The sequence below is a fragment of the Paraburkholderia sp. SUR17 genome, assembly GCF_029536165.1.
Taxonomy (GTDB): domain Bacteria; phylum Pseudomonadota; class Gammaproteobacteria; order Burkholderiales; family Burkholderiaceae; genus Paraburkholderia; species Paraburkholderia kururiensis.
Genome location: NZ_CP120508.1, coordinates 1,316,897 through 1,374,567, shown reverse-complemented (window position 1 = coordinate 1,374,567; position 57,671 = coordinate 1,316,897). Strand labels below are relative to the sequence as shown.

At 65.6% G+C, this 57,671-nt stretch carries 51 protein-coding genes and 1 riboswitch (1 of these 52 cut by a window edge); of the genes, 22 read left to right on the top strand and 29 right to left on the bottom strand.

Annotated features, from left to right (window positions below):
• The first annotated feature begins 340 nt into the window (after window positions 1-340).
• The 7 genes from P2869_RS06125 to P2869_RS06095 all read left to right on the top strand — a co-directional run bounded on the left by P2869_RS06125 (window position 341) and on the right by P2869_RS06095 (window position 8,412).
• Window positions 341-1,399, top strand: coding sequence for a LacI family DNA-binding transcriptional regulator (locus tag P2869_RS06125; protein WP_277597758.1), 1,059 nt, complete (start codon window positions 341-343; stop codon window positions 1,397-1,399).
• A gap of 307 nt (window positions 1,400-1,706) precedes the next feature.
• Complete coding sequence (locus tag P2869_RS06120; RefSeq protein WP_277598063.1) at window positions 1,707-2,714, top strand: ABC transporter substrate-binding protein; 1,008 nt, start codon at window positions 1,707-1,709, stop codon at window positions 2,712-2,714.
• A 193-nt stretch (window positions 2,715-2,907) separates the two neighbouring features.
• Window positions 2,908-3,732 carry an ABC transporter permease gene (locus tag P2869_RS06115; RefSeq protein WP_017777900.1) on the top strand — a complete coding sequence of 275 codons (825 nt, stop codon included), beginning with the start codon at window positions 2,908-2,910 and terminating at the stop codon, window positions 3,730-3,732.
• Window positions 3,672-4,820: an ABC transporter permease gene (locus P2869_RS06110; RefSeq protein ID WP_277597757.1), complete on the top strand. Its 1,149-nt coding sequence runs from the start codon at window positions 3,672-3,674 to the stop codon at window positions 4,818-4,820. The genes P2869_RS06115 and P2869_RS06110 overlap by 61 nt, the downstream gene beginning before the upstream one ends.
• The gene (locus P2869_RS06105) at window positions 4,817-5,887 is read left to right on the top strand and encodes an ABC transporter ATP-binding protein (protein WP_277597756.1); all 1,071 of its coding nucleotides are present in this window, start codon (window positions 4,817-4,819) and stop codon (window positions 5,885-5,887) included. Before P2869_RS06110 ends, P2869_RS06105 begins: the two co-directional genes overlap by 4 nt.
• 90 nt (window positions 5,888-5,977) lie before the next feature.
• Window positions 5,978-6,805: a phosphodiesterase gene (locus P2869_RS06100; protein ID WP_277597755.1), complete on the top strand. Its 828-nt coding sequence runs from the start codon at window positions 5,978-5,980 to the stop codon at window positions 6,803-6,805.
• Window positions 6,806-7,209: 404 nt separating this feature from the next.
• On the top strand, window positions 7,210-8,412 hold the full coding sequence (locus P2869_RS06095) for an MFS transporter (protein WP_277597754.1): 1,203 nt from the start codon (window positions 7,210-7,212) through the stop codon (window positions 8,410-8,412).
• Window positions 8,413-8,572: 160 nt separating this feature from the next.
• Here the strand turns inward: P2869_RS06095 and P2869_RS06090 are convergent, their stop codons facing one another.
• Window positions 8,573-9,115 (bottom strand): ferritin-like domain-containing protein, encoded by a 543-nt coding sequence (locus P2869_RS06090; protein ID WP_017777895.1) that lies wholly within the window; start codon window positions 9,113-9,115, stop codon window positions 8,573-8,575.
• Between the two features lie 46 nt (window positions 9,116-9,161).
• Window positions 9,162-9,323: a DUF1328 family protein gene (locus tag P2869_RS06085; RefSeq protein WP_017777894.1), complete on the bottom strand. Its 162-nt coding sequence runs from the start codon at window positions 9,321-9,323 to the stop codon at window positions 9,162-9,164.
• 348 nt (window positions 9,324-9,671) lie between these two features.
• Between P2869_RS06085 and P2869_RS06080 the strand changes: the two genes are divergently transcribed.
• Both P2869_RS06080 and P2869_RS06075 read left to right on the top strand, forming a co-directional pair.
• Entirely contained in the window at window positions 9,672-9,809 is a 138-nt protein-coding gene (locus tag P2869_RS06080) for an entericidin A/B family lipoprotein (protein ID WP_017777893.1), read from the top strand.
• Window positions 9,810-10,268: 459 nt separating this feature from the next.
• Window positions 10,269-12,305, top strand: coding sequence for an NADPH-dependent 2,4-dienoyl-CoA reductase (locus P2869_RS06075; protein ID WP_277597753.1), 2,037 nt, complete (start codon window positions 10,269-10,271; stop codon window positions 12,303-12,305).
• A 46-nt stretch (window positions 12,306-12,351) separates the two neighbouring features.
• Here the strand turns inward: P2869_RS06075 and P2869_RS06070 are convergent, their stop codons facing one another.
• The 21 genes from P2869_RS06070 to P2869_RS05970 form a co-directional block, all read right to left on the bottom strand.
• Window positions 12,352-13,290, bottom strand: coding sequence for an EamA family transporter (locus P2869_RS06070; RefSeq protein WP_277597752.1), 939 nt, complete (start codon window positions 13,288-13,290; stop codon window positions 12,352-12,354).
• A gap of 416 nt (window positions 13,291-13,706) precedes the next feature.
• Complete coding sequence (locus P2869_RS06065; protein WP_277597751.1) at window positions 13,707-17,036, bottom strand: multidrug efflux RND transporter permease subunit; 3,330 nt, start codon at window positions 17,034-17,036, stop codon at window positions 13,707-13,709.
• A gap of 27 nt (window positions 17,037-17,063) precedes the next feature.
• Window positions 17,064-17,636, bottom strand: coding sequence for a GNAT family N-acetyltransferase (locus tag P2869_RS06060; protein ID WP_346833744.1), 573 nt, complete (start codon window positions 17,634-17,636; stop codon window positions 17,064-17,066).
• Window positions 17,637-17,677: 41 nt separating this feature from the next.
• Window positions 17,678-18,241, bottom strand: a complete 564-nt coding sequence (locus tag P2869_RS06055; protein ID WP_277597749.1) for a GNAT family N-acetyltransferase — start codon at window positions 18,239-18,241, stop codon at window positions 17,678-17,680.
• A 97-nt stretch (window positions 18,242-18,338) separates the two neighbouring features.
• Complete coding sequence (locus P2869_RS06050) at window positions 18,339-19,700, bottom strand: metallopeptidase TldD-related protein (RefSeq protein ID WP_277597748.1); 1,362 nt, start codon at window positions 19,698-19,700, stop codon at window positions 18,339-18,341.
• Complete coding sequence (locus P2869_RS06045; RefSeq protein ID WP_277597747.1) at window positions 19,700-21,136, bottom strand: TldD/PmbA family protein; 1,437 nt, start codon at window positions 21,134-21,136, stop codon at window positions 19,700-19,702. The genes P2869_RS06050 and P2869_RS06045 overlap by 1 nt, the downstream gene beginning before the upstream one ends.
• Window positions 21,133-22,773 (bottom strand): dipeptide ABC transporter ATP-binding protein, encoded by a 1,641-nt coding sequence (locus tag P2869_RS06040; protein ID WP_277597746.1) that lies wholly within the window; start codon window positions 22,771-22,773, stop codon window positions 21,133-21,135. The genes P2869_RS06045 and P2869_RS06040 overlap by 4 nt, the downstream gene beginning before the upstream one ends.
• Before the next feature lie 5 nt (window positions 22,774-22,778).
• Window positions 22,779-23,921: an ABC transporter permease gene (locus P2869_RS06035; protein ID WP_277597745.1), complete on the bottom strand. Its 1,143-nt coding sequence runs from the start codon at window positions 23,919-23,921 to the stop codon at window positions 22,779-22,781.
• On the bottom strand, window positions 23,875-24,924 hold the full coding sequence (locus P2869_RS06030) for an ABC transporter permease subunit (protein WP_277597744.1): 1,050 nt from the start codon (window positions 24,922-24,924) through the stop codon (window positions 23,875-23,877). Before P2869_RS06030 ends, P2869_RS06035 begins: the two co-directional genes overlap by 47 nt.
• Before the next feature lie 8 nt (window positions 24,925-24,932).
• Window positions 24,933-26,783, bottom strand: a complete 1,851-nt coding sequence (locus P2869_RS06025; RefSeq protein WP_277598062.1) for an extracellular solute-binding protein — start codon at window positions 26,781-26,783, stop codon at window positions 24,933-24,935.
• 128 nt (window positions 26,784-26,911) lie between these two features.
• Complete coding sequence (locus P2869_RS06020; protein ID WP_277597743.1) at window positions 26,912-29,662, bottom strand: TonB-dependent receptor; 2,751 nt, start codon at window positions 29,660-29,662, stop codon at window positions 26,912-26,914.
• Window positions 29,663-30,005: 343 nt separating this feature from the next.
• Window positions 30,006-30,590, bottom strand: a complete 585-nt coding sequence (locus P2869_RS06015) for a cupin domain-containing protein (RefSeq protein WP_033351945.1) — start codon at window positions 30,588-30,590, stop codon at window positions 30,006-30,008.
• Window positions 30,591-30,889: 299 nt separating this feature from the next.
• Window positions 30,890-32,101 carry a tetratricopeptide repeat protein gene (locus tag P2869_RS06010; RefSeq protein ID WP_277597742.1) on the bottom strand — a complete coding sequence of 404 codons (1,212 nt, stop codon included), beginning with the start codon at window positions 32,099-32,101 and terminating at the stop codon, window positions 30,890-30,892.
• A gap of 66 nt (window positions 32,102-32,167) precedes the next feature.
• Window positions 32,168-32,596 carry a biopolymer transporter ExbD gene (locus P2869_RS06005; protein ID WP_026122061.1) on the bottom strand — a complete coding sequence of 143 codons (429 nt, stop codon included), beginning with the start codon at window positions 32,594-32,596 and terminating at the stop codon, window positions 32,168-32,170.
• Between the two features lie 9 nt (window positions 32,597-32,605).
• Window positions 32,606-33,028 carry a biopolymer transporter ExbD gene (locus P2869_RS06000; protein WP_277597741.1) on the bottom strand — a complete coding sequence of 141 codons (423 nt, stop codon included), beginning with the start codon at window positions 33,026-33,028 and terminating at the stop codon, window positions 32,606-32,608.
• A 6-nt stretch (window positions 33,029-33,034) separates the two neighbouring features.
• Complete coding sequence (locus P2869_RS05995; protein WP_277597740.1) at window positions 33,035-33,949, bottom strand: MotA/TolQ/ExbB proton channel family protein; 915 nt, start codon at window positions 33,947-33,949, stop codon at window positions 33,035-33,037.
• 79 nt (window positions 33,950-34,028) lie between these two features.
• Window positions 34,029-34,736 (bottom strand): energy transducer TonB, encoded by a 708-nt coding sequence (locus tag P2869_RS05990; protein ID WP_026122060.1) that lies wholly within the window; start codon window positions 34,734-34,736, stop codon window positions 34,029-34,031.
• 576 nt (window positions 34,737-35,312) lie between these two features.
• Window positions 35,313-35,543 (bottom strand): pentapeptide MXKDX repeat protein, encoded by a 231-nt coding sequence (locus tag P2869_RS05985; protein ID WP_026122059.1) that lies wholly within the window; start codon window positions 35,541-35,543, stop codon window positions 35,313-35,315.
• 135 nt (window positions 35,544-35,678) lie between these two features.
• Complete coding sequence (locus P2869_RS05980) at window positions 35,679-36,458, bottom strand: molybdopterin-dependent oxidoreductase (RefSeq protein ID WP_277597739.1); 780 nt, start codon at window positions 36,456-36,458, stop codon at window positions 35,679-35,681.
• A gap of 11 nt (window positions 36,459-36,469) precedes the next feature.
• On the bottom strand, window positions 36,470-37,129 hold the full coding sequence (locus P2869_RS05975) for a cytochrome b/b6 domain-containing protein (protein ID WP_017777869.1): 660 nt from the start codon (window positions 37,127-37,129) through the stop codon (window positions 36,470-36,472).
• A 23-nt stretch (window positions 37,130-37,152) separates the two neighbouring features.
• Entirely contained in the window at window positions 37,153-38,031 is an 879-nt protein-coding gene (locus tag P2869_RS05970) for a DUF1223 domain-containing protein (protein ID WP_277597738.1), read from the bottom strand.
• A gap of 448 nt (window positions 38,032-38,479) precedes the next feature.
• On the opposite strand from P2869_RS05970, the gene P2869_RS05965 reads away from it, so the two are divergent.
• The 6 genes from P2869_RS05965 (at window position 38,480) to P2869_RS05940 (ending at window position 45,591) form a co-directional block, all read left to right on the top strand.
• Window positions 38,480-38,890 (top strand): GreA/GreB family elongation factor, encoded by a 411-nt coding sequence (locus tag P2869_RS05965; protein ID WP_126875818.1) that lies wholly within the window; start codon window positions 38,480-38,482, stop codon window positions 38,888-38,890.
• A gap of 134 nt (window positions 38,891-39,024) precedes the next feature.
• Window positions 39,025-39,141, top strand: a riboswitch (TPP riboswitch).
• 92 nt (window positions 39,142-39,233) lie between these two features.
• Window positions 39,234-41,165, top strand: coding sequence for a phosphomethylpyrimidine synthase ThiC (thiC, locus tag P2869_RS05960; RefSeq protein WP_277597737.1), 1,932 nt, complete (start codon window positions 39,234-39,236; stop codon window positions 41,163-41,165).
• A 311-nt stretch (window positions 41,166-41,476) separates the two neighbouring features.
• Window positions 41,477-41,701, top strand: coding sequence for a glycine zipper 2TM domain-containing protein (locus P2869_RS05955; protein ID WP_017777865.1), 225 nt, complete (start codon window positions 41,477-41,479; stop codon window positions 41,699-41,701).
• A gap of 336 nt (window positions 41,702-42,037) precedes the next feature.
• Window positions 42,038-42,478: a hypothetical protein gene (locus tag P2869_RS05950; protein ID WP_017777863.1), complete on the top strand. Its 441-nt coding sequence runs from the start codon at window positions 42,038-42,040 to the stop codon at window positions 42,476-42,478.
• A 224-nt stretch (window positions 42,479-42,702) separates the two neighbouring features.
• A complete protein-coding gene (locus P2869_RS05945; protein WP_017777862.1) occupies window positions 42,703-44,301 on the top strand; it encodes an L-lactate permease in 1,599 nt (532 codons plus the stop codon).
• A 327-nt stretch (window positions 44,302-44,628) separates the two neighbouring features.
• On the top strand, window positions 44,629-45,591 hold the full coding sequence (locus P2869_RS05940; protein ID WP_277597736.1) for a DMT family transporter: 963 nt from the start codon (window positions 44,629-44,631) through the stop codon (window positions 45,589-45,591).
• A 634-nt stretch (window positions 45,592-46,225) separates the two neighbouring features.
• Here the strand turns inward: P2869_RS05940 and bamC are convergent.
• From bamC to P2869_RS05920, 4 genes are all read right to left on the bottom strand, one after another.
• Window positions 46,226-47,452 (bottom strand): outer membrane protein assembly factor BamC, encoded by a 1,227-nt coding sequence (gene bamC, locus P2869_RS05935; RefSeq protein WP_017777857.1) that lies wholly within the window; start codon window positions 47,450-47,452, stop codon window positions 46,226-46,228.
• A gap of 214 nt (window positions 47,453-47,666) precedes the next feature.
• Window positions 47,667-47,894: a hypothetical protein gene (locus P2869_RS05930; RefSeq protein ID WP_199541386.1), complete on the bottom strand. Its 228-nt coding sequence runs from the start codon at window positions 47,892-47,894 to the stop codon at window positions 47,667-47,669.
• 174 nt (window positions 47,895-48,068) lie between these two features.
• Entirely contained in the window at window positions 48,069-48,650 is a 582-nt protein-coding gene (locus tag P2869_RS05925; RefSeq protein WP_277597735.1) for a hypothetical protein, read from the bottom strand.
• A 177-nt stretch (window positions 48,651-48,827) separates the two neighbouring features.
• A complete protein-coding gene (locus P2869_RS05920) occupies window positions 48,828-49,166 on the bottom strand; it encodes a nucleotide pyrophosphohydrolase (RefSeq protein ID WP_277597734.1) in 339 nt (112 codons plus the stop codon).
• An 83-nt stretch (window positions 49,167-49,249) separates the two neighbouring features.
• On the opposite strand from P2869_RS05920, the gene P2869_RS05915 reads away from it, so the two are divergent.
• The 7 genes from P2869_RS05915 (at window position 49,250) to P2869_RS05885 (ending at window position 56,501) form a co-directional block, all read left to right on the top strand.
• On the top strand, window positions 49,250-51,088 hold the full coding sequence (locus P2869_RS05915) for a VRR-NUC domain-containing protein (protein ID WP_277597733.1): 1,839 nt from the start codon (window positions 49,250-49,252) through the stop codon (window positions 51,086-51,088).
• Between the two features lie 5 nt (window positions 51,089-51,093).
• Window positions 51,094-53,445, top strand: a complete 2,352-nt coding sequence (locus P2869_RS05910; protein ID WP_277597732.1) for an ATP-dependent DNA helicase — start codon at window positions 51,094-51,096, stop codon at window positions 53,443-53,445.
• Between the two features lie 531 nt (window positions 53,446-53,976).
• Window positions 53,977-54,174 (top strand): hypothetical protein, encoded by a 198-nt coding sequence (locus tag P2869_RS05905; protein ID WP_026122052.1) that lies wholly within the window; start codon window positions 53,977-53,979, stop codon window positions 54,172-54,174.
• Between the two features lie 198 nt (window positions 54,175-54,372).
• Complete coding sequence (gene phaP, locus P2869_RS05900; RefSeq protein ID WP_017777849.1) at window positions 54,373-54,945, top strand: TIGR01841 family phasin; 573 nt, start codon at window positions 54,373-54,375, stop codon at window positions 54,943-54,945.
• Between the two features lie 182 nt (window positions 54,946-55,127).
• On the top strand, window positions 55,128-55,871 hold the full coding sequence (gene phbB / locus P2869_RS05895; RefSeq protein WP_126875826.1) for an acetoacetyl-CoA reductase: 744 nt from the start codon (window positions 55,128-55,130) through the stop codon (window positions 55,869-55,871).
• A gap of 35 nt (window positions 55,872-55,906) precedes the next feature.
• The gene (locus P2869_RS05890) at window positions 55,907-56,062 is read left to right on the top strand and encodes a hypothetical protein (protein ID WP_017777846.1); all 156 of its coding nucleotides are present in this window, start codon (window positions 55,907-55,909) and stop codon (window positions 56,060-56,062) included.
• A gap of 169 nt (window positions 56,063-56,231) precedes the next feature.
• On the top strand, window positions 56,232-56,501 hold the full coding sequence (locus P2869_RS05885; RefSeq protein WP_017777845.1) for a hypothetical protein: 270 nt from the start codon (window positions 56,232-56,234) through the stop codon (window positions 56,499-56,501).
• Here P2869_RS05885 and P2869_RS05880 read toward each other — a convergent pair.
• Both P2869_RS05880 and P2869_RS05875 read right to left on the bottom strand, forming a co-directional pair.
• Window positions 56,498-57,415, bottom strand: a complete 918-nt coding sequence (locus P2869_RS05880; protein WP_277597731.1) for a sterol desaturase family protein — start codon at window positions 57,413-57,415, stop codon at window positions 56,498-56,500. The genes P2869_RS05885 and P2869_RS05880 overlap by 4 nt on opposite strands.
• 224 nt (window positions 57,416-57,639) lie before the next feature.
• Window positions 57,640-57,671: the 3' portion of a Uma2 family endonuclease gene (locus tag P2869_RS05875; RefSeq protein ID WP_277597730.1), read on the bottom strand. Its footprint extends 553 nt past the window's final position; the window shows 32 of its 585 coding nt (coding positions 554-585); the start codon falls outside the window, past its right edge; the stop codon is at window positions 57,640-57,642.

Here is a 57,671-nt window from a genome sequence, read left to right as displayed (position 1 = left end):
TAGGCGCCCCCCGTCTAGTCTCTACACCTTCCACGCCTCGCGTTGTTGCTACGCGGGCGGGCTTGGCTCGGCGTTGCCTCGGCGGCGCACACGCGATGTTGCATGCGATGTGCGTACGTTCGCGCCAGGGGGTTCGCCGAATTTGAGGGGTTCTACACCGGCCGTTTCCGGCCGGGCACTCAATTTTTTAAGTCCGCTATGTTTACCAATTTCATCACCCCGGCAGGGCGGACGCGATTCTACCATTGGCTCGAACCACGGCCCCAAACCGTCATCGCTCCGTCACACACGCTGCCGATAATGCGCTCGTCGAAAACGTTTACATCCATCGGCGAACAGCATGAACCCCACCATCAAGGACGTCGCCGCGCACGCGGGCTTTTCCATCGCGACCGTCTCGCGCGCCATCAACGCGCCGCACACGGTGAACCCCGTCACGCTCGAAAAGGTGCGCGAGGCGATTGCGGCGCTCAACTTCCGGCCCAGCCCGCTCGGGCGCCAGTTGCGCGGCGAGCGCACGCGGCTCGTGGGCGTCGTGCTGCCCACGCTCGCGAACCCGGTATTCGCCGAATGCCTGCAAGGCATCGACGAACTGGCCTCTGCACAAGGCTACCGGCTCATGCTCATGACCACGCAATACGACGCGGACCGCGAGCGTCACGCCATCGAGACCCTGCGCGCGCAGCGCGTAGACGGCCTCATCCTCACAGTAGCCGACGCGGACACGCACCCGCTGCTCGACGAACTCGACCGCAACGGTCCGCGCTACGTGCTCATGCATAACGACACGGTGCGCCGGCCCTCGGTCTCGGTCGACAACCGTCTCGCCGCGTATGACGGCGTGCGCATGCTGATCGCGCACGGGCACCGCCGCATCCTGATGTTGGCCGGCACGCTCGCGGCTTCGGACCGCGCACGGCTGCGCTACACGGGCTACGCGCAAGCCATGGAGCAAGCGGGACTCACGCCGATGCCCGCGCTAGAAATCGATTTCAACGCCGATGAACTCGCGCCCTCGGTGCTCGCGCATCTGACGAGCCCGGCCAACGGCGCGGCGCGCCCCACTGCCCTCTTCTGCAGCAACGACCTGCTCGCGATGGTGGTGATGCGCGGCCTGCGCAGCGCGCGTTTCGAGGTGCCGGACGATATGTCGATTCTGGGCTTCGACGGCCTCGCAATGGGCGAACTGCTCTCGCCGCCGCTCGCGAGCATCTGCACGCCGAACCGCGAGATTGGCTGCGCCGCATGGCAGCGCCTGATTGCGCGCCTCGACGACACCTATACCGACGCGTCGCACACGCTGACGCTGCCGCACACCTTGCGCGAAGGCGCGACGATCGCGGCCATTGCAAGCAGCGACGCCGAACCGCGCAAACGGCCTGCGCAAGCGCTGAACTGACGGCATTCGGCGCGGCGCGCACGACGCTGCATGCGCCGCCGACGATGGCGCTGCCCACGCGACAGAGCGCACCGCGAAACATCACGCAATGCACCGCGCGACACGTCGCCGAACCGGCGCGCCGCTCACGGAGCATGCGTACTGCGAAGCCCGCGAGCAAGCGCGCAACAACTTCGACGTATCCCTAAACAATCGATTAATCGCTTCACCCTCGTCCTCTCGCACCACGTTTCGAAGGAGACCCGCAGTGACCCGTCGTTTCGCTTCCGCTCATCCGCTTGGCCGCGCCGCCCGAAAAGGCGCGGCCCTGCTCTTCGCCGCCGCGGCCACGTTCGCCTCGGCTTTCGCGCTTGTCGCTCCGCAAGCGGCGCATGCCGAAGAAACCGCGATCTGCTACAACTGCCCGCCCGAATGGGCCGACTGGGCCAGCCAGATCAAGGCCATTCAGGAAAAGACCGGCATTCGCGTGCCGTTCGACAACAAGAACTCCGGCCAGGCCATCGCGCAATTGATGGCCGAGCAGAAGAGCGCTGTCGCGGACGTGGTCTATCTCGGCGTCTCCTCGGCTTTCCAGGCGAAGGACAAGGGCGTGATCCAGCCGTACCGTCCCGCGCACTGGGACGACATTCCGGCGGGCCTCAAAGACCCGCAGGGCTACTGGTTCGCCATCCACTCAGGCACGCTCGGCTTCTTCGTCAACAAGGACGCACTGGAAGGCAAGCCCGTGCCGCGCTCGTGGGCCGACCTGCTCAAGCCTGAATACAAAGGCATGATCGGCTACCTCGATCCGTCGAGCGCGTTCGTGGGCTACGCAGGCGCGGTGGCCGTGAATCAGGCGCTGGGCGGCACGCTCGACAACTTCGAGCCCGGCCTCGACTGGTTCCGCAAGCTCAAGGCCAATGCGCCCATCGTGCCGAAGCAGACCGCTTACGCGCGCGTGCTCTCGGGCGAGATTCCGATTCTGCTCGACTACGACTTCGACGCGTATCGCGCGAAATACAAGGACCACGCCAACGTGGAGTTCGTGATTCCGCGTGAAGGCACGATCGCCGTGCCCTATGTGATGAGTCTCGTGAAGGGTGCGCCGCATGAGGCGAACGGCAAGAAGGTGCTGGATTTCGTGCTCTCCGACGAAGGCCAGAAGCTCTGGGCCAACGCGTATCTGCGTCCTGTGCGCGCGAGCGCAATGTCGGCGGAAACGGCCGCGAAGTTCTTGCCCGCAAGCGACTATGCCCGCGCGAAGCCCGTCGACTTCGCGAAGATGGCCGAGAAACAGCAGAGCTTCGGCGAACGCTATCTGCAGATCATGCATTGATCGCCGCCTGGTCGTGATCCGGTCTCGACCCGGTCTCGCCCCGGTCTCGACCGGCCTCACAACGGCACGCGCATCACGCGATACGCGAGACGCTGCGGGGCCGGTCGCTACCCGAAGCCGCCGAAGCCGCCGAAGTCACCCCAAGTCACACCACGTCACATCAAGTTCAACACACGCATTCAACGGCAACCGCATGCACGACATTACGTTCCCGCTACGCTGGCGCATCGCGCTCATTGCCCCCGCGCTCGCGGTGTTCATCGCGTTCTGGCTGCTGCCGATGGTGGCGCTCGTGCAGGTCAGCGCGGACCATCATTTCTTTTCGACCTACGCAGCGCTGCTCACGAACGCGCGCTACATGAAGAGCCTCGCAGCGACGATCGTGCTCTCGGCCGCGGTAACAGCAGCGACGCTCGTACTCTCCGTCATTGCCGGGCTGCTGCTCGCGCGGCGTGAATTCGCAGGCAAGCGCACCCTCGTCGCGCTGCTCACATTTCCGCTCGCGTTTCCCGGCGTCGTGGTGGGCTTCATGGTGATCATGCTGGCGGGCCGTCAGGGGCTGATCGGCGCGCTCGCGCTCAAGCTCACGGGCGAGCGCTGGGTGTTCGCCTATTCGATGGCCGGGCTCTTCGTCGGCTACCTGTATTTCTCGATTCCGCGCGTGATCGTGACCGTGATGGCCTCGGCGACCAAGCTCGACGCTTCGCTCGAAGAAGCCGCGCGGTCGCTCGGCGCCTCGCCGTGGCAGATCATGCGTGACGTCGTGCTGCCCGCGCTTTCGCCCGGTTTGATCGCAGCAGGCGCTGTGTGCTTCGCGACCGCGATGGGCGCATTCGGCACGGCGTTCACGCTCGCCACCGACATCGACGTACTGCCCATGACTATCTATACCGAGTTCACGCTCAACGCGAACATGGTGACGGCTGCGGGGCTTTCCATCGTGCTCGGCCTCGTCACGTGGGCGGTGCTGGCCTGCGCGCGAAGCGCGACGGGCTCCGCCGTGGCGGCCACCGCATGAGCGCCTCAGAGTTGCCCCAAGGCCTCGCCGCCATACCGACGAACCCGCTCGCTTCCGCCATGTCCTCCATGCCTTCTTCTCTTTCGACGGCTTCGGCGCATTCGCCCGCCAGACCGACCTCGCCAGCCACGCCGCCCGCGCCCACGACGCCGCCTTCCACGCGCCGCCGCGCCGCACGCCTGCCGTCGTCGCGCGCGTGGCTCGTCTGCGGACAGTGGGCCGTCACGCTGCTGCTCTGCGCCTTCCTGATCGTGCCCATCGTGATGTCCGTTCTTGCGGGCCTCACCGTGAACTACTTTCAGGGCGTGGCGAGCGGTCTCACGCTGCGCTGGCTCGTCGAGGTGTGGACGCAATATCACGCGTCCGTGTTTCTCTCGCTCGAAGTGGCCGCGGCCACGCTCGCCGTCACGCTCGTCACGGGCGTGCCCGCCGGCTACGCGCTCGCGCGCAGCCGCACGCGCTTCTCGCGCGTGGTGGAGGAACTGCTCGTGCTGCCCATTGCGCTGCCGGGGCTCGCCTCTGCGCTCGCGCTGCTCGTCGTGTACGGCGGCTTCACGATGTTTCGCATGAGCGTGGCCTTCATCGTGGTGGGTCACGTGGTGTTCACGCTGCCCTTCATGGTGCGCGCCGTGGCCGCCGTGTGCGCGGCGTCGGACCTGCACACGCTCGAAGAAGGTGCGGCGAGTCTTGGCGCCACCTTCTTCCAGCGCTTCTTCACGATCGTGCTGCCCAACGCGCGGCCCGGCATCGTAGCGGGCGCGCTTGCGGTGCTCACGCTTTCCATCGGCGAATTCAACCTCACCTGGATGCTGCACACGCCGGACACGAAAACGCTGCCCGTGGGCCTCGCGGACACCTACGCGTCGCTGCGCATCGAAGTGGGCAGCGCCTACACGATTCTCTTTTTCATCATGACCATGCCGCTGCTCGTCGCGATGCAGTGGCTCGGTGTGGACGCAACCGGCATGCGGCAGGTGCGCAACGTTCGGACCCGCAAGCGCAACGCAGCCGCCGACGAGAGCGCACCACCCGCCGAACCTGCACAAGCCACGCAAGCCGCGCCGATTGCACAAGGAAACCCGCAATGAAACTGGACTCCATTCCGATCACCCTCACGCGCTGCGCGAAGACCTTTCGCGGCACGCGCGTGCTCGAACCGCTCGACCTCGCCATCGGCGCGGGTGAAACGCTCGTACTGCTCGGCCCGTCGGGCTGCGGCAAGACCACGACACTGCGCATGATCGCGGGCCTCGAAACGCCGGACGCGGGCGGCATCGTCGCATTCGGCGATGAGGACGTCACCGCGCTGCCCATCGAAAAGCGCAAGGTGGGCATGGTGTTTCAGAGCTACGCGCTGTTTCCGAACCTCACCGTGCGCGGCAACGTCGGCTACGGGCTGCGCATTCAGCGCGTGCCCGCCGCAGCGGCGCGCGAACGCGTGGACGAACTGCTCGCGATGATGCGGCTCGAAGCCCATGCGGACAAACCCATCAGCCAGCTTTCGGGCGGCCAGCGTCAGCGCGTGGCGCTGGCGCGCGCGCTCGCCATGCAGCCGCGCGTGCTGCTGCTCGACGAACCGCTCACCGCGCTCGACGCCCGCCTGCGCGACGCCTTGCGCAGCGAGATGAACGCGCTGCTGCGCCGCCTCGGCATCACGACCGTCTACGTGACGCACGACCAGGCCGAAGCAATGGAACTGGGCGACCGCATCGTCGTGATGAGCGCGGGGCGCATCGAGCAGATCGGCACGCCGCGCGACATCTACTATCGGCCCGCGAACCGCACGGTCGCGCAGTTCGTCGGCACGCTCAACCGCCTTGCCGGCGTATGGCGCGACGGCCAGTTCGCGACGAGCGGCGGCGCCGTGCCGGTGCCCGGCGCACTCGCGGCGCATGTTGCAGGCAGCGGTGCGCCGTCGGCCCAGTCAGGCGAGCTGTTCTTCCGGCCCGAAGACGCGTACCTCGCCGACCCGGCGCACGCGCATCTGCGCGGCACCATCGAGCATGCCGCGTTTCTGGGCGAGCGCACGCGCCTCACGGTAGCGGGCGCCGCGCCCGACGCGCTCGTGGTGGACGTGGCCGGCCGCATCGAACTCGCGCGCGGCACGCCGGTCGGTCTTTCGCTGGCGGACCATGCGCTGATCGCGCTCGCCTGAGAACGGCCACCTGGGCGGTCACCTCAAAGCGCCCGCTCGAAGGCTCCAATACCACCCGATCAACCGCTGCACTCACCGGAAGAAACCATCATGCTGCTCGCCCAGATCAGCGACCTGCACATCAAGCGGCCCGGCGCGCTCGCGTATCGCCGCGTGGATACCGCCGCGAGCCTCGCGCGCTGCATCGCCCGCCTCAATGCGCTCGTGCCGCGGCCCGACGCGGTGCTCGTGACCGGCGACCTCGTCGATCTCGGCACGGCCGAGGAATACCGGCATCTGCGCTCGCTGCTCGATACGCTCGAACTGCCGTGGTATCTGCTTGTCGGCAACCACGACGACCGCGCGGCGCTGCGCGAGGTGTTCGCGGATCGGCCCGAACTCGCAACAGGCGGCGAATTCGTGCAGTACACCGTGGACGTCGGCCCGCTGCGCGTGATCGCGCTCGATTCGATGCTGCCCGGCCAGAGTCCCGGCACGCTCTGCGACGCGCGGCTCGCCTGGCTGGAACGCGAACTCGACGCGGCCGCGGCAAAGCCCGTGGTGGTTGCGCTCCATCACCCGCCGTTCGCCTGCGGCGTGAGCCACATGGACCGCCTGCGCCTCGCGCCCGATGCGTCGGCGCGGCTCGCCGCCCTGCTCGCCCGCTATCCGAACGTGGAGCGCGTGCTGTGCGGCCACGTGCATCGGCCCATGTTCGTGCGCTTCGGCGGCACGATCGCGTGCGCCGTGCCGTCGCCCGCACATCAGGTTGCGCTCGATCTGCGCGACGACGCGCCCTCGGCCTTCGTGCTCGAACCGCCCGCCTACGCGCTGCACCGCTACGACGCGGCGGCGGGCCTCGTCACGCATCACGCCTACGTGGACGAAGCCGAAGGGCCGTATCCGTTCTTCGAGCCGTCGGGGAAGTTGATCGACTGAGGGGTTCGGCCGCCAGGCGACAAGCCGATGGGGCGCAATGCGCGCCCCGGAGTGCCCCGGAACGCGCCGGAACGCGCCGGGAAAAAGCGGGCTGGAAGAAACGCCCTGAAAACGTGGCCGGCACGGGGTGCGCGCGCGCCTGCACGATCGGCGGTGCTCCGGTATGATCGGCCGCTCGACGTTGTCCGTTTGCTGCAGTGCGTTCAACGTCGTGCCGTCGGGCGCGTGGTTCAGGCCCGGGGTTCATCCCCGTAGTTCAGGCCCCTCGTTCTACCCGATACGCCGCTGCCACCCGAAAGGATGGCCGTTGACCGAACGCGGGCGCCGGGCCGGCTCGTCGCGACGCTTTGCTGTCGCGCCTAGCCATCACGCTCGCCACCCCGCTCGTTCCACCCTTCGCTGCCATGTCCACACCCGCTACCGATTCGCCCGCCGCCGGGCGTTCGCTTCCCGCGCTGCTGTTCCTGCTGGCCACCATTGCCGGCGTGGCGGTCGCGAACATCTATTTCAACCAGCCGTTGCTCGACGACTTCCGCCAGTCGTTCCCGCAGGACGCCTCGTGGATCGGCGCGGTGCCCTCCGCCACGCAACTGGGCTACGCGGCGGGCATGCTGCTGCTCGCGCCGCTAGGCGACCGGTTCGACCGCAGGCGGCTGATCCTGCTGCAGATCGCCGGCATCTGCGTCGCCCTGCTCGTAGCGGCCACCGCCTCGACGCTCGCGGTGCTCGCGGGCGCAAGCCTCGCGATCGGCATACTCGCCACCATCGCGCAGCAGGCGGTGCCGTTCGCCGCGGAGATCGCGCCGCCCGCCGCACGCGGCCATGCCGTGGGCACGGTGATGAGCGGGCTTTTGCTCGGCATTCTGCTCGCGCGCACGGCGGCAGGCTTCATCGCCGAATACTTCGGCTGGCGCGCGGTGTTCGGCGCATCGATCGTCGCGCTCGTCGTGCTTGCCGCCGTCATCATGATGCGGCTGCCGCGCAGCCAACCCACCTCCACGCTCGGCTACGGCAAGCTGCTCGCCTCGATGTGGCATCTCGCAGTCGAGCTACCGGGCCTGCGCCAGGCTTCGCTCACGGGCGCGGCGCTGTTCGCGGCGTTCAGCCTGTTCTGGCCCGTGCTCACGCTGCTGCTTGCGGGGCCGCCGTTTCATCTCGGCCCGCAGGCCGCGGGCCTCTTCGGCATCGTGGGGGCGGCGGGCGCGCTCGCGGCGCCCCGCGCGGGCAAGTTCGCGGACAAGCGCGGGCCGCGCGCCATCATCACGCTCGCCATTGGGCTCGTTGCGCTGTCGTTCGTGATCTTCGCGTTTTCGGGCGCGAGCATCGCGGGGCTCGTGGTGGGCGTGATCGTACTCGACGTGGGCGTGCAGGCCGCGCAGATCTCGAACCAGTCGCGCATCTATGCGCTCAAGCCCGAAGCGCGCAGCCGCGTGAACACGGTCTACATGGTGACGTACTTCATTGGCGGCGCCATCGGCTCGGTGGTGGGCACGACCGCGTGGCGCCTCTCGGGCTGGACCGGCGTGTGCATCGCCGGCCTCGTGTTTGCGGGGCTCGCTGCGTGGGCGCATGGGGCGCGCCATGAGAAGGCGCTTGCGGCGTCGTGACGGTAGGGCTGCCGTATGCGCAGCAGCATGCATAGGCTCGCAGGCGCGCTCGGCGTAGCGAGCCACGCATGCGCGCACGCCATGCCGTAGCGCGTACGCAAACGCGGCGGCGCGCGTGGCCCTGGCCTCGTGCCGACCACCCGACCGCCGCTGCGAACCCTCAACCGCGCTGGTCGAGCAGGTCGGCCATGTCGTCGGCGTGCTCTTCTTCCACCGCGAGGATCTCTTCAAAGATGCGCCGCGTCGTCGTATCGCTGTCGCCCAGATAGCGAATGATCTCGCGATAGGTGTCGATCGCGATGCGCTCGGCCACCAGGTTCTCGCGAATCATGTCCGTGAGGTCGCTGCCCGGCTTGTACTCCGAATGCGCGCGCGTGGCGAGCCCATCCGGTGCGAAGTCGGGCGCGCCGCCCAGCTGCACGATGCGCTCCGCAAGCCGGTCCGCGTGCTCCTGCTCTTCCGACGCGTGCTGCGCGAATTCCTCTGCCACCGCTTCGGAATGAATGCCCTTCGCCATGAAGTAGTGACGCTTGTAGCGCAGCGTGCAGACAAGCTCGGTGGCGAGCGCGTCGTTGAGCAGTTTCAGCACGACTTCGCGATTCGCGGTGTAGCTCGATGTGACGGGCCCCTCGTCCATGTGCTGGCGCGCCTGCTCGCGGATCTTCTTCAGGTCGAGCACGAACGGGTCTGTGGATTTCGACATTCTGGCCGCTCCTCGTTACGGTTAGGGTTGAGTGGGTTTTGCCGCGTCAATGCCTGACCACGCCCAGCAGCAGCGTGACGACAAAGACGACAAGGAAGATGTAAAAAAGTATCTTCGCGATCTCCGCTGCGCCGGCCGCGATGCCGGTAAAGCCGAACACGGCGGCGATGATGGCGATCACGAAGAACACGATGGCGTAATGAAGCATGACCTTTTCCTCCGGTTGACTGCGCGCGTCGGCGGCTTGCTGGGGCGGGCGGGTCCGCGTGTCGTTGCCTCGTTGCCTCGTTGCGCGGTGCCGCGGGCCACAACGTCCATGCGCCCATGCGCGCAGTGATGTCGCGTTGAAGTTCTCTTCGGCCGTTTCTCTTTCCGGTGTCCGGTTTTTGCGCGCCTGCGTTTGCGCCGAGCGAAAGCGCGAGCAGGCGCGGCGTCACGAACACCGAAGCCACCGCAGCAACCAGCGTTCCCGGCACGCTGCTGCGCTGCGGCGCGCACGCGGGCATACCGTTTGCGGCTGCGCTGAAGGTTTCAAACAGAAAGGGAGAAAACCGGTATGACGACTCGACTCATCGCCTGGCTCGTGCTCGCCTGCTCAACGGCACTCGCCGCCTGCAACACCGTGGCGGGCGCCGGACAGGACATCTCCAAGGGCGGGCACGCCATTACCAATTCAGCGGAACAGCACGAGTAGCAGCACGGCCGCGGGCCGCAGCAGGCCTCGCCGCGCTTGCACGCTTGCGTGGCGGCCCGCTTGCGGCGGCCTTGCTGCGCCGTTTGCGGTCGGCGTATTACCCGCTCGTGGGTCCGCGCGCTGGGTCTGCTCGCTGGGTCTGCTCGCTGGGTCTGCTCGCTGGGTCTGCTCGCTGGGTCTGCTCGCTGGGTCTGCTCGCTGGGTCTGCTCGCTGGGTCTGCTCGCTGGGTCTGCTCGCTGGGTCTGCTCGCTTACCCGCTCGTTGCCCCTCGCGGGCTCGAAGCGCTGCATTTCAGCGCTTCGTTGAAGCTCATGGCCAATCGAGGCGGCCGGCTTGCTGCCGGCTGCCGTCCCCGGCCTGACGAGTCCCCGCGCCCTTCCGTTAGAACCTTCCTTCGACGGCGCCTCCGCCGGCGGCGTGTATCGTCATGCGCGTCCTCCCCTTTGCGCGTGACCCGCATGCCCTCGCCCTACCCGCATCTGCTCAGCGAACTCGACCTCGGCTTCACGACGCTCAGAAATCGCGTCGTGATGGGCTCCATGCATACCGGCATGGAAGACCGCTTCTGGCATTACCCGAAACTCGCCGCCTACTTTCGCGAACGTGCGCGCGGCGGCGTAGGGCTCATCGTGACGGGCGGCATCTCGCCCAATCGCGAAGGCTGGCTGCTGCCGTTCGGCGGCACGCTCAATTCCTCGCTCGACCTGCACAATCACCGCCAGCTCACGCTCGCCGTCCACGAGGAAGGCGGCAAGATCGCGCTGCAGATTCTTCACGCAGGCCGCTATGGATATCAACCGCTCGTCGTGTCGGCCTCGGCGGTGAAGTCACCCATTTCGCCGTTCAAGCCGCGCGCGCTGAGCGTTGCCGGCATCGCGCGCACGGTGCGCGCCTACGCGCGCTGCGCCCGGCTCGCGCAGCGCGCGGGCTACGACGGCGTGGAGATCATGGGCAGCGAGGGCTATCTGCTGAACCAGTTTCTCTGTCCGCGTACGAACCGGCGCACCGACCATTACGGCGGCAGCATCGAAAACCGCATGCGTCTTGCCCGCGAGATCGTGGCCGCCGTGCGCGCCGCGTGCGGGCCGCGCTTCATCGTGATGTACCGGCTTTCCGTGCTCGATCTCGTGGACGGCGGCAACACCTGGGACGAAACGGTACGCGTGGCGAAAGCGCTGGAAGCGGCGGGCGTCACGCTCTTCAACACCGGCATCGGCTGGCACGAGGCGCGTGTGCCGACCATCGTGACCTCGGTGCCGCGCGCGGCCTTCGCGCCGCTTGCGGCGAAGCTCAAGGCGGCCGTCTCCGTGCCCGTGGTGGTGTCGAACCGCATCAACACGCCCGAGCTTGCCGAACGCCTGATCGCCGAGGGCGCGGGCGATCTCGTCTCGCTCGCGCGTCCGCTGCTCGCCGACCCCGAGTTCGTCGCCAAAGCCGCGGCCGACCGCGCCGCCGAGATCAACACCTGCATCGCCTGCAATCAGGCCTGCCTCGATCACACGTTCCGTAACGAACGCGCCACCTGCCTCGTGAATCCACGCGCGGGCCGCGAGACCGAACTCGTTTATCGGCCGCTTGGCTCGGGCGAGCGCGCGCGTGCGGTTGCCGTGGTGGGCGCCGGGCCGGCCGGTCTGTCGGCGGCCACGGTGGCGGCGTCGCGCGGCCATCGCGTGACGCTGTTCGAGGCGCAGCCCATGATCGGCGGACAGTTCAATCTGGCCATGCGCATTCCGGGCAAGGAAGAGTTCAGGGAGACCATCCGCTATTTCGAAAGCCAGTTGGCGCGGCACGGCGTCGAGGTGCGGCTCGGCACGCGCCTGGATGCGCCGGCGCTCGCGGCGGCCGGCTTCGACGACGTGATCGTCGCGACCGGCATCGTGCCGCGCCGTCCGCAGATTCCGGGCATCGACGCGCCCCACGTGCTCTCGTACCTCGACGTGCTGAACGGCGCGCCGGTGGGACGCCGTGCCGCGTTGATCGGCGCGGGCGGCATCGGCTTCGACGTGGCCGCGTTCCTGCTGCATCGCGCGGGCGAGCCGCTGCCGCAGCCGCACGACGACTGGTTCGACGAATGGGGCGTGGACCCCGACGTACGCGAACGCGGCGGGCTCAAGCCGCCGCGCCGCGCCGACCCGCCGCGCGAACTGTGGCTGCTCCAGCGCAAGGCGGGCAAGCCCGGCGCGGGCCTCGGCAAAACGTCGGGCTGGGTGCACCGCGCGGTGCTCGCGCGCAACGGCGTGCAGATGCTGGGCGGGGTCGCGTATCTCGAGATCGGCCCGCGCGGGCTCAAGATTGCCCGCGGCGGCGAGGAGCAGTGGCTCGAGGTGGACACGGTGGTAATCTGCGCGGGCCAGGAGTCGCTGCGCGAACTCTACCCGGCTGCGCCGGCGCCGAATGGCACGCGGTATCACCTGATCGGCGGCGCTGCGCTCGCCGCGGAACTCGATGCGAAGCGCGCAATTCGCGAAGGCGCGGAGCTTGCGGCGCGGCTTTGAGGTTTGCCTCGGGGGCTTGCCGCTGGAGGGCCGCCCTCGAAGCGCCCTACTGCTGCGCGCGCTTGCGGTCGAACACGAACGACATCCCGACGCTCACGAGAATCACCACCGTCGCGACGATGGTGGACCGCGTGACCGGTTCGCCCAGCAGCACGGCGCCCAGCGCCACCGCCACGATGGGATTCACGTACATGCAGCTGCTCGCCACGATGGGGCTCGTGTGCCGGATCAGGTAACCGTACGCGACGTAAGCGGTCATCGTGCCCACCAGCATGAGATAGACGAACGCGAGGATCGGCAGAAAGTGGATCGCCAGCATGCGCTCGCCCGTCACGAGCGCGACGATGGTGGACATCGCGCCGCCCAGGCCGATCTGCAAGGCGGTGGAGAGAAAGAGGTCCGAGGGCAGCCTGAGGCGGCTCGCCAGGTGCGCGCCCCCGGCCCAGAAGAGCGCGCCGCACAGAATGGCGAGGCTGCCGCCCGCGGTACCCGAGGTCTCGCTGCCGCTGCTCAGAATCGCAATGCCCACGAGGCCGAGTCCCACGGCGATCCATTCGCCCTTCGCGATGGGCCGCCCCGCGATGGCCGCGATCACCGTGGCGAAGAGCGGCACGGTCGCCACCATCACGGCCGCGGTGCCGGTGCCCACGGTGCGCATGCCGAAGGCCAGCAGGCCGCTCGAAAACCCCACGAGCATGGTGCCGACCATCCCGGCGTTGCGGACCTCGACGAGATCGGGCAGCGCGGGGTTGCGCCGCATCGCGAACACGAAGAGCCCGATGCCCGCGAACAGGTTGCGCAGGCCCGACATCAGCAACGGCGGAAACGAACCGAGCGCGACGTGCACGGCAAGGTAGGTGGAGCCCCAGACGATATAGACAACCATCAGCGCGAGCGCGACGCGTCCGCCGCGCGTGGCGGGCAGACGAAGCGCGAAGCGCGAGGAAAAACCGGTGGGCAAGCGCGTGGGCAGGCGAAAGGACATGGTCAATTCGCCCGCAGGACCGGGGCGGCTTGCGTCAGCCGAGCCGGTCGAGCCAGCCGGCGCAGCGGCGCCGACGCCTGTACTGAAAAGGTCGCGCAATGAACACGCGCGGCGGCGAATGGCGCACGGCAGGCTGGGCTGAACGGCATGGCGGTAGAACGGGAAGTGCTTGTCGTACGTGTGGAAGGAAACCGGCGCGGCGCCGGGTGCGCAAGGAAACGGACCCGCTGGCGCGCTACGAACCAGGTGATGCACCCAAGCGAAGCACCAAGCGGAGCACCCAGGCTACGCAGCAGCCGCGCAAGCGCGGGCCGCCGCGCACTCGCGCATTATGCAATAAGCGCGGCGCACGGCCGTTATTGAAATGTAACGTGCAAGCGCGCGAATTCGGGCCCGCCTGGCTATCGCGGGGTCATTTACGAAGGCTCGGCCTCGCCGTCTCCGAGGTCGCCCCTGAGTTCGTCTCGAAGACCGTCTCTCGGGTCGTCTCTGAGGTCGTCCCTCGGTCTGCCTCTTGGCGCATCGTGCGACTCCGCATGCGGCTGCGTTGCGGTCCCCGCATACGAAGCACGGCCCGCTACCCTTTCGGTGCGCGCAGCCGCACGATCTGAACGGCCCGCACGCCCTGCGCGGCGTGCACGCCCTGCGCGGCGTGCACGTCTCATCCGCGTCATCTGCATCACCACGCAGAATGCCACCGGCGTGAACACGAGCCCGAGCAACGTCGCGCCGATGATCCCGCCGAACACGCCCGTGCCGATGGAATGCCGGCTCTCCGCGCCCGCGCCGCTCGAAATGACGAGCGGCACCACGCCGAGCAGGAACGCCGCCGAGGTCATCAGGATGGGCCGGAAACGCATCGCGCAGGCATCGACGATGGCGCGGCCCAGCGGTACGCCGCGCGCGCAGAGTTCGCGCGCGAACTGCACGATCAGGATCGCGTTCTTGCCCGAGAGTCCGATCACCGTGACCATGCCGATCTTGAAGTAGACGTCGTCGGGCAGCCCGCGCACGAGCATCGCGCAGATCGCGCCCGTTACGCCCAGCGGCACGACCATCAGCACCGCGAGCGGCACGGTCCAGCTTTCGTAGAGCGCCGCGAGCGCCATGAACACCGCCACGAGCGAAAGGCCGATCAGGAGCGGCGTCTGCCGCGCAGCCTCGGTTTCGGCCTGCGCCGCTTCGGCCCAGTCCCAGGCAATGCCGGTGGGCAGCGTAGCCGCGAGGCGTTCCATCTCGGCCATCGCCGCGCCCGAGCTGTAGCCCGGCGCCGCATGGCCCGACACGTCGAGTTCGGGGTAGCCGTTGTAGCGCGTGAGCATGGTGGGGCCGCGCGTCCAGTGCAGCGCGGCGAACGCCGAGAACGGCACCATCTGCCCCGACGCATTGCGCACCGAAAGGCTCAACAGGTCCTGATCGCGCATGCGCGCCGACGCCTGCGCGCCCACCATCACGCGCTGCATGCGGCCATTGGCGGGAAAGTCGTCGATATAGGTCATGCCGAACGTGTTGCCCAGCACGTCCGCAATGGCATCGAACGGCACGCCCATCGCGTAGGCCTTCGCACGGTCGATTTCGAGCACGATGCGCGAGGCGTCGGGCAGCGTGTCAGAGTGGACGTCGGCGAGCACCGGGCTGTGGCGCGCCATCTCGAGCAGCCGCTCGCGGCCCGCTTCGAGCGCGTCCATGCCCACGCCGCCGCGGTCTTCCAGATGGAACGAGAAGCCCTCGGCATGACCGAGCCCCGGCACCGAAGGCGGCAGCTGCGCCACCACACTGCCCTCGGGAAACGTCGCGAACTTTGCGTTGAGCGTGTCGCGCAAGGTCTGTGCGTCCACGCTGCGCTTCGCCCAGTCCGTGAGTTCCACGAACGCCATGCCCACGTTCTGGCCGCTGCCCTGGAAGCTCCAGCCCACCACGCTCGTCACGTGTCCCACGGCGCGCTCGCGGCGCAGCACCGCCTCCACGCGTTCGAGCGTGGCGAGCGTGCGCGCCTGGGTCGCGCCTTCAGGCATCTGCACCATGACCTGAAGCTGGCCGCTGTCTTCGGTGGGCAGGAAGCCGCCCGGCATGCGCGTATAAAGCAGCGCGCACACCACCGCCAGCGCCACCTGCACCGCGAAGACCGGCCCCGCACGCCGCAGCAGGCGCACGACGAGCCTGCGATAGCGGTCCGAGGCGCGCTCCACGCCCGCAGCAAAGCGTGCCGTGATGCCGGTTTCACGCGCGCCGGCCTTGCGCGGCTCGGGCGCCTTCAGCAGATTCGCGCACAGCGCGGGCGTGAGCGACAGCGCCATGAACGCCGACACGAGAATGGCCGCGATCATCGCAATCGCGAACTGCCGATAGATGCCGCCCACGCTGCCCGGGAAGAACGCCATCGGCACAAACACGGCCGTGAGCACGGCCGTCACGCCCACGATCGCGCCGCCGATCTGCGCCATCGCGCGCCGCGTGGCCTCGCGTGGCGGCAACCCTTCCTCGTGCATGATGCGGTCGATGTTCTCCACCACCACGATCGCGTCGTCCACCAGAATGCCGATCGCGAGCACCAGCCCGAACAGCGTGAAGACGTTGATCGAGAGGCCGAACGCGTACATGGCGAGGAACGCGCCCATCAGCGCGACCGGAATCACCACGGTGGGCACGAGCGTGTAGCGCAGGTCGCGCAGGAAGAGCCACATCACGCAAAACACGAGCACCACGGCTTCGGTCAGCGTGATGATCACCTCGCTGATGGCGATCTTCACGAAGTGCGCCGTATCGAAGGGAATGGCCACGGCCACGCCCGGCGGCAGCGTCTTCGAAATCTGCGCGAGCTTCGCGCGAATCGCATTCGACGTTTCGAGCGCGTTGCCCGTGGGCGCAAGCTGGATGCCGACCGTGGCCGCGGCGTGTCCGTCGAGACGCGACCAGAACGTGTAGCTGTCGCGCCCCATCTCGACGCGCGCCACGTCGCCAAGGCGCACCGTCGCGCCGCCCGGCAGCGCCTTGAGCACGATGGCCGCGAAGTCCGCGGGCGTCTGCAACTGGCCCTTTACCGAGACCGATGCCGTCAGCGTCTGCCCGGCCACCGCGGGCGCATCGCCGATCGCACCTGCTGTTACCGCCGCGTTCTGCGCGCGAATGGCCGCGGTCACGTCGGCGGGCGAGAGGTCGTACTCGCGCAGCTTCATGGGGTCGAGCCAGATGCGCATGGCCTCGTCGGAATCCCATAGTTCGGCCGAGCCCACGCCGGGCGCGCGCTTCAGTTCGCGCAGCACGTAGCGGCTCATGTAGTTGCCGAGTTCGGCCGAATTGCGTGTGCCGTCTGTCGACGTGAGCGTGACGAGCATGAGGAACGTGTTGGCCGCCTTGTCCACCACGATGCCCTGCTGCACGACCTGCTGCGGCAGACGCGGCTCCACCTGCTTGAGCCGGTTCTGCACGTTGACCATCGCGATGTCGGGGTTCGACCCGGGCGCGAACGTGACGTCGATTTCGAGATTGCCGAGCGCGTCGCTCGTGGTCTCGTAGTGCAGCAGGCCGTCGATGCCGTCCAGTCCTTCTTCGATCACGCTCGCCACGTTGCTGTCGATCACTTCCGCCGACGCGCCCGGATACGTCGCGCCGATTACGATGCGCGGCGGTGCGAGCCGCGGATACTGCGCGACGGGCAGCAGCGGCACCACGAGCACGCCCGCCACGATGAACGCGAGCGCGACGATCCAGGCGAAGACGGGACGATCGATAAAGAACGATGGCAAAGGCGACGGCTCCTGGCTCAGTTCGGCTCAGTTCAGTGGGGGCGAAGCGAACGGCGGCGCTTCGGCATAGCGCGCCATGTGCAGCGCATCGGCCAGCACGCCGTCGCGCATCGCATAGCCGCGCGAGCGCCCTTCCTCCACGAAGCCGAACTTGCGGTACAGCGCGATGGCTGCGGCGTTGTCCACGAACACCCTGAGTTCGAGGCGGCGCAGCCCGAGCGACTGGTCGGCGCAAGCAATGGCCGCGGCCAGCAGCGCGGTGCCCACGCCGCGGCCCGCGTGCGCGTCGTGCACGGCGATGCCGATTTCGGCGCAATGCGCGCGCCTGGGCGGCTGCGGAATGACGTCCACCGTGCCGATCACGCGCGAGTCGAGCGTGGCGCAGAAGCTCGCCGCCTGAACGCTCCCGCGCGTGCGCTTCGCTTCGCGCTCGACAAGCGTTCGGGTCGCGAGAAAGGGCATGGCCAGCGTGCCGCGACGCACGCCGGGCAGATTGAAGAGCGCCGCGAGGGCGTCGAGGTCGGTAGACTGCGTGGCGCGCACGACGATGCGGCCTCGTGGCGCGTGCGCGCTGCCCACGGTGTCCACGGCGCCCGGCATGGGCGTGCGGCGTTCTTCCTCGCGTTCATCCATCGGCCGGCTCATCCGATTTCCGCCGCGTGCGGGGCGGCGTCCATGAAAGGCATGGCGTCGCGCAGCCGCGCCATGAGGAGCGTATCGACGAGCACGCCGTCGCGCAGCACATGGCCGCGATAGCGCGCCTCGATCTCGAAACCATGTGCCCGATAGAGGCCGAGCGCCGGCGCGTTGTCGGCGTAAAGCTGGAGTTCGACGCGCCGCAGGCCCAGCCAGTTGTCGGCCACGTCGAGCAGTTCGGCCATCAGACGCGAGCCGATGCCGCGCCGGTGCCAGGCGGGATGGACGCTGATGCCGAGCGACGCCGAATGCGCGCGGCGCAGCCGGCCGGCATACAGTTCTGCGCAGCCCACGAGCGTATCGCTCACCACGGCGACGATCGCGACCGAGGGCGGCGTGAAGGTCGCGATCCACTCTCGCGTGGATTCCACCGTGTCGACGGCAAGGCGAATGCTGCCGTGATGAAACACAGTGGGGTCGGCATGCAGCGCGTGGAATTGCGGCGCATCCGCCTCGCTCAACGGCCGCAGCGTGAGTCCTTCGGGCAGTGCACGCGTCGTGGTCTTCATGTGCGCGGCTCACGTGTTGTGTGCACCTGTCGTCTCCGTCCTTTTTTCATACGTGCCGCGTTCGCCTGCCCGCGGCACCGTGCGATCCATCTTCCATTCAAAGCGTCAGCTCGAACGACTTCGCCAGCACGCCCGGCAGCTTCATGCCGCCCGTCTCGCGTTCGCCGTAGGTGTGGTCCGAGAGCAGCAGTTGCGGCTCGGCGTCGAGCCGCTCCAGTTCGCTGCCCAGCAGCCGGTACAGGCTGTCGTCGAAACGCATCGCCTCCACCGGCGCCACGATGCGCCCGCCTTCCACCCAGAACGTCGCGAAGCGCGTCATGCCCGTGAGCCGGCCGTTCAGGCGGTCCGAGAAATTCACGTACCAGAGGTTGCCGATGTAGAGGCCCGTATCGAGCGCCGTGAGTACGTCGGTAGCCGCCAGGTCGCCGCCTTGCATCGAAAGCGAGGTGGGCACCTCGCCCTCGTGCGCCCCGTTCGGCACGAGCCCGTATTCGCGGGCGCTGCGCGCGTTCGTCAACTGCCCTACGCTGCGGCCACCGGTGACGAGCGGCACGCTCTCGCGCAAATAGCCGTCCGCGTTGAAGGCGGGCGTGATGCCGAGGCTCAGGTCTTCGGTCATCGTGACGCGTGCATCGAAAGCGACTTCGCCGCGATGCAGCCGGTACAGCGCGCTTTGCGCCGTCTGCTGCTGACGCGCCGAAAAGCCGTTCCACCCCGTGGTGCCGAGCAGTTCGCCCAACGCCGCGGGCGCAAGGTAGGCGCGATAGCGGCCCGGCGCGAGCACGCGCGGCGCCTCGGCGAGCACGGGCAACCGTTGCGCCGCCTCTTCCATCTTGCGTGCGAACACGGCGTCGTCCCACGACTCGCCCGAGTAGACGGTCTTGATCGCGCGGCCGCCCGGGCCGTACAGCGACCAGCTGAAGTCGAAGTTCTCCACCTCGTACCAGCCGCGGCTGCCCGCTGACGACGCGAAGCCGCGCGCCACCGTGCCGCCCGCGTAGAAGCCGACGAAATCGAGTTGACGCGCGCTCTGCTCCACGAGACGCACGAGTGCTTCGGGTTCGGGCAGCGAGCCGCTGCGCTTCGTCTCCTGGGTCCACGGCGAGGTGTCGAAGAGCACGTGCGGGTCGTCGGAGGCATCGCGCAGACTCTCGCGCAACATCGCGACGGTAGCCGCAGCTTCGCGCAAGTCCGCGGCGGCGTCGCCGCTCGCCGTGAAGCTCGCATAAGCCTGGCGCATGCCGTCGATCAGCCGCAGCGTCAGCGTGCCCTGCGACACGCTGCCGATCTGCCGCACCTTGCCCGCATTGAAGCGGATGAATTCGGAGTGTTCGCCCGAGAACCACACGAGCGTGGTTTCGCCGGTGCGGCGCATGCGGCCGATCTCGTCCGCGAGCAACGCGAAGTGCCGCTGCCAGCCGAGCGCCGCAACGTCGCTGGAGAAATAGGTCTCGGCCATCAGGCGCCTCCGAATACGTCGACGTTGCGGAACACGCATGCGGGCGACGCGTGCCCCACGCGAATGATCTGCGCCGGTTCGCCCTTGCCGCAATACGGCGTGCCGTAGACCTCCCACGTCGATTCGTCGCCCACGGCCGCGAGGCTGCGCCAGAAGCTCGCGGAAATACCGCGGTAATTCGGCTGCTTCACGACCTGCGTGAGCCGGCCGTTTTCGATCAGTTGCCCGAACTCGCAGCCGAACTGGAACTTGTTGCGATGATCGTCGATGGACCAGGACGTGTTCGACGACATCAGAATGCCGTGCTCGATACCCGCAATCATCTCGGCAAGCGAACTCGTGCCGGGTTCGATATTGAGGTTCGCCATGCGATCGATAGGCGGCCGGTTCCAGCTCGACGCCCGCGAGTTCGCCACACCCGGCAGATGGGCGCGCTGCTGCGAAAGTGCACCGCCCAGCGGCCGTTCCAGCACGCCGTTGCGGATCAGATACTGGCGGCTCGCCTCGCTGCCATCGTCGTCGAATGCGTAGGACGCGGCTTCTTCTGGCGGCTGCGGGTCGAACGTGACGTTGAGCAGCTCCGAGCCGTATTGATAGGTACCGAACATCTCCGGCTTCACGAAGCTCCAGCCCGCGAAATTGCGCTCGTCACCCAGAATGCGGTCCAGCTCCAGCGGATGGCCGATCGACTCGTGAATCTGCAGCATCATCTGGTCGGGCATGAGCAGCAGATCGCGCGTGCCCGACGGGCAGTTCGGCGCGGCGAGCAGTTGCAGCGCTTCGTCGGCCACGCGCACGCCCGCGCCGTCGAAACCGCGCCGCGCCAGTACCTCCACGCCGCCCTGCGCGAGCCCGCTGTGGTGACCACCGAGCGAACGCATCTGCGTGTCGCCGTTCGCATGTGCCGCTACGCTCAAGTGCGGCATGACGAAGCGAAAGTGCTGTTCGATGCGCACGCCGTCGCTCGTCAGATAGACCTGCTCCGTCTGCGTGATTTCGACGCTCGCGGTGCGCTCCACGATGCGGCTGTCGATCTTTGCAGCAGCGCACTCGCGCGCCAGCCGCTCGATCCATTCGCGGCGGCCCGGCAGCGGTGCCTGAACGTTCGGCGACGCGTAGCTGCCGCTCGCCGAAGGCCGCGGCACGCTGCGTTGATCGACAAGCGCGAAGGCCTGTGCCGCGCGTGCGCGGGCGAGCGCGCTATCGAGCGCGGCCTGCAAACCCGCCGCCGAAAGGTCCGCCGTGGCCGCGTAGCCCGCGCCCGCGCCGGACCACGCCGTGAGCATCGCGCCGCGGTCGCGCGACATGCGCAGCGGTTGCACGACATCGTTGCGCACCGCATGGGTTTCCGTGCGCTCGTCCACCACGCGCAACGACCAGAAGTCCGCTTCGCTCGAAAGCGACTTCGCCGCGTGCGTCCAGCTTTCTTCCGTCATGCCAGTTCCTCGCGAATATCTGCCGGCGGCGCCTGCATGGAGGCGGCGAGCAGCGACCGGGTGTAGGGATGCGCGGGAGCGCGCAGGACCTCAAGCGTATCGCCCGCTTCCACGATTCGTCCAGCCTTCATCACGATGACGCGATGCGCCATCGCGCGCATGACCGCGAGATCGTGCGTGATGAAGAGATAGCTGAGCCCGTATTTCTTTTGCAGGCGCGTGAGCAGATTCAACACCTGCTGCTGCACCGATACGTCGAGCGCGCTGGTGGGTTCGTCGAGCACGAGCAGTTCCGGCTCGACAGCTAGCGCGCGGGCAATCGCGATGCGCTGGCGCTGGCCGCCCGAGAATTCGTGCGGATAACGTAGCAGCGCGTCGGCGGGCAACCCGACTTCTTCGAGCAACGCCGCCACGCGCGCGCGGCGGTCCTGAGGCGCGATTTCCCGACGATGCACGCGCAAGCCCTCGCCCACGATCTGCTCGACCGTCATGCGCGGCGAGAGTGAACCGAACGGGTCCTGAAACACCACCTGCATCTGCGCGGACAGTGCACGGCGCGCCTGCGGCGTGCGCAGGCTCGACCACGGTTTGCCGTCGATCAGAATCTGGCCCGACGCCGCGCGCTGCAAACCGAGCACGGTGGACGCAAGCGTCGATTTACCGGAACCCGATTCGCCCACCACGCCCAGCGTCTCGCCGCGGCGCAGGGTCAGATCCACCTCGTGCAGCGCACGAAACGACGCGCTGCCGAAGAGCGAACGCCAGCCCTTCACGTGCGTGCGGTAGTCCACCGCCAGTTGCTTCACGTCGAGCACGGCTGCTGCGTCGTGAGGCACCGCCCCGACCTGCCGGCGCGGTTCGCTGTCGAGCAGCCGCTTCGTGTAGGGATGCTGCGGATTCGAGAACAGCGCATCGGTGGTGTTGGTTTCCACAAGCACGCCCTTCTCCATCACCGCCACGCGCTGCGCGAAGCGGCGCACGAGATTGAGGTCGTGCGTGATGAGCAGTACGGCCATGCCGCGTTCGGCTGCTTCCTGTTCCTGCAGGCCGATCAGGAGATCGACGATCTGCTGCCGCACGGTGACGTCGAGCGCCGTGGTGGGCTCGTCGGCGAGCAGCAGACGCGGACGGCACGCCAGCGCCATCGCGATCATCGCGCGCTGGCGCTGGCCGCCGGAAAGCTGATGCGGAAAGCTGTCGATGCGTCGTTCGGGCTCCGGAATACCTGTGCGCCGAAGCAGCTCGATGCCGCGCGCACGCGCCGCGTTCGGGCGCAGACCTTCGTGCAGCCGCAAGCTTTCGGCAATCTGCTTGCCGATGGTGAAGAGCGGATTGAGCGCCGTCATCGGCTCCTGGAAGACCATCGCGACGTCGGCGCCGCGAAGGCCGCGCATCTGCTGTTCCGTCTTGCGCAGCAGGTCTTCGCCATCGAGCAGAATGCGGCCGGTGTACATCGCATGCTGCACGAGCCGCAGGATGGAAAGCGCCGTCACGCTCTTGCCCGACCCCGATTCGCCCACCAGCGCCACGCGTTCGCCGCGCGCAATGGAAAGGTTGAGGTCGCGCACCACGGTGCGCTCGCCGAAAGCGACGGAGAGGTTTTCGATTTCGAGCAGCTGGCGGGGCAAGGTTGGCATCTGCGTCACTTTGCGCCTCCAAATGCCGAGCCGCGCGCGCGCGTGTCCAGTGCATTACGCAGCGCGTCGCCCATGAACGTGAGCAGCAACAGCGTCACGACGAGCGCCGCAAATGCCGAAATGGAAATCCACCATGCGTCGAGGTTGTTCTTGCCCTCCTGAAGCAGCTCGCCCAGGCTCGGTGTGGGCGGCGGCACGCCCAGGCCCAGAAAATCGAGGCTCGTGAGCGAGAGAATGGCCGCGCTCATGCGAAACGGCAGGAACGTGATGACGGGCGTGAGGCTGTTGGGCAGGATGTGGCGCCAGATGATCTCGCGGTTCGAGAGACCCATGGTGCGCGCGGCCTTCACGTAATCGAGCGAGCGGTTGCGCAGGAATTCGGCGCGCACATAGTCGGAAAGCACGAGCCAGCCGAACAGCGAAAGCAGGATGAACAGCAGCCATAGCGTGGGCTGGAAGATGGACGCGAAGATGATTAGCAGATAGAGGTCGGGCATGGAACTCCAGATCTCGATCAGGCGCTGACCGATCAGATCGGTGCGACCGCCGTAGAAGCCCTGAAGCGCGCCCGTCAGTACGCCGAAGAACACGCCCGACGCAGTGAGCGCGAGCGCCATCAGCACCGAGACGCGAAAGCCGTACAGCAGGCGCGAAAGCACGTCGCGGCCGAACTGGTCGGTGCCGAGCCAGTTCGATGACGACGGCGGCGCCGGAAACGGGCGCACTGCGAAGTAGTCGATCGTGTCGTAGTGGTTGTGGTTGGGCGGATAAATCGCGAAATTGCCGTTCGACGTGATGCGGGAACGGATGTACGGGTCGAGGTAGTTCGCGCGCGCGGGAAAGTCGCCGCCGAACTGCGTTTCGGGGTAGTCCTTCACGATCGGAAAGTAGTAGTGCCCTTCGTAGCGCACCACAAGCGGCCGGTCGTTGGCGATCAGTTCACCTACGAGGCTGATAGCGAACAGCGTGACGAAGATCACGAGGCTCCAGTAGCCGAGCCGCTGGCTACGGAAGCGCAGCCACGTGCGCCGCCACGGCGAGGGTGACTGCGGCATGTGCGGAGGCGGCGAAAGCGACGCGGCCGGCAAGGCCGCGTCCGCCTCAGCGGTCCATCCGTTCGAACTGGATGCGGGGGTCGACGATGACATAGCAGGCGTCAGCAATGAGTTTGGTGATGAGACCGATCAGCGTGAAGAGAAAGAGCGAGCCCAGCACCACCGGGTAGTCGCGGCGAATCACGGAGTCGTACGAAAGCTGGCCCATGCCGTCGAGCGAAAAGAGCGTCTCGATCAGCAGGTTGCCGTTCAGGAAAGCGCCCACGAACGCGGCGGGCAGGCCCGTGAGCAGCGGAATGGCGGCGTTGCGCAGCACGTGCTTCCAGAGCACGTCGCGTTCGGGCGCGCCCTTCGCCCGTGCCGTGAGCACGTACTGGCGCCCGATCTCTTCAAGGAACGTGTTCTTCGTGAGAATGGTGACGATCGCGAAGTTGCCCACCACGGCGGCGGTAACGGGCAGCACGATGTGCCACAGATAGTCGAACACCTTCCCCGCTGCGGAGAGGCTTTCGAAGTTATCCGAAGTAATGCCGCGCATGGGAAACAGCTGCCAGAACGTGCCGCCGCCGAACAGCATGAGCAGCAGCACGCCCAGCACGAAGCCCGGGATCGCGTAGCCCACCAGCACCAGCACACTGGTCACGGTATCGAAGCGCGACCCGTTGCGCACGGCCTTCGCAATGCCGAGCGGCACCGACACCGCGTAGGTCAGAATCACGGTCCAAAGCCCCAGCGTGATGGAGACGGGCAACTTCGAGCGAATCACGCTCCACACGCTTTGATGCTGGAAATACGACTGCCCGAGGTCGAACGTCGCATAGCTCTTCAGCATCATGAGGTAGCGCGTGAGCGGCGGCTTGTCGAAACCGAACTGCTTGCGGATCTGTTCGATCTGTTCCGGGCTCACGCCCTGGCTGCCGTGATAGCCGCCGCCCCCGCTGCCGCCTTCACCGTGATGCGCGCCGTGACGCAACTGGTTCACGACCTGCTCGACGGGGCCGCCCGGCACGAACTGCGTCACGACGAACGTCAGCGTCACCACGCCGATCAATGTGGGCACCATGAGCAACAGACGTCGGATGATGTAAGCGAGCATGGTGGTCCTCAATGCGCTGCGGCCGTGGTGCCGGGTTGGGCCGCGCCTTGCGGCTTGCAGTACCAGTAGTCGATCACCCAGTCCTCGTACTGATACGACTTCGGCACCACGGCAGGAAAGCCCAGCGTCGTCTTGTAGCCGATGCGCGCGTTCGGCATGTAGTACTGCGGCACGAGGTAGTACTCGTTGATGAGCACGCGGTCCAGCGCGCGCGTGGCTGTTTCCAGATCGTCGAGCGTCGTGGCGCTGACCGCTGCGTGCACGAGGGCGTCGACGGCGGGCGAACGGATGCCGGGGTAGTTCTCCGATCCGACCTCGCCTGCGGCCTTGCTGCCGAAACGGCGCAGCAGCTCGACGCCCGGAATCGTGACCGGCGGATAGATGAACGTGGTCATGTCGTACTCGAAGTTGTCGAGCCGGCGTTGATAGAGCGCCGCGTCGATCTCGTGCAGATATGCGTTGATGCCGAGCGTCTGCAACGCCTGGGTGTACGGAATGATGAGCCGGTCCATGCCGGGCTGATTATCCATAATCTCGATCGTCATCGGCGTGCCGTTCGCATCGCGCAGCGCACCGTCCTTGTAGTGCCAGCCCGCTTCGGCGAGCAGTTCGCGCGCGCGGCGCAGGTTGGCGCGCAGCGAACCCGGCGGCAGCGTGCTGGGTTGGCGCACCATCGGCCCGAACACGGCGGGTGGCAGGTCCTTGCGGAAGGGTTCGAGCAACGCGAGTTCCTTTGGCCCCGGCGTGCCCGTGGCACCGAACGGCGTGTCTTCGAAGAAGCTGTTCGTGCGCACATACTGGCCGTAGAACATCAGGCGGTTCATCCAGTCGTAGTCAAACGCGAGCGTGAGCGCCTCGCGCACGCGCACGTCCTGAAACTGCGGCTTGCGCGTGTTGATGAGGAAGCCTTGCATCTGCGGCGGGCCATCGGGGAAGAGGCCCTTCGCGAGCAGCCCCGACTTGAAATTCTTGCCGACGTATTTGCGCGCCCATTGCGTGGCGCTGTATTCGACGTCGGTGTCGTCGTTGCCGGCCTTGAATGCTTCGAGCTTGGTGTACTGGTCGAGATAGAGCCGGAAGTTGATGCGCTCGAAGCGGTACATGCCGCGCCGCGTGGGCAGATTCGCGGCCCAGTAGTGCGGGTTGCGGCGGTAGGTGATCTGCTTGTCGTTGCGTCGCTGCTCGATCAGATACGCGCCGCTCGCAATGGGCGGCACGTTCGAGATCTGATCGAACGGGGGGCGTGTGCCGTCGGCACGCATGCCCCACTTCGGCGAGAAGATGGGCAGGTCGCCCGCGATGAGCGGCGCCGCGCTCGACGCATCGGCGAAGTCGAACCGTACGGTCAGGCGATTCACGACGCTCGCGCGTTTGATCTCAGCGAACTGCGACGAAAAGAGCGGCGAAGCCTGCGGGCTTTTCAGGGTGTCGAGCGAATACTTCACGTCCGCCGCGGTGATGGGGTCGCCGTTCGAGAAGCGTGCCGCGGGGTTGATGTGGAAGGTAGCCGAACGCCCGTCCGCCGCCACTTCCACGTCGTCAGCAATGAGCGGGTATTCGGAGGCGAGTTCGTCCCAGCTGCGCTGCATCAGCGTGTCGAACATCAGGTTCTGGATGTCTGGGGCCGCTGCGCCCGTCACAAGGAACGGATTGAGCGAGTCGTAGCTTTGCAGATCGTTGTAGTTCTGGAAATTCAGCGTGCCGTTCGACGGCGCGTTCGGGGCGGCGTAGTCGAAGTGCGTGAAGTCGGGTGGGTATTTCGGATTGCCAAACTGGGCAAGGAACGGGCTGGCTTCGGCAGGCAGCCCGTGTGCGACGAGGAGCGCGCCGAGCGCGACAGCGCCTGGCCGGAGGAACATCGTGCGCAGCATCGTGCGAAGTACGCGATACATCGGGAGTTTCATCATGGGTCACTCGGTCCGCTGCTTCCCGCCCATTTTTCCTCGGGCGGGAAGCAGCGTGTCCATCGGCAGATGCCGTCAGAGCATCAGAAGCGGTACGTCGCGCCCACCTGGAAGAAGCGGCCGAGGTTCGTGTACAACGACTGATCGTAGCCCGTGATGTCCGGCACGGCTTGCCATTCCACGTCGAACGGCGGCTTGCGGTCGAACAGGTTCGTGATGCCGCCGTAGATCGTCCAGTGCTTGATGCCGCGGTACGTCGCCATCAGGTTGAACTGGCTGTACGACGCCACCGAAAGCGTGCCGCCATCGCCGAACTCCGCCGCCACTGCGTTCGTATACGGGCCCGTGTACTGCCACGTGAGCGTCGTCGTGAACATGTGGTAGTCCCAGCTCAGGCTCGTGTTGCCCTTCCAGCGTGGGTTGCTCGCGCCGAACGGCTGCAGCAGCGCCAGGTTGTTGCCCGCGAAGTCCTGGGTGGGAGCACCCGGCGTGTTGAGCTTGAAGTGCCACACGTAGGCCCAGTCGCCGGCCAGCGTGAAGGTACCCAGCGACGTGCGAACCGCCTTGCGGAAGTTCATGTCGAAGCCGTCGGTATCGAGCGAACCCAGGTTCACGAACGGCTGCACGATGTAGCGGACCGTACCGTCAGGATTGCGGATGACCTTCGACGGATCGTTCTGGTCGAGCACGGCGTTCGGATCGGCGGTGCCGATCACGCTGTCGATGTGCACCTTGTAGAACGCGGCGCCGATGTCGGTGGTCGCATCCGGCGAAAGCTCGAAGCCGATGTTGTAGTTCTTCGTGTGCTCAGGCTGCAGATTCGGGTTGCCGGTGGTCTGCTCCGTCGTGAAGTGCTTGGTGGGCACGCCGCTCGGGTCGTTCGGGTCCACGAGGTTCTGGTGGCCCAGATAGACGGCCTGCGAGTTTTCCACGGCCGTCGGTGCGCGGAAGCCGCGGCTGTACGACGCGTAGGTCGTGAGCATGCGCACCGGCTGGAAGCGCAGCGCGAAGCTGGGCGAGAACGCACCGCCGAAGTCGCTGTAGTGGTCATAGCGGCCCGCGTGCGTGAACGTGAGGTTGTGCAGGATCGGAATGTCGATCTGATAGAACGCTGCCGCCACGTTGCGCGAAGCGTCCACGGTCTGCACGTTCGCCGGCGCGGTGATGCCCTGCCCGGCGAGCGTCTGCGGATTGATGAGCGACGACTCGTGACGGAATTCCGTACCCACACCGAATCCGACGTTGCCGGTGGGCAGCGTGAACAGGTTCGTGGTCGACGTCTTCGCCGTGACGCTATCGAGCTTCGAAATGGCCTGCTGGTTGTCGTCGCTGAATACGCCGTTCAGGCCGTTCGGCGTCGCGGCCGGATTCGAGAAGTTGTACGTGCCGTTGGCGAGCATGTTCTCGACGCCGGCCACGTTGAGGCGGTTCGTGTATGTGGAGTCGACCGTGCTCTGCGAGTGGCCGTAATCGAGAGACCAGTCCCACGAGCCGAACTTCGCCGTGTCGAACGAGCCCTTCACGCCCGTGGACGCCATCCAGTACGTCGAAACCGTATCCACTGCGCCGACGTTGTTCGGGAACGTCAGGTTGATCGGCGTCGGCACACCGAACGGATTAAACGGGTTCGAGGCCGGCACCGTGCGCGAAAGCTGCGACACGCTGCCCGTGGAGGGCGTGAAGAAGTTCGACGTGCTCGAGAGTGCCGCCGGGCCTGCCAATTGAACCGTTTCGTCGCGGCTTGCCCAGAAGCCTGCATAGGCTTCTGTTGTGTCGTCGATCTTGAAGGTGGCGCGCACCTTCGCGTTGAGGCGCGTAATCGCCGGAATCAGCGAGGTGCCGGCAGCCGTGTTGTAGGTACACGATGCGCCGCCCGTATTCGCCGCGCTGCTGCCCGGGGGGCACGGCGAAAGTGCGGTAGTGGAACCGGCAGGACCCCAGTACGACTGCTGGTTGGGACCGAGCGGTGCCGCAAGACCGCCGGGGTATTGCGTGAAGTCCTGGTTCTTCGTCATGTCGCGATCGGCAAGCGTCGAACCGCTATCGCGGTAGTAGCTTGCGGCCGCCGTCACGTTGAAGCGATCGGAATTGAGGTCGCCGAAGCCACCCAACACGCTGAAGCTGCCCTGCCCGTCGCCGGGATGCTGCGCCTTGCCGAGCTGGCCGTCGATCTGCAGTCCCTGGAAGTTCTTCTTCGTGACGATGTTGACCACGCCCGCGATGGCGTCCGAGCCATACACGGAAACCGCGCCCGTTTTCACGACGTCGATGTGGTCGACGATGTTGACCGGAATCGAGTTGACGTCGAAGAACGTGTCGGTGAAGTTGACCGCCTGCGCGTAGTTCGCCACGCGTTGACCGTCGACGAGCACCAGCGTGTACTTTTCGCTGAGACCCCGCAGCGCGATGCCCGCGCCGCCCGGCGCCGCGCTGTTCATCGTGCTCTGCGACCAGCTGCTTGCCGAGTTCGCCGCGGTGCCACGCAGGAAGTCGGCTACGGTGGTGTAGCCGCTCTGCTGGATGTCTTTCGCGGTAATCGTCTGCACTTCGAGGTTGCTTTGCTTGTCCGCCGAGCGGATCAGCGAGCCTGTCACCTCGAACTTCTGCAGCTTCTTGACGGCCGGTGCTTCAGCCGTTGCTGCACCCGATGCAGCAGCAGGCGCAGCGGCTGCGGGTTGCGTATCGGCGGCGGGTGCCGCACTGGATGAACCGGTGGACGAACCCGTGGTGGCCGGCGGAGTTTGGGCGAAGGCAGACGTGCCGAGCACCGCCGTCAACGCCATTTCGGCCCATAGAATCTTTCGGATGGCCGATCCTAGAACAGTTAGCTTCATATTCCCCTTCTTTACCCTGTCAGTAAGGTCAAGTTGTTATCCCAAACCGGTCTAGCCGTCCTCTTGGCTCGCCGAATTCAAGCTTCGCAGGCCCGGTCACCCGTCTTCATCCAGACATCCCAAAACAAGTACTGCAAAGAACTTCGCGCTTCAAAGCCGGTCCATCACCTCTTATCGCGCTATTGCCATGTGCGTGGTCCCAATGCGCCAAAGCCGAAAACAGGTAATACCCGGCCACGCGCTCTACGTATGACGTGAGCACGGCAATCAACGCTTACAATTCAGTAATCCTAAGTCACGAGCGCAATAAAACTCGTACGAAACGACGGGTTATTGCATACGACTAGAACAATTTGGGTGTACCCACCCAGACCAGCACCGTTTCTTCAGCGGCCGTATTCGTCCACCCATGCGGCACCGTGGATGCGTAGTGCGCGCTGTCACCGGCCTGCAATCCGAATGTCGTACCTTCCAGCGTGAGAGAGAGCTGTCCGCGGATCACATACAGGAACTCTTCTCCCGCATGCGTGGTTACTTCGGAAGGCTGCTGTCCCGCCGGCATCCTGACCAGGATGGCCTCCAGCTTGCGGTCGTCCGACAGATTCGTCAGGCGTCCAAAAAGATTCGCGGAATCGGCGAACCCGAAGAACTTCAACTCTTCGCCGCGACATACCGACCGTGCTTCGTTCGGTGTCTCGACAAAGTACTGCACGTTCACACCCAGCGCTTCCGCAATGCCGACCAGCGATGTGATGGACGGCGTAGCATGCCCTCGTTCGACCTGCGAGAGAAACGGCTTCGAAATGCCCGCTGCCTCCGCTGTTTCCGCCAGCGTGTATCTGAGCCGGTGACGCAGCGCGCGAATCTTGCTGCCTATCGCCACAGCATGTACTGCGGCGCGTGCCTTGTTATCGAGTGGCGAAACCATAGCAAGACACAATCCCGTAGTCAAAATTTGTTTGATAAAAGCAAATCATGTTTTGAAGGCTAAGGGCTTTCGTTTATCGGCGTGCCGCAATGCATGGTTTGCTGAGGCTTTAAAAGCGAACATGAGCCGCGTTTAAAACCACGAACAATCCCCTCATCGAGGCTCGTGCCGATCCAGACTTGCGTATGCAGCAATCGATTCCCGACGCCTTCACCTCCCCTTCGTCACTCCGGTCACTGCAGTGACCGCAGTTACCTCCGTCATTGCATACGGCAACGCAAGCATCCCGCTTGCTGCGATCACCTGGCGGCCACGAGCAGCCACAACCGTGCGAGGTCCGCGGAGCCGTCCGTGCCCTTCACTGCCCGGAATGCCTGCACCGCGCGCGCCTTTTCGCCGGCGATGTAATACGCCTCGCCCAGATGAAGCTGCGCCTGATCCGGATGATCGAGACCACCCTTCTTGATGGCGTCTTCCATCTGGTCGATGCCCTGCTTTGCCTGACCCGCGAACACGATGTTGAAACCGGCATCTACAGGTGCCACGGGATCGGCGCTATCAGCCGGCCCTTGCGCGCGCTTCGCAGCAAGCGCCTGCAGGCGTTTTTCGCGTTCGGCATCCGGCCCGCGACCCAGCACCCCTGATGTGAAACCCTGGTCGATTACCTGTTTGCCTTCGGCAGTCGTTCCCGCCACGATCGCGAGCTGCGTCATCTCCATGTAGTCTTCGGCAGTGTTGAGCGCGCCGGTGGCGCGACGCAGCCGGTAGGTGTCGATATCGAGGCGCGACGAATAGCCGGGTTTCGCGCGTATGGCATGAAACAGGTCGTCCCAGTAGGACTGCTTCGGGTAATACGCGACGAGCTTTTCGAGCGCGGCACGGTACGACGTGTCGTCTTTCACGCGTTGTGCGCAAGTGCCGAGCAGTTGCAGCTGGGCTTCGTCAGGCGTGTGTCCTGCGCGCGTCTGTGCATCGACGCTCGACTTGAGCGACGTGACCACGTTTGCGCAGTCGCCCGAGAGGTACCAGGATTGCACGAGCAGTGTGCGCATCTGCGGGTCCGCACCACCTGCCTTCTGGTAGCGCTGCGCCGTGGCGATGGCGCGTGCGTAGTTCTTCTGCTGGAAGTAGATGCCGGCGAGCGCGGCTGTGGTGCGCTGTTCGTCTTCGGCGCTGAGCCGGCCGGAGCCGAGCAGCGACTCGTAGGCCTGCGCCGCCGTCGCGTCGTCGCCTGCGGCCATCGCCGCGGCGCCCCGCATCTCGAGGACCATGTAGTTCTCGTAGGGCGTTTTGTCCGGCACAGCGGCTGCCTGGGCGATCTTCGCCAGCGCGTCCTTGTACTTGTGCGCGCGGTACAGGTCCTGCGCGGCATTGAGCGGCTTCGCCACGTCAGGACGCAATGTGTCCGCAGCCTGTGCCGACGGCAGTGCCGCGATTGTGCACACACCACCGAAGACGGCCGCGACTACAGCCCGGCGCACGAGCGCCACCCTGAACCATTGATGAATCATCGGTGCCCTGCCTTCCTTTCGATTGCGAGTTGCTTAGATGTGCTTTTCGGTTGCGACCCGGCACACCTACTGCATGTATTGCTCGTTGCCGATCAACCCGATCTTCGTCGCACCCACGCGCTGTGCCGCAGCCATCACGGCGGCCACGTCCTTGTACGGCACGAGCCGGTTCGGTCGTAGATGAATCTCGGCCTGGTCCGGCTCGGCGGCGACCTGTGCGAGCCGTGCTTCGAGCGCCGCGCGGTCGGGCACCAGCGTGCCGTTCCACGTCGTCGTGCCGTCGAAATCGATATCGATCTGCACGACTTCGGGCTGCTTTGGCGGAGGCGGCGGATTGCCGACCGGCAGATCCATCTTCACGGCGTGCATCTGGATCGGAATGGTGATGATCAGCATGATCAGCAACACCAGCATCACGTCGATGAGCGGTGTGGTGTTGATGTCGACCATCACTTCCGGTTCGCTGCCACCGCCCGAAGGTACGTTCATCCCCATCGTCGACTCCTAGCCGCCGCGCGCAGGCGGCTCAGTGATAAATGAAACCTTCGCGATACCCGCGCGCTCGCACGCCGTAATCACGCGGCCGATGAACTCGTAGCGCGTGCTCTGATCGCCGCGCACGTGCACTTCGGGCTGCGGCGCCTGCACGGACACGGTCTTCAGGCGATCCAGCAGCGTCTGCGCGTCCACGTGCGTTTCGTTCCAGAAGAAATCGCCATCGCGGTTCACCGCGATCTCGATACTCTTCGGCTGCGTTTGCAGCGGCTGGATACGCTCCTTCGGCAATTGCAGGGGCACCGTGTGCGTGACGACCGGAATCGTGATCAGAAAGATGATCAGGAGTACCAGCATCACGTCCACGAGCGGCGTGGTGTTGATATTGGAGATGACTTCGTCGCTCTCTGCGTCTCCAACGGTCATGGCCATGGTTGATTACCCCGCCTGTTCGACGAGCTGCGCCTTGCTTGCCACACGCACCTGGCGCTTGCCGCCTGCCAGCACCACGGTATGGAGTTGCGCGCCGAAGGCACGCACGCGTTCCATCACCGACTTGTTGCGGCGAACGAGGAAGTTGTAGCCGAGCACCGCGGGCACGGCGACCGCGAGACCGATGGCCGTCATGATGAGCGCTTCGCCCACAGGGCCCGCCACCTTGTCGATAGAAGCCTGGCCGGCAATACCGATGGCAGTCAGTGCGTGATAGATGCCCCACACCGTGCCGAAGAGACCCACAAACGGCGCCGTGGAGCCCACCGTGCCGAGAAACGCGAGACCGTCCTGCAGGCGGTTTGACACGTTGGTAATGGCGCGCTCGACCGACGCATCGATCCATGTATTGCGATCCACTGCTTCGAGCAACGCTTCGTCGTGATGTTCGCCGGCTTCGATCGCGGTTTCGGCGATGAAGCGGAACGGCGACGATTCCTCGAGTTGCTTCGCGCCTTCTGCCAGCGACGGCGCGCTCCACAGTTGCTCGTCGGCCACCTTGGCGCGGCGGTTGGCGCGGAACTGTTCGAAGAATTTGGTGATCATGATGTACCAGCTACCCATCGACATCACCACGAGCAGACCGAGCACGAAGCGCGCAACGAAGTCGCCGTTTTTCCAGAGCGCACCGAGACCATAGGGATTCTCGACCGCTTCGGTGCTGGCCGGTGCGGGCGGCGGCGCCGGCTGATCGGCAGCGGGCGCAGCCGTTTGAGGCGCAGCCGTTTGAGGCGCAGCCGTTGCCGTCGCCGTCGCATCGCTCGCCTGAGCCCACGCTGCCTGCGGCGCCACGAAGGTATCCACCGCGCCTGCTGCGATCACGATGCCTGCCGCCAGAGCGGCGAGAGTACGCTTGTTCATATCTACTCCACTTTGTCCGTTGAACCTGTACAACCTGTGTCGTTAATCAATCGCTACCGGTACCGCACGTGCGGCGTGTTCAGTTCAAGTTGAACGAGAACGGAACCTGTACACGGACAGCCTGGCCTTGAGAAATGCAGTTGAAGCGCCTCACCGTGTTGAACGCAGCGCGATCGAGTACCGGATCTGCGGACTGCGCGACACGCTCGTTCGTGATGTGCCCTTCGGGGTCCACAACGAATTCGATCAGGACGTCACCCGTGATGTTGTTTTCCTGCGCCTCCTTCGGGTACGTCATGGAAGCACGCACCTGATCCGAGTTCGGACACACCACGCCAATCTCATGACTCACCGGCTTGGCGGGCGCCACGGGCGCGGGCGGGGCTGGCGGAGCAACGGCCGGCGCGGACTGCACCGGCGTGGCCTGATGGGTGATGGTGGGCTGGGGCGGCGCCTGCACAGGCACTTCGGGCGGCGGCACGAATGGCGGCGGAGGCGGCGCGAACTTCGGCGGAGGCAACTGCACGACGGGCAGCGGCGGCGGAGGCGGCGGCTTCACCGGCTCGATGATTTTTGTTTCGATGGGATGCTGGATGACATGCACGACCTTGGTCGCAAGGCCGTTGAGGAGCGCGTAGACAAGCAAGACGTGCAGAAGGATGACAGCTGCGATACCGCCGAAGCGGCGCGCGGGACTTTGCTGCTTGCGACCGAACTGGCGTGGGCGCCCCTGCCCTGCCAGCCGGCCCGCCGCAACCGGAAACTGCCCTTCGACTTTCGAGACCACCTTCACACCTCCCTGCGTGAACCGCACATTTCCGTAAGCACCGCACCTTCTGTACTAGATAGTGGTACTAATCGACTGCAATGAAGCCCGACGCGCGAGAAGGAAGCTATAGCGGCCGACAGCGATTGCGGGAGGGCTCGCTACGATCCAGAACCTTACCGAAAGTTGCGCGCCGGACTGGATGGGGTGCAAAGATAGTCACTTCAAAATAGGCGGTCAAACTTTTTTTGATGAGAACATACTGTTTTTAGAGTAATCCCTCGAAAGGCTGAACGCCCCATTGTCACAATTAATGTGGCGTGCATGAAAGCCGCCGCTACAGCCTTAACTGGCACGGCTCCGGCAGAAAACATTAACATCACCTTTCTATTAAATTACAAACCACTATTTCAGTAATTACACCTTATTCAAATACCTTAACCCGGTAAAAAATTGCACCTGAAGCGCATCATTTCCACTGCCGCATTGGCAATGTCTTACCGGTTTTTCAGAGCAAATTAAAAAGCCGGGTAAACCCGGCTTTTGCATGACAACGCGTTATCCCAATCAATGGGACAGGTGTACCCCTTCCCTTCGTTAGTTGCTCATCGCGCCCGACGCTTCGTGCTTCATCGCGTCACCCTTTTTCATCTTGTCGCTCTTTGCCATCTTGTCGTGCTTCATGTTGTCTTTCGACATCGAGTCATGAGACATGGTGTCGTGGGACATGGCGTCGTGAGACATCGCGCCGCTCGCTTCCTGGGCGAATGCCACACCACCCGCCGTCATCAGCGAAATCGTCAGGACTGCCATCGTCATTTTCTTCAGCGTCTTCATGTTGATCACTCCATGGGTTGTGATGAGGTGTGTCTATCCGGCCACGCACCATGCGTTGCCGGGTCTTCTGAAGCATCTGCCGTCCGGGGCCGCCTTTGACCGATCAGGTGTGGCCGCCCGCGCGCGTCAGGAGCCTCCGAACCAGTTGTAGCCCTGATCGACCCAGTAGCCGCCAGGGAACGTGTTGGTGACGAAGATTTCCACGATGTGCTTGGGATTCTTGTAGCCGAGCTTGGTCGGCATTCTCAATTTCATCGGGAATCCGTATTTGGCAGGTAGACGCTCGCCGTCGTAGTCGAACGTGAGCAGAGTCTGGGGATGCAGCGCCGTCGGCATATCGATGCTTTCGTAGTAGTCGTCGGCGCACTTGAAGCCGACGTACTTCGCCGTGGTGTCCGCGCCTGCGCGCCGCAAGAACTCGCGAAACGGCGTGCCGCCCCAGCGTCCGATCGCGCTCCAGCCCTCCACGCAGATGTGCCGCGTAATCTGCTCGACGTGCGGCAGCGCGTAGAGTTCGGGCAGCGTCCACACGCGCTGGCCGGTAGCGAGGCCGCTCACCGTGAGACGGTAGGCGGACGCGTCGACGTGAGGCACTTCGTCGATGCCGTAGTAGGCGTTGAACGGAAACGGCCGCGTGATCTGCGCTTCGGTGTAAGTGGGAGCGAGCTGGTTCGGATCGAAGATCGCGGCCTGCGCGCGGTCATTCAGACGCGAGACTGCGCGCAGAAAGCGATTCACCGAATCTTCGTCCGTGACGTTGCAGCCGGTCAGCATCACGAGACCGCCAAGGCTCATCAACTGCTTGCCGAACGCGCGTCGTGCCGGCATGGCGAGTTCGCGGCGCGCGTCGATGAGGATCGACTCGCGGTCGAGCTTCGCTATCGTTTTTTTGCTTTCCATGCTCATGACGTTTCTCCTTAACGTCCGCGCAGCATCGCAACGAGCGAGCGCGGAACGAGCGCCACCATCACGAGATGCACGGCGACGAATGCGGCCATCAACGACATCGCAACGAAATGCACGACGCGTGCATTGTCGTAGCCGCCCATCAAGTCACGCAGCAGCGGGAACTGCACCGATTTCCAGACGGCGAGCCCGGACAGCACGAGCACGATCAGATCGGCTATCACGAACACATACGCTGCCTTCTGTACGGCGTTGTAGTGGCGCAGGTCGGCGTGCGAAAGCTTGCCGGTGAGCGCACCCACCAGGTCGCGCAGCACGGCGCGCGGCGTGAGCGGCAAGTACTTTCGTGCGAAACGGCCTGTGGCGAGGTTCAGCGCGAGATAGACGAGTCCATTGAAAACAAGCAGCCACATCGCCGCGAAGTGCCACAGCAGCGCACCGCCCAACCAGCCGCCGAGCGTGACGGCATTCGGAAAACTGAAGCCCGCGAACACCGGCGACGCGTTATAGATGCGCCAGCCGGAAAACATCATCACGAGCGCGGCCAGCGCGTTGAGCCAGTGCGTGAGGCGCAGCCAAAGCGGATGAATGACGCCGCCGGAAGGATGCGTTCGTTTCTCGGTGGGCGCGTCGCGATGCACATCGCGAGCGCTCGTTTCAGGGGTGGCCATATCGATCTCCAGGAAAAATCCGGTCAGTGGCACGCAGGCAGGTCGGCTGCCTGGAGGACGTCACCGCTCGCCGCATTTTCGACGAAGGCGACGACACCGAACGACCCACGCGAGGCTTTGAGCGCGTCCTGGGCGTCGGCCGGCAAGGCGATCTCGCGCTCGATGTGGGCACGTCCCGCATCCAGCACGACAGGGCCGATCCATTGGCGCACCACACGATCGTGATGCAGCGTCGCACCGCTGTTCTCGCCGGCACGCACCTGCGTCGTGAGCGCGTTCTCGTAGACGGCGACGTAGGCTTCGAGCGGACCACGCTCGCGTGCGCCGTGAGCCGTGAATTGCGCATCGACCACGACATGCGTCGGTTGCGTCGACGCTGCCGCGCCCGTTACGCCCATTACTGAGGAAGCCGAATCAGCACTAGCCGGTTCGAGCGCAATCGTGATGTCGGCTGCGGCCGGCTCAGAGCGCACCTGCGCGACGCGTGCATCGAAACTCGCGGCATGCGACCAGTTGCGCAACTCGCGTCCCGAAACGAACACTTCGGGCGTGTAGACGAGATGACCGCCGGCGCGCTCGGCGAGACCTTGTTGGCGTTCCGTAAAACTGTGCCGCGAAAAGCGATCGGTCCACCCGAGGCTGTTCCAGTAATCGACGTGCAGCGCGAGCGGCACCACCCCGCTCGCCGTGCCGCCGTCTTTCCACTGGCTCAGCCAATGGTCCGCGGGCGGGCAACTGCTGCAACCTTCGCTGCTGTAGAGCTCGACGAGCGCGACACGATGCGCCGGGCTGCGCGCCGTGCAGACCGATGCAGCCTGCGCCGCGCCGCTCACCGCCCATACGAGCGAGAGCGCCAACGCCCGTATGCACCGCGTGCTCATCCATCCGTATCTGGTCTGCATCACCGGCTCCGATCGAGGAAACTGCACGTTGGTCGGCGGTGTGAGCCACTTATGACAGCGCCAGCGAAAATTTTTTGTGCCGACGCAAACGCAATGCCGATAGCAGCCACGAGCCGGTATACGGACGCGGTGCTATGATGAATTCGTTCCATCTCCTCAATGCCTCGCGCGACACGCGCTTGCGCTAACGCCTGTTTCTCCCATGCCCGCGCCCCGCACCCGAATGCCGAGTCTCATGCGTCGCCACCGCCGAACGGGCGTGGCGAGCGCACGCGCTCGCCGTACGTTCGCGCGAGCGTGCCTTGCCGGTCTTGCCGTCGCGCCGCTCTCCACCGCCCGGCGCCCGATCTGAACCAGCCCTCCCTCAAGCTTATGGAGCCGGCCGGTCGGGCTCCGGGCCAGTCGCATCCGCAAGCTTTTCTTTTCTGGATCGAACAGGAGAACCGCTGTGAAGAAGAAAAAGATCTGCTATCTGACCGAGCTCGAAGTGGCCCGCCTGACGAAATTTGCGGCCGAGCCCGCGCTCGCGCATCAACGTCAACCACTGCTCGATGAGTTGCTGGAGCATGCGGCCATCGTGGATGCGCACGAGATTGCGCGTAATGTGGTGACGATCGGATCGCAGGTCGTGCTGCTCGACGAACAGACCGGCGAATCCATGACGTGGACCGTCGTCTACCCACCGCAGGCCGACGTGGCGCACGGACGGCTCAACGTGTTTTCGCCTGCGGGCCACGCGCTGCTTGGTGCGAAACGTGGCGAGCACATTCACTTCACGACGCCGGGCGGCGTGCAGAAAGCGATGAAGGTCGACAAGATCCTGTATCAGCCCGAGGCGGCCAACGACACCGCGTCGTGAAATTGCCGCGGCGCAGCGCCGCCCCTGGTGCACCGAAAAGGTCTGGCAGCGGGTCCAGATGCCTATACAGGACCGGTACAAGGCGGGGTGCGGAACGGGTTGCCAAGCTGCAACCGCCCGGTGTATCTTGACGGCTGCTTGCGCGGGGGTCCTGCGTCGGCGTCGCTTCGGCGATGCCTGCCGCGGGTGAGAAATACCCTTTGAACCTGATCTGGATAATGCCAGCGCAGGGAAGCGTCCGGGTTTCGCCTCGGTTTCATCGGCTTTCGGGCCACCTCTTCTCGCGAAATCCGTCCACGTTCATTTCGTCTCCTGCGTAGCGAACCCACATCAGGAGAGATGCATGAACGCGAACCCAAAATTCCTTTCCGCTGACGCGCGTGTGGACGCCGCCGCCGTCGAACCGCTGCCGAACTCGCGCAAGGTCTACGTGACCGGCTCGCAGCCCGACATCCGCGTGCCGATGCGCGAAATCACCCAGGCCGACACGCCCACGGCGTTCGGCGGCGAGAAGAATCCACCCGTCTACGTTTACGACACCTCCGGTCCCTACACCGACCCCGAAGCGCGCATCGACATCCGCGCGGGGCTGCCCGCGCTGCGCCAGCGCTGGATCGAAGCACGCGGTGACACAGAAGCGCTGCCGGGTCTCTCGAGCGCCTACGGCCGCGAGCGTGCCGCCGACGCCGCCACCGCCGAACTGCGCTTTCCGGGCCTGCACCGCACGCCGCGCCGCGCGAAAGCCGGCCGCAACGTCACGCAGATGCACTACGCGCGCCAAGGCATCGTCACGCCGGAAATGGAGTACATCGCGATCCGCGAGAACCAGCGCCGCGCCGAATATCTGGAAAGCCTGCGTGCGAGCGGCCCGAACGGCGAAAAACTCGCCGCGATGATGGGCCGTCAGCATCCAGGCCAGGCGTTCGGCGCCACGGCGTTCGGTGCGAATGCGCCGAAAGAGATCACGCCCGACTTCGTGCGCGAGGAAGTGGCGCGCGGCCGCGCCATCATCCCGGCGAACATCAATCACCCTGAAACGGAGCCGATGATCATCGGCCGCAACTTCCTCGTGAAGATCAACGCGAACATCGGCAACTCGGCGGTGACGTCGTCGATCGGCGAGGAAGTGGACAAGATGACGTGGGCCATCCGCTGGGGCGGCGACACAGTCATGGATCTCTCCACCGGCAAGCACATTCATGAAACGCGCGAATGGATCATTCGCAACAGCCCGGTGCCCATCGGTACGGTGCCTATCTATCAGGCGCTCGAAAAGGTTCACGGCAAAGCAGAAGAACTCACGTGGGAAATTTTCCGCGACACGCTGATCGAGCAGGCCGAGCAAGGCGTGGACTACTTCACGATCCACGCCGGCGTGCGCCTGCCTTACGTGCCGATGACGGCCAGGCGCATGACCGGCATCGTGTCGCGCGGCGGCTCGATCATGGCCAAGTGGTGTCTCGCGCATCATCGCGAAAGCTTCCTGTACGAGCACTTCGAAGAGATCTGCGAAATCATGAAGGCGTACGACGTGAGCTTCTCGCTGGGCGACGGCCTGCGTCCCGGCTCCATCTACGACGCCAACGACGAAGCGCAACTGGCCGAACTCAAGACGCTCGGCGAGCTCACGCAGATCGCGTGGAAGCATGACGTGCAGACCATGATCGAGGGCCCGGGCCACGTGCCCATGCAGCTCATCAAGGAGAACATGGACCTGCAGCTCGACTGGTGCGACGAGGCGCCGTTCTACACGCTCGGGCCGCTCACCACCGACATCGCACCGGGTTACGACCACATTACGTCGGGCATCGGCGCGGCGATGATCGGCTGGTTCGGCACGGCGATGCTCTGCTACGTGACGCCCAAAGAGCACCTCGGCCTGCCCGACAAGAACGACGTCAAGGAAGGCATCATCACGTACAAGCTCGCGGCGCACGCGGCGGATCTCGCGAAGGGACACCCCGGCGCGCAGGTGCGCGACAACGCGCTTTCGAAGGCCCGCTTCGAGTTCCGCTGGGAAGACCAGTTCAACCTGGGCCTCGACCCGGACAAGGCACGCCAGTTCCACGACGAAACGCTGCCGAAGGACTCGGCGAAGGTGGCGCACTTCTGCTCGATGTGCGGCCCGCACTTCTGCTCGATGAAGATCACACAGGACGTGCGCGAATACGCTGCAAAAGAAGGCCTGAGCGACGACGAAGCACTGAAGAAAGGCATGGAAGTGAAGGCTGTCGAGTTCGTCAAGCAAGGCGCCGAAATCTACCAGCGGCAATGACGTAAGCGCGGGCTTTGCCTGCGCCGTCTGCGTGTTCGAGCTTGCGCCCTGCAGCATGGCGCGACAGGACGGCGGCTCAGGTCTTGGGTGCAGGCCTTAGTCCAGGCCTTGGTGCAGGCCAACTCGGGCGGTGTGCGATGCAGCGAAATTGCGCTGCAGCGCCACAGCCCGAAACATTTATTTACCGATCCGACAATCTGCTGACAAGCGTACACACCCTGATACGGCCCTCCTAGATAAGATCGTTTTATCAGGTGCCGGGCGGGCCTGACCGCCGGCACCGCGTCTTTCAACAAGAAGGAGTAGCGATCATGAAAGCGGTTCGGCATCCGGGTGCACGGCTTGGTGTGCTGGCGGCGGTTGTGGCTCTCGTGGCGAGCCTCTCGGCTTGCGACAACATGACGACGCGGCAGCGCGATACGGCCATCGGTGCAGGTGTAGGCGGTGTGGCGGGCGCGGCCATCGGCGGCAATGCGCTCTCCACGTTGGGCGGCGCGGCCGTAGGCGGCATCATCGGCAACCAGGTGGGCAAGTAACGCACGCAGGAGTGTCCGGCAGCATCAGAGGCTGAATAACACAACGATCATCAGCGGCGGCACCAATCAGGGAGATTCGCGCGGCGCACACCCGAACACGGGGTGCGCCGCGTTTTTATTAGGGTCGCGCAGCTGAAATGATGTGAAACAGGGCGTTACGGCTTTGCAATAGGCGACGTGCCGACGGCGGCGTATGCTCGATCTGTTCGACACACGCCACGTATGCGCCACGCGTAGCAGGCCCGGCCGCGCGACCCGCGTTGATCAGGTTGATCAGCGGCAGCGCCATGGTCCTGACGGAATGCGGCAAGAAGCATCGAGAAGGAGCGCCTCATCATGAAGCTGTTCCCCGCTGCGGCCCGCATAGCCAGTGCCGGCGCACTGCTTGCGCTGTCCGGCTGCTACTACTATTACCCGTACTACCCCGCCTACTATTACGCGCCGCCGGTGCCAACCGCGGCTACGCAGCGCGAAGTGCCGATCGCGCCTTCGGCATCGTCGGCGCCTTCGGCCGCGTCGTCTTCCCAGGCACCCGTCACGTCGGCGCAGACCGTTTCTCCGTCTGACGTTCCACCTGACGCGCAGTATCCCGCTCCGCTGTACGCGCCACCGCCTGTCGTGGTCGCGCCCGTGCCGGTCTATCCGGCGTGGCCCGTATATCCGGCTTACTACCCTTACCCCTGGGGCGGGTACGGATGGGGCCCGTCGGTATCGTTCAATTTCGGCTACTGGCATGGCGGCGGCTGGCATGGCGGCCATGGCGGGCGCCATCACTGACCTCGCCGCGCATTTATAACCCAGCCTCCCGTAGTTTCCCTGCTTGACGCGGCACGCCCGTTTCCTATGCTGCGTATGGCCATTGAAACGCCGCCTTAAAAGACGTCCACACACGCCGCGCATGAGCGCGCGGATGCCGGGGACGCCATCCGTCCTGCTCCAGTCCCGTCGCGCCCAACCCGCGCGGTGTTCGCGACGATTCGAACAACAACGAAGGAGACGTGATGTTTCATCAATTGCTCACCCCTATCGGCAACGCCCTGTTGCCGTCTTTCATCGTGGCCGCGCTACCCATCATCGTCGTGCTCGTGCTGCTCGGCTGGGCGAGGCGGCCGGCCTGGCAGGCGTCACTGGCCGGGCTCATCGTGGGGCTGGTCGTCGCCATCTTCGGCTGGCAGTTCCCCGTGGGACTTGCGTTCAATGCCGTGGCGGCCGGCGCCGTGTTCGCGATCTGGCCGGTCATGTGGATCGTCTTCGCCGCGATCCTGCTCTACAACATCGCGCAGCGCTCGGGACGCTTCGCGGCGTTCCGCATGTGGCTGCTCGACAACATGCCGAACGACCGGCGCGTCGTGCTCGTCGTGGTGGGCTTTTCGTTCGGCGCGCTGTTTGAAGGCATTTCGGGCTTCGGCACGCCGGTCGCGATCACGAGTTCGCTGCTGATCCTGCTCGGCTTCCCGACGCTCGAAGCGCTCACGTTCACGCTCATCTTCAACACCGCGCCGGTCGCGTTCGGCGCGCTCGGCGTGCCAATTACGGTGCTGGGTGCAGTCACTCATCTTCCCGCCGACACGCTCGGCAAGATGGTGGGCCGCCAGTTGCCGTTCTTCGCGCTGTTGTTGCCGTTCTACGTGATCGCGGTGTACGCGGGCTTTCGCAACATGCTGCGCGTGTGGCCGGTGTTGCTGGTCTCGGGCCTTTCGTTCGCGCTCACGCAATTCGTCACCTCGAACTACATCAGCTATAGCCTCACCGACGTGCTCTCCTCGCTCGTCTCGCTGATCCTCACCATCGCGTTCGTGCGGGTCTGGAAGCCGGCGCCGGATCCGCACTTCGCCATCAACGTCGACCGCGAGAAGGAAGTGCGCGGCGACATCAGTGGCATGGCGGGCTGGTACCCGTGGCTCATCGTGTCGGCGGTCGTGATCGTGTGGACGGTGGCGAAGATCTTCGCGATCGGCGACGTCAAGATTCCGTGGCCAGGACTCGACAAGGCCGTCTACATCACGCTCTACAACGCACCGTACGGCGCGGTGTGGGACTTCCAGCCGCTCGCCACCGGCACCGCGATTCTGGTGGCCGCGATCATCACGGCCTTCGTCGTGGGGCTGAAGCCGCGCGAGTTCGGCTGCGCCATCGTCGATACCTGGGTGCAGACCCGCATCGCCATCTTCACGGTGGCGACGATCGTGGGGCTCGCGTATCTCATGAACTACTCGGGGCTCAACTACACGCTCGGTCTCGGCGTGGCGTCGGTGGGAGCGTTCTTTCCACTCGTCTCCGCGTTTCTCGGCTGGGTGGCGGTGTTCCTCTCGGGCAGCGATACCTCGGGCAATGCGCTCTTCGGCAACCTGCAGGTGGTGGCCGCGCGGCAGCTCAACCTGCATCCGGTGCTCATGGCGGCGACCAACTCGTCGGGTGGCGTGATGGGCAAGATGATCTCGCCGCAGAACATCTCCACGGGTGTGGCGACTACCAATCTCAAGGGCCAGGAAGGCCACGTCTTTGCAAAGACGTTCAAGCATTCGATCCTGCTCACCATCCTGCTCGGCATTCTCGTGTGGATTCAGCAGAACGTCGTGCCGGGGATGATTCCGCATTGATTTCCATCGCTGCGGCCGCTCGCGCCGCGGCAGGCGACGGATAGCGGGCAGCGGAAGTTTTGCCCGCTCTTTGCGACACTTTCGTCTGGTTGAACTTCGTGTCTCCCGGGCTCGCTGCGTGCCGATGCCGATCCGGCCGTGCACGCAGCGGCGGCTCCCCTGCTGCGGTTTTGCTGCGGCTGTCTCGCGTGCTCTGCCTCATCGGCTCGCTTGCCCTCATGCGCTCTCCCGAATCTTGCCGTTTCATTGCGGCGTGAAACGTCGGCCACATGCGCGGTGATACCATGCGTCGCACGTCGTGACCCAACCGTGCGCGGCGCACCCCTCATGAATATCAAGAACGTCTTCCAGCTCGTCATTCTCGCCGCATTGTGGGGCGCCTCCTTCCTCTTCATTCGCGTCGGCGTAACCGGTTTCGGTGTGGCACCGCTCGTCGCCGTGCGCGTGGGTATCGGCGCGTTGTTCCTTCTCGTCGTGCTGTTCGCCCGGCGCCCCGCGCGCGAAGCGTTGACCACGCTGCGCCAGCGTGCCTTGCCGCTCATTGTGGTCGGCGTGCTCAATTCAGCGGCGCCGTTCTGCCTCTTCTCGTATGCCGAGTTCACGCTCTCGGCCGGCGTGACCTCGGTCATCAATGCGACCACGCCGCTGTGGGGCGCGCTCGTCGCGTTTCTGTGGCTCAAAGACCGGCTCGGCGCACTGCGCAGCATCGGTATGGCGTTGGGTTTCGCGGGCGTGCTCACGCTGGTGTGGGATCAGATCGCGACGCCGCATGCGGGCCCCGCAGCATCGGCAGCGTCGCCGTTCGCCACGGCGCTTGCCGCCGCTGCAGCGCTCGGCGCGACGCTGCTCTACGGCATCGCGGCCAACTATACGAAGAAGTATCTGGCAGGCGTGGACGCCCTCACTGTCGCCACGGGCACCATGACGGGCGCCACGGTTCTGCTTCTGCCGCCGGCCATCGCGTCATGGCCCTCGGCCCCGATTCCGCTCGATGCCTGGGGCGCCGTGATCGCGCTCGGCGTTGCGTGCACCGGCATCGCGTACATCATGTACTTTCATCTGATCGCGACAGCGGGACCGGCGCGGGCCATGACCGTCACGTTCGTCATTCCAGTGTTCGGCATTCTGTGGGGCGCGCTCTTTCTGGACGAGCACGTATCGGCCGGCATGCTGGCAGGCTGCGGCGTGATTCTGGCGGGCACGGCCCTCGCGACGGGTGCGATCCGGCGCATTCCGGGGGTGCGGCCGCGTGAGTCGAGGGCGGTGGGCCGGGGGGAAACGCGGGGGTGACGAGCGACGGCACCCACCTGGTCTTCGAAGAATTCGATGCGTCCGTCCGTCTGACCCGATCTCGGGTAAAAAAATAGCCCGCACTCCATCGGAGTGCGGGCAAAACCGTCGCCCTACGAGGATAGGCGACGGGGCCATCGAGACCTCGCGCGAACGCGCTCCAGGTGATTCGCACAGGTCGTCGTCGGGCAGCGCACGCCGGTTCGCGGACCGGTACGCGCAACGAGGTCGATTCGTGGCGCGCTTATGCACACGCGCTCACACATCGGCACCGCTTCTTTCATGTAACGCCATCGGGCACAAGGTTGCGCGGGGGCGCGAGACGCTTGCGCAACCTGAAAAGCAGCTTGTATGCCAGCGGGAAAATGTGTCCGGACATGGCCGCCAAGTGCTTGATTGAGAAGCGAATCGGCAGCGGCAAGAGGTGTTGCGGCGGCAAACGCGGCGACGGGCGCCGCTAGCGCGTTACGGGGTAACGTCACGTTACACGACGGGTGCCCAGCCTTCTGGCGCTCACGCGCTCCGAACGAAACGCAGGCGCAAAAAAAACCCGCCTGCGGCAGCAAGGCGGGTTTCGATTTTCCTGAGGGCGTCCGGCACGAGCGCGCCGGACAATCACGCCGGATATCTTCGATCAGTGCAACTGATCGACCACGAGGCTCATGATCTGCTTCGCGGGTTTGGACGTGTCCACGTTGCCCTGGTCGTCCACCACGGCCACGCGCGTCTGGTTCTCGGTCACCGCCCGCACGTTGATGCGGTACTGCTTCGCAACCTTCTCCTTGCGGCCATGGAACACCTGGCTCCAGAAGCCCTGCTCGGCCGAGCTCATGTCCTTCGGATCGACGTAGCGGATGAAGTACAGGCCGCGATTACGGTCGCGGTCGTCCACGGTGAAGTTGCTGCGATCGAGCGCAAGGCCCACACGCAGCCACGCCCGGTCATACGGCTCGCCCAGCGTGAGTTCCGTCGCCGTGTATTGTGCGGACGTCGCCTTGGTGGACTCTTCCGGCAGCGGCTGTTGCGCGGCGAGCGCGGCGTTCTGCGCAGCCGTTGCAGCCGCGGCGGACTTCGCCGCACCCGATGCAGGCGCCGGCGCCTGTGTCGCGATCGGCGCGCCTTGCGTGTCGCCCGACGCAGAACGCGAGTCGGCAAGTTGCAGCGACGCCATGAGCCGCTTCAGATATTCCACTTCGAGGCCTGGATCGTTGGGCTTCTCGACCCACTTGCTCGTTTCGTTGTTCGGGCCGGCGAGCGCTTCATGCAGGCCCTTCTGGCTGACGAAGACGTAGGTGCCGCCGCCGGGCGCCTGTTCGAGACGCGTGCGGTACTTGTTGCGCTCCGCGGTCACGTACGAATTGCCCATGGCCTTCGAAAGCGTGTTGCGGATGAACCCTTCGTTGATCTGCGGATGGGTTTCGTTCCAGTCCGTTTCCATCACGCGCTTGTCGCGCTGATCGACCACGAGCAGGAAACCCTGCTCCTGCCAGAAGCGGCGGATCTGCGGCCAGAGCTGGTCGGGCGTCTTGTTGTCGACGACGAGCCAGCTTTCTGTGCCGTCGCGCTGCAGATGCATGCCCGAGACGGCCGGTACGACCGACACGGTGCCGGATTGGGGCGCCGCCTTTTGCACCTGCTCCAGTTGCGAGAGCGTGGTTGCGCCACCTTGCGGGGGCAGCGAGCGCTGGTCGGCGGTTTCCTCCAGCATGTTGGGCGGCACGGCAAGCGTGGACTGCTTGGCCCTCGTGTCGCTGCGGTAATCGATAGCACCCGGCGTCGGCGAGCTGCAGCCGGCGACCAGCCCGCCTGCCATCAACAGAGCGGCCGTCCGTGTGGCAAGACGTTGATAGAAATCAGTCATGTTCGGGGTAATCCTTCGGCTACACCACGGCCTCTACCCGTGGATCAACCTGCCATTCTACCGGTGCGCAACGGCGAATGGCAAAAACCGGCTACGCCGGGCGTTTTGCTCAGGGCTCCGAACGCGTGCCCGACGGCGAAGCAACCAGCCCGTGCAACGCGCAGCACGCAAGCAAGGCGTTGCGGGCCAAGCGCCGCAACTCGCGCCTGCCCGCTTATGAGCCGCGCGCAAGAACCTGCTCGAGCGCCATCGACAAAGCCGCTTCTTCGGCCGCCTGCGCCGTATCGAACACGCTGCCCGAAACATGCACCTGATGCCACGCGGGCGCGTCTGTCGCGTCGCGAAAAATGCGAAAACGCGCGCAGAATCCGTGTGGCTTTACGGGCATCACGTCGATGTCGACCGATGCGCCTTCGATCTGGTGTGTCACGTAGCCGTCCATGTCGCCCTCCTTCGTCACCACGAAACGATCGTAGCACCGGGGCTTGCAGGCAGCGGTCAATCGCGGGGGGCGCCGGCGCGCAAGGTCCGGCAGATGGCCGCGAGGCAAGTGAGATGCGTCGCCGCTCACGGCGCGCTCATCGATGGATGAAACCCCCGGACGGCGAACAGCCGGTCAGTCTTCGTCCGCCGTGGTCTTCGCGAGTTCGGGCGGCGCGAGCCAGCGAAACGACGTCAGTCCCGATTCGTTGAACGTGCACTCCGCGGCGATGGGTTTGCCGGGCTTGTGCTTCAAGCGTGCAAACCAGGCCTTGAAGCCGGAGGCAGGCGCACTCGCGGCCTCGGGCGCGCTCGCGGCGCCCACCGGCGACGCCGCGCGTGCCACGTCGTTGGATGCGCCCGACGTCCCCGACGCGCGCGCCACCTCGCCTCGTGCAGCGGAAGCGCCCGAAGCAGCGGCTGCGTCGGCAGCGTCCGCCTCTTTCCCTTCATCCACGGAATCGGCCGCCGAAGCCACAGCCGCCGACGCTGCCACAGCCGCCGAAGCCGGCCGCGGCAACTCGCCTTCTACGACCACACGCGAGCCGCGGTACGCCACCGAGGTGTGCGTCACCGACATCGTGCCCAGCGGCGTTTCGGCAAGCCGTTCACGCATGACCGTTTCGCATTGGCCAGGGTTCGTGTAGAGGGCGACGCATCCGGCTGTGAGCGCGACAACGGTCGCGAGGCCGGCGACGCAAAGAGTGCGAATTTTCATTGCTGTTCCGTTTCAGGGAGCCGCAATTGTAGCCGACGAGGCGTGGCCGGCAGCACCTGCACGCGCCCCCGCAAGGCGCCGCAGGCGAAGGCAGCGCCGCCCGGGCGCTCGCCCCGAGCCCATGCGCCACCGGCCTCATGCCCCGCGAGGCGACTGGCTGACGTATCGACCTCGGCCTCAAACGTCGCTCGTGCCGTCCACAGCCGGATACTTGCGCGCATTGAGTTCGAACTTGGCGCGCACGGCGGCATCGAGATCCACGCCCAGTACGCTCACGAGCTCGGACAGATAGATCGCGATGTCGGCCAGTTCCTGCTCGACGTGCTCGCGTTCGCCGCTTTCCATCACAGCCGCGGACTCCTCCGGCGTCTTCCATTGAAAGATCTCGACGAGTTCCGCCACCTCGACGGAAAGCGCCATCGCCAGGTTCTTGGGGTTGTGAAACTTGCGCCAGCCGCGCGCCTCGGCGAATGCGAGCGCCGTGCGCTGCAGCCCGTCGATGTCGATCAGTTTCATGCCGTTCTCCATGGGTACCGCTGCACGCCGCCTCGCGCGCGACGGCTGCTATCATAGCTGTATATCCATACAGTTGTCGCAACGTGCGCTCGACCCTCCCGGCTCCGTTTGTCCCGGATACCTCCTCCTTCTCCGTCTCCTTCTATTACCTGGCCAATTTCCAGCGGGCGCTCGCGTGGATCGGTGCGCGCTCAGCCGACCTGCTCGGCGTCGAGGAGCGGCACTTCATCGACCGCTTCTCCACGCTCGCGCAGCCTTCCCAGGCGCTTCTCACGCGCAGGCTCATGCGCCGGGGTCCGCTCTTTCGCACGAGCCGGCTGCGCTACGACGAGATCGGCTGCCCCATCGCGGCCGCGCAACCGCTCGTCGCGCTCGGCTGGATCGATTCGGACCCGCTGCTTGCTGTCGACGAACTCGCCGCGCTGCTCACGCGCGGCGAATTACCGTCTGTTGTGACGGCCACGGCGGGCGAGGCCCGTCAGGGCCTGCCCACCGCGTGGCTGCCGCCTGGGCATGGGCGCATGACGAAAACCGCGCTGGTCGAAGCTCTGGCGGCCAACGTGCTATCCGATGCGGGCAGCAACACGCCTCGCACCGATACCGCACACGGCACCTGCCACCCCTGCCGCCCCTACCGCCATTGGCGCCCCAGCGCGGACGATCACGTCTTTCATCTCGCCGTCGCGCCGCTTTGCGAGCGCCTGCGGCTGCTCTTCTTCGGCAACCTTCATCAAGACTGGTCGGAATTCGTGCTCGCCGACCTGGGCGTGCTGCGCTACGAGGCAGTGCCGTTCGACAGCACGTCCCGAGCGTTTCAGGAGCGTGCCGACGTCGACGTCTATCTCGCGCTCGACGCCTTGCGCGACGCACTCGAAAGCGCGGACGAGCCCCACGCGCTCATGGCACTGATCGAAGCCGCCGAAGGCTGCGCGAGCCGTAACCCCTGGCTCAACACACGTCGCGAGAAGCTGCTCTTCGCCATCGGCCAGCAGAGCGAGCGCTGCCGTCAATGGGATCTGGCGCTGCACGTCTACGAGCGTTGCCGCTATCCGGGCGCCCGCTATCGGCGCGTGCGCGTGCTCGAAGCGCTGGGCCGCCGCAGCGATGCGCTGGTTCTCGCCCAGCAGATCGCCACAGCCCCCGAGAGCGAAGAGGAAGCCCAGCGCAACGCCCGCACGCTCGCGCGCCTGCAACGCAACCGCTTGCGCCGGCACGATGGCGGCTTCGGCTCGTCCGTCGTACGCGACGAGCTACAGGTGCCGGCGCCGGAGCAGCCGACGCGCGTCGAAGACATTGCCTGTGAGCAACTTTCCTCGGCCGACGCGCCGGCCTTCTACGTCGAGAACACGCTCATCAACGCGCTCTTCGGCCTGCTGTGCTGGCGTGCGGTCTTCGCGCCGCTGCCGGGCGCGTTCTTCCACCCGTTCCAGCGCGGCCCGGCCGATCTGCACGCACCCGACTTCGTCGCCCGGCGCGCGGCGCTCTTCGCCGCCTGTCTCGCCGAACTCGAAACGGGCGAGTACGTGCAGACCATCACGGCCAACTTTGCGGCGAAAGCCGGCATGCAGTCGCCCTTTGTCGCGTGGAGCATGCTGACGCCCGACCTGCTCGACCTCGCGCTGCACTGCTTTCCGGCGGCCCATCTGCGGCTATGGTTCGAACGGCTGCTCGCCGATCTGAAGACGAACCGTTCGGGCCTGCCCGATCTCGTACGCTTCTGGCCTGCTGAGCGGCGCTACGCGCTGATCGAAGTGAAAGGGCCTGGCGACCGTCTGCAGGACAACCAGTTGCGCTGGCTCGAATACTGCGCCGCGCATGGCATGCCGGTGTCGGTGCTGCACGTGCGTTGGGAAGAAGCGGCACAGACCGCGACCGAAGCCGCGCCCGGCAGCGCTGAAGCTGCCAGCGAGCCGCTGCCGTGAACTGCGTGAACTGGACCGTCGCCGTGCGCGCGCTATGCGAGTACACCGCCAAACGCGGCGACCTCGACCTGCGCTTCACGCCGTCGCCCACCGCGGACGAAGGACGCGCCGGCCATCTCGCCGTCGCCGGCCGCCGCCCCGCGCATTACGAGACCGAGGTCGCTGTGTCCGGCACGTGGGGCGAACTCACCGTGCGCGGACGCGCCGACGGCTACGATCCGCTGGCCCGGCGCGTCGAAGAGATCAAGACCTATCGCGGCGACCTGAATGCGATGCGCGAAAACCATCGCGCGCTGCATTGGGCGCAGGTACGCATCTACGGCTGGCTGCTGTGCGAGAAACTCGGGCTCGATGCCATCGAACTGGCGCTCGTCTATTACGACATCGGCTCGCAGCGGGAAACCGTGCTGACCGAGACCGCCACCGCGGCCGCCCTCAAGGCGCATTTCGACGACCACTGCGGCCGCTTTCTCGCATGGGCCCGCGAAGAGATGGCGCATCGTGCCACGCGCGACGCCGCGCTCACGGCGCTGCGCCTGCCTTTCGACGACTTTCGCAGCGGCCAGCGCACGCTCGCGGAGTCGGTCTATCGCGCCGCGGTGAGCGGGCGCAGCCTGCTCGCCCAGGCGCCCACGGGCATCGGCAAGACCATCGGCACGCTGTTTCCGCTTCTGAAGGCGTGTCCGCGCGCGGGACTCGACAAGATCTACTTCCTCACCGCGAAGAGCTCGGGGCGACAGGTGGCGCTCGATACGCTGGAAAAGCTCGCGCAGGCGCAGGTCGAAGGCTCTGCCGGCGCCGCAACCGCGGCCCTGCCGTTGCGCATCGTCGAACTCGTAGCGCGCGAGAAATCCTGCGAGCATCCCGACAAGGCTTGCCACGGCGAGTCGTGTCCGCTTGCGCGCGGCTTCTACGACCGCCTGCCCGCCGCGCGCAGCGCCGCTGTCGCCGCGGGCCGGCTCGACCGCGCCGCGCTGCGCGCGGTGGCGCTGGACCATGACGTATGTCCGTACTACCTGAGCCAGGAGCTGGTGCGCTGGAGCGACGTCGTGGTGGGCGACTACAACTACTACTTCGACGTGAGCGCCCTGCTGCCCATGCTGGGCGCGCAGAACGGCTGGCGCGTCGGCGTGCTCGTCGACGAGGCGCACAACCTGCCCGACCGCGCACGCAGCATGTACTCGGCCGAACTCGCGCAGACCCGGCTCGACGCCGTGCGGCGTGGCGCACCCAAGCCGCTCGCGAGCGCGCTCATGCGCGTGCATCGGCGCTGGAACGCGCTGCACGCCGACCAGCACGAGTCGTATCGCGCAGGCGACACGTTGCCCGCCGAATTCATCGCCGCGCTCGAGCAGGCCTGCGCCACGATCGGCGATTACTTCGCGGACCATCCGCAGCCGCACGACGCCGAACTCGAACGGTTCTACTTCGACGCCCTGCATTTCGCCCGCCTCGCCGAGCGCTTCGACAAGCACTCGCTCTTCGACATCACGCTCGCCCCGCCGCACCCGGTGCGCGGCGCGCGCAGCAAGCGCTCCACGCTGTGCGTGCGCAACGTGGTGCCGGCCGGCGCGCTGCGGCCGCGCATGGCGCAGGCGCATTGTGTCGCGCTGTTCTCGGGCACGCTCGCGCCCTCGGGCTACTACGCCGACATGCTCGGCCTGCCTGACGAGACCGTGAGCATCGATATCGGCTCGCCATTCAGCGCGGCGCAGCTCGACGTCTACGTGACGCATGGCATTTCGACGCGCTATCGCGACCGCGAGGGGTCGCTTGCCGCCATTGCGGACCGGGTGGGCGACCAGTTCGCGCGGCAGCCCGGCAATTACCTGTGCTTCTTCAGCAGCTACGACTACCTGGAACGCGCTGCCCACGCCTTCGCGTCGCGCTATCCGCATGTGCCGGTCTGGCAGCAGTCGCGCACGATGGACGAAGCGGCGCAACAGGCCTTTATCGCGCGCTTCGTGCCTGACGGCTGCGGCGTAGGCTTCGCGGTACTCGGCGGCGCCTTCGGCGAGGGCATCGATCTGCCCGGCACGCGGCTCATCGGCACCTTCATCGCGACGCTGGGCCTGCCGCAGGTGAACGACGTCAACGAGCAGATGCGCGAGCGCATGCAACAGTTCTATGGCGCCGGCTTCGACTATGCGTATCTCATTCCCGGTCTTCGCAAAGTGGTACAGGCAGCAGGCCGCGTGATCCGCACGCCGGAAGATCGCGGCGTGGTGTATCTGCTTGACGACCGCTTTGCACGTGCCGACGTGCGCGCGCTGCTGCCCGCGTGGTGGCATGTGCAGACGTGGTCCGTCAAAGCGAGTCGCGCTACGGGCGCTACGGGCGCCACGCTGCAGCCCTGAAGCGCGCCTGAGCGATCGCGTTACCGCTTCCCGTTGCGATTACGAAAAGGTGAGCATAAATTCCGTCGGCGGGCGAATGCCCGCCCATTCGGATATGCATAACCGATCAGAGACGAACTCCGCACCCGTGTAATAAAAGTTACTCAATTCAGCCCTACATTAAAACCCATTCGGCAGCATTTTCTGGGCAATAAAGTACTATTATTCGATTTGAATTGAATTCATCATACATAACCACTCGACGCACCACGCCCGGCCGGACAGGGTCTGCCCCCGCGCGCGCGTACGCCCGTTCGATTAATACGGCGGCGTTTTGTCCGGGTGCAAGAAAATGTACCGCCGATATTGCATTCTAAAATTGTGCGGTTATCATGGCACTCCCGTTGCCGAGATACGCCGATTTACCGGAATTACCCGATTTTTCCTCGCCCATTGGCTTTCAGGTAATTCCTGCCTGGGAAAAGACAAACCCGACAAACCCGACCAACCCGCAAACCCGGCCAACCCGGCACGCTTGAGACTGGAGACGCAATGCTGAGTCCACATGAATTTGCCACTTTGATGCTGGTTAAAGAGGCGCCGGACCAGGTCGATTTCAGCCGCGCCGAACTGGACGCGCTGCTCGAACGGCAGCTCGTCTCGCTCGAAGAATTGGCCTGCGGCCAACGTCGCGCCCGCTTGACGAGCGACGGCGACTCCTTTCTCAAGGCGTTCGACCGCTCGCATTGAAAGGCACAGCGTTCGCGTGCGGCGGCGCCGCCCTGACTCGGCGCCACCGCCTTGCTGTACACGAAGTTCGATCAGCTTTCATCGCTCGTGACGTCCATGCATGCCGTGCATCGGCGTTCCGACATCGCCACCCGCCGTCGCCCTGCGCGCCGCTATCGTCAACGGCTCGCGTGGCACCGGCTCTAGAGGAGTTTCATCATGGCTCTACCGGGTCAGGACCAGATCGTTACCGCACAGAAAGCTAATGCCGACGCGTTCTTCGCGTTTGCGAACACGCTCTTCGAAGGCATGGAAAAGCTCGCTGCGCTGAACCTGCAGGCGGCGAAGTCGAATCTCGCCGAAGCGCAAGGCAATGCGCTCAAGGCGGTCGAGTGCTCGGCCAACCCGCAGGAATGGGTCGCGCTGCAAGCCGCGCTCGTCGCGCCGCTCACCGAGAAGGTCATGGCTTACGGCCGCCATGTATTCGACATCGCGTCGGCCACTCAGGGCTCGCTCGCGCAGATCGCCGAGGGGCAATACGAGCGCTATAACGGACGCTTCCAGGCGTTCGTGGAAGAAGCCGGCAAGAGCGCGCCGGCCGGGTCCGAGGCGGCCATCGCGGCATGGAAGTCGGCCATCGGCACCACCTCCACGCTCTACGACACGCTGCAAAAAGCCAGCAAGCAGGCCATGCAGGTCACCGAAAGCAATCTCGAAGCACTCACCACCGCCGCCTCGAAGGCCGCGCGGCGCAGCGCCGAGCAAGCCGCCGCCGGCACGGCAAAGCGCTAAACGAAGCACGGGCTCTCACGCCCGTGCTGCTGGTTTCGTCCTGCAAAGGCAGGATTCCTTATTTCAAGCTGATTGCATATCGGGGCACCGGCGCCTCGCTCGCGCCGATGCGAATTTCGTATTGACCCAAGGCCGCGCCGCGAGCGCCTGCTCCCGGTGCAGCCGTTTTTGAGGAAAAACCGATGGCAAAGCAGATCGCCGTAGTGACGGGCGGCATGGGCGGTATTGGCGAAGCGATCAGCATCCGGCTTCACGACGCGGGCTACGCCGTGGTCGTCACCTGCTCCCCCAGCAACACCGACGCCTCCGGCTGGCTCGCCCGCATGGAGACGCAAGGCCGGCAGTTCCGCGCCTATCCGGTGGACGTGGCCGACTTCGACTCCTGCACGCGCTGCGTCGCGCAGATCCAGAGCGAAGTGGGACCGGTGGACATCCTGATCAACAATGCCGGCATCACCCGGGATGCGAGCTTCAAGAAGCTCGACAAGGTCAACTGGGACGCCGTGCTGCGCACCAACCTGGACTCCGTGTTCAACATGACCAAGCCGGTATGCGACGGCATGGTGGAGCGTGGCTGGGGGCGCATCGTCAACATCTCCTCGATCATCGGGAGCAAGGGCGGCTTCGGGCAGACCAACTATGCGGCCGCGAAGGCCGGCATGCACGGCTTCACGAAGGCACTCGCGCTCGAAGTGGCGAAGAAAGGCGTCACGGTGAACACCGTGTCGCCCGGCTTCATCGCGACGAAGATGGTGATGGCCGTGCCCGAAGAAATTCGTGAAACGAAGATCATCCCGCAGATTCCGGTGGGCAGGTTGGGCGACCCCGACGAAGTCGCGGCGCTCGTCGCCTATCTGTGCTCGCGCGAGGCCGGGTTCGTGACGGGCGCGAACATCGCCATCAACGGCGGGCAGTATCTCCAGTAACGGCGCGTACGCTAAACCGTCTACGGAGGGCTGCAATGAACGAAACGACGGCTATCGTCGTGGGATCGTGCGCGCTCGCCATGGCCGCGATCTTCGTCGCGGGACACTACCGTCTGGAGCAGTGGCGGCGCAAGAAACTGGGGCTCGGGCTGATCGACGTGCGCCGGCATTGGCGACACGGGCGGCATTGAGCGCTGCCGCGTGCCATCGTGAGCGGCCGTCGCGGCGCATCGGGGCACGGACCCGGGCCACGGCCACGGCACGCACGAGCCGCCGCCCTGCCGGTCCGGGGGCACCGTCCGTGGCAAAATCGGGCCGCTGCGCCGGCTGATCGGCGCAGCGAAACCTGAAGGCAATCGTATGGACATCAACAAACAGCTCGCCGCACTCACCACTTCCGAACTGCAAACAGCCGGCGCGAGCCAGGCGACCGCCATCGCGGTCAGCGTGCTGCTCCGGCACCTGCGCTCGCCGGAACTCGCGAAACTCCTCTCGGCCGCGTTCGAAAACCACCAGGCCGTCATGCTGCAAACGCCATGGCCCGACCAGATGCTGCAGTCGTTCGAAGCGACGCGGCGATTCCTCGAAGGCGCGGCACAGGTCAGTCCCGATACCGGCGAGCGCGGCTAACGGCGCTCCAGCAGCGCGGCAACGGCGGGCACAGCCGATGCCGCTGAATCGACTGAATCGCCTGCCTCGCCTGAATCACATAAGGCACGCGACGCATATGACTCGCGGCGCCAGGGCCACAGCAACGCATCAGCGATGCTCTGTGGCGCCGCGAGCGAATCCAGACCGATCTCGACGAATTCGTCAGGCCGCGGCCGGCGCAGCGTGCCGAACACCATGTCCCACAGCGGCAGCAGGTCGCAGAAATTGCGGTTGTAGTCGGCGGCATGGCGCGAATGGTGCAGCCGGTGATACTGCGGATGGCTCACGACGAGACCGAACCGCCGCGGAGAGAACCGCAGATTCAGGTGCGCCACGTGGTGGTTCACGAGAAACACCATGCCCACCGCCATCCCCACGCTCGTGGGCGCCTTGAATACGATTCCGACAAGCGGATACAGCAGCGCGGTCTTGATGACCGGCTCCAGCCAGAAGTGCCGGTAGCCGAGCGTGACGTCGTAATGCGGCGCGCTGTGATGCAGTTCGTGCATGCGCCACAGCACCGCGAACCGGTGCTGTGCGCGATGAAACAGGTATTCGAGCAGATCCGTCATCAACAGCACGGCAGCAAAGGCTTCGCACCAGCCCACCACGCCCTCGCGGAACGTCACCCATCCGCCGCCGAGCGCCCGCGCAAGCGCCAGGGAAACACCGAGCGCGAACGGTCGCAACAAGGCAAGCGCCGCGAGCATGGCGATCATGTAGCGGACGTTGAACCACGCATGCTTTGCAGAGGCCGCCTGCGCATGCGGAACGCGTGCCTCGATCGCCATTGCGACACCGAGCACGGCGCCTGCCGTCGCCAGCGAAGCGAGGAAATCTGCCGGCAGGGCTGCGAGCCAGTGTGCCGCGTCGGCGGAGAAGCCGTTGCTCATTGTCGTTTTCGTCCCCTTGCGGCGCGCACGATGCGGCGCGTGGCGAATGCCTCGTTGTCTGTCTGAGTGTCGGCAGATGGTGGGGAATCTTGAGCGGGACCGGCCTGCCCTTGCAGAGAAACTGACCCGGCGCGGAACGATGCCGCAGGTTGTGAGGCGACCGGCGTAGCGGCAACCCGCACGCGACGGCTAGCGCATAGCCGCCTCGCCACCACACCGAGGCTTCAGCGGCCGAAGCGGGCGTCGCGGCTGTGAG

Bases quoted from the DNA above. Each gene is read 5' to 3' on its own strand.
- P2869_RS06125 (WP_277597758.1), top strand. From the start codon at position 341: ATGAACCCCACCATCAAGGACGTCGCCGCGCACGCGGGCTTTTCCATC.
- P2869_RS06115 (WP_017777900.1), top strand. From the start codon at position 2,908: ATGCACGACATTACGTTCCCGCTACGCTGGCGCATCGCGCTCATTGCC.
- P2869_RS06105 (WP_277597756.1), top strand. From the start codon at position 4,817: ATGAAACTGGACTCCATTCCGATCACCCTCACGCGCTGCGCGAAGACC.
- P2869_RS06100 (WP_277597755.1), top strand. From the start codon at position 5,978: ATGCTGCTCGCCCAGATCAGCGACCTGCACATCAAGCGGCCCGGCGCG.
- P2869_RS06095 (WP_277597754.1), top strand. From the start codon at position 7,210: ATGTCCACACCCGCTACCGATTCGCCCGCCGCCGGGCGTTCGCTTCCC.
- P2869_RS06090 (WP_017777895.1), bottom strand. From the start codon at position 9,115: ATGTCGAAATCCACAGACCCGTTCGTGCTCGACCTGAAGAAGATCCGC.
- P2869_RS06085 (WP_017777894.1), bottom strand. From the start codon at position 9,323: ATGCTTCATTACGCCATCGTGTTCTTCGTGATCGCCATCATCGCCGCC.
- P2869_RS06080 (WP_017777893.1), top strand. From the start codon at position 9,672: ATGACGACTCGACTCATCGCCTGGCTCGTGCTCGCCTGCTCAACGGCA.
- P2869_RS06075 (WP_277597753.1), top strand. From the start codon at position 10,269: ATGCCCTCGCCCTACCCGCATCTGCTCAGCGAACTCGACCTCGGCTTC.
- P2869_RS06070 (WP_277597752.1), bottom strand. From the start codon at position 13,290: ATGTCCTTTCGCCTGCCCACGCGCTTGCCCACCGGTTTTTCCTCGCGC.
- P2869_RS06060 (WP_346833744.1), bottom strand. From the start codon at position 17,636: ATGCCGGGCGCCGTGGACACCGTGGGCAGCGCGCACGCGCCACGAGGC.
- P2869_RS06055 (WP_277597749.1), bottom strand. From the start codon at position 18,241: ATGAAGACCACGACGCGTGCACTGCCCGAAGGACTCACGCTGCGGCCG.
- P2869_RS06050 (WP_277597748.1), bottom strand. From the start codon at position 19,700: ATGGCCGAGACCTATTTCTCCAGCGACGTTGCGGCGCTCGGCTGGCAG.
- P2869_RS06045 (WP_277597747.1), bottom strand. From the start codon at position 21,136: ATGACGGAAGAAAGCTGGACGCACGCGGCGAAGTCGCTTTCGAGCGAA.
- P2869_RS06040 (WP_277597746.1), bottom strand. From the start codon at position 22,773: ATGCCAACCTTGCCCCGCCAGCTGCTCGAAATCGAAAACCTCTCCGTC.
- P2869_RS06035 (WP_277597745.1), bottom strand. From the start codon at position 23,921: ATGTCATCGTCGACCCCCGCATCCAGTTCGAACGGATGGACCGCTGAG.
- P2869_RS06030 (WP_277597744.1), bottom strand. From the start codon at position 24,924: ATGCTCGCTTACATCATCCGACGTCTGTTGCTCATGGTGCCCACATTG.
- P2869_RS06025 (WP_277598062.1), bottom strand. From the start codon at position 26,783: ATGTTCCTCCGGCCAGGCGCTGTCGCGCTCGGCGCGCTCCTCGTCGCA.
- P2869_RS06020 (WP_277597743.1), bottom strand. From the start codon at position 29,662: ATGAAGCTAACTGTTCTAGGATCGGCCATCCGAAAGATTCTATGGGCC.
- P2869_RS06015 (WP_033351945.1), bottom strand. From the start codon at position 30,590: ATGGTTTCGCCACTCGATAACAAGGCACGCGCCGCAGTACATGCTGTG.
- P2869_RS06010 (WP_277597742.1), bottom strand. From the start codon at position 32,101: ATGATTCATCAATGGTTCAGGGTGGCGCTCGTGCGCCGGGCTGTAGTC.
- P2869_RS06005 (WP_026122061.1), bottom strand. From the start codon at position 32,596: ATGGGGATGAACGTACCTTCGGGCGGTGGCAGCGAACCGGAAGTGATG.
- P2869_RS06000 (WP_277597741.1), bottom strand. From the start codon at position 33,028: ATGGCCATGACCGTTGGAGACGCAGAGAGCGACGAAGTCATCTCCAAT.
- P2869_RS05995 (WP_277597740.1), bottom strand. From the start codon at position 33,949: ATGAACAAGCGTACTCTCGCCGCTCTGGCGGCAGGCATCGTGATCGCA.
- P2869_RS05980 (WP_277597739.1), bottom strand. From the start codon at position 36,458: ATGAGCATGGAAAGCAAAAAAACGATAGCGAAGCTCGACCGCGAGTCG.
- P2869_RS05975 (WP_017777869.1), bottom strand. From the start codon at position 37,129: ATGGCCACCCCTGAAACGAGCGCTCGCGATGTGCATCGCGACGCGCCC.
- P2869_RS05970 (WP_277597738.1), bottom strand. From the start codon at position 38,031: ATGCAGACCAGATACGGATGGATGAGCACGCGGTGCATACGGGCGTTG.
- thiC (WP_277597737.1), top strand. From the start codon at position 39,234: ATGAACGCGAACCCAAAATTCCTTTCCGCTGACGCGCGTGTGGACGCC.
- P2869_RS05955 (WP_017777865.1), top strand. From the start codon at position 41,477: ATGAAAGCGGTTCGGCATCCGGGTGCACGGCTTGGTGTGCTGGCGGCG.
- P2869_RS05950 (WP_017777863.1), top strand. From the start codon at position 42,038: ATGAAGCTGTTCCCCGCTGCGGCCCGCATAGCCAGTGCCGGCGCACTG.
- P2869_RS05945 (WP_017777862.1), top strand. From the start codon at position 42,703: ATGTTTCATCAATTGCTCACCCCTATCGGCAACGCCCTGTTGCCGTCT.
- P2869_RS05940 (WP_277597736.1), top strand. From the start codon at position 44,629: ATGAATATCAAGAACGTCTTCCAGCTCGTCATTCTCGCCGCATTGTGG.
- bamC (WP_017777857.1), bottom strand. From the start codon at position 47,452: ATGACTGATTTCTATCAACGTCTTGCCACACGGACGGCCGCTCTGTTG.
- P2869_RS05930 (WP_199541386.1), bottom strand. From the start codon at position 47,894: ATGGACGGCTACGTGACACACCAGATCGAAGGCGCATCGGTCGACATC.
- P2869_RS05925 (WP_277597735.1), bottom strand. From the start codon at position 48,650: ATGAAAATTCGCACTCTTTGCGTCGCCGGCCTCGCGACCGTTGTCGCG.
- P2869_RS05920 (WP_277597734.1), bottom strand. From the start codon at position 49,166: ATGAAACTGATCGACATCGACGGGCTGCAGCGCACGGCGCTCGCATTC.
- P2869_RS05905 (WP_026122052.1), top strand. From the start codon at position 53,977: ATGCTGAGTCCACATGAATTTGCCACTTTGATGCTGGTTAAAGAGGCG.
- phaP (WP_017777849.1), top strand. From the start codon at position 54,373: ATGGCTCTACCGGGTCAGGACCAGATCGTTACCGCACAGAAAGCTAAT.
- phbB (WP_126875826.1), top strand. From the start codon at position 55,128: ATGGCAAAGCAGATCGCCGTAGTGACGGGCGGCATGGGCGGTATTGGC.
- P2869_RS05890 (WP_017777846.1), top strand. From the start codon at position 55,907: ATGAACGAAACGACGGCTATCGTCGTGGGATCGTGCGCGCTCGCCATG.
- P2869_RS05885 (WP_017777845.1), top strand. From the start codon at position 56,232: ATGGACATCAACAAACAGCTCGCCGCACTCACCACTTCCGAACTGCAA.
- P2869_RS05880 (WP_277597731.1), bottom strand. From the start codon at position 57,415: ATGAGCAACGGCTTCTCCGCCGACGCGGCACACTGGCTCGCAGCCCTG.